Here is a 56,123-nt window from a genome sequence, read left to right as displayed (position 1 = left end):
CCTGATGGTGCCGTTCCTCGCCGCCGGCATGCGTGCCGAATCCGGGGTGACCGACCAGGCCATGGCGGCCGCGCAATTGCGCCCGCGTAGCAAATCCACGCCGGCAGTCGCCAAGGTTTGACCCGCCCGGGTGTGCGCGGCCGCTTGCATCCGCTAAGCTAGCCGCCCATGCCGAATTCAGCTATTTACTCGCAACCCGCCGTGCTCACCCTGCTCATCGCATCGGGTGAGTGCAGCGGGTTGTGTGCGTTATTTAAGGAAGGTTTATGACTGCTGCCCTGCAAGGTTCTTTGATGGTTGACGTGGCCGGCACCTGGCTGACGGCCGAGGATCGCCACCTGTTGCGCCAGCCTGAAGTGGGTGGCCTGATCATTTTTGCGCGCAATATCGAGCATCCGCGCCAGGTACGGGAATTGAGCGCGGCGATTCGCGCCGTGCGCCCGGACCTGCTGCTGGCCGTCGATCAGGAGGGCGGTCGTGTGCAGCGCCTGCGCCAAGGCTTTGTGCGTCTGCCGGCCATGCGTGCGTTGGCGGATAACCCCAACGCCGAATACCTGGCCGAACAGTGCGGCTGGATCATGGCTACTGAAGTGCTGGCCGTGGGTCTCGACCTGAGCTTCGCCCCGGTACTGGACCTGGATTACCAGCGCAGCGCCGTGGTCGGCACCCGTTCCTTCGAAGGCGACCCCGAGCGCGCTGCCGTGCTCGCCGGGGCCTTTATCCGTGGCATGAACAGCGCCGGCATGGCCGCCACCGGTAAACATTTCCCGGGGCACGGTTGGGCTGAGGCCGATTCCCACGTTGCCATTCCCAATGATGAACGCAGCCTGGAACAGATTCGCGCCAATGACCTGGTGCCTTTCGCACGCCTGAGCCAGCAGTTGGCGGCAGTCATGCCGGCCCATGTGATCTACCCGCAAGTCGATTCCCAGCCCGCAGGCTTTTCGCGCCGCTGGTTGCAAGACATCCTGCGCGGCGAGTTGCAGTTTGATGGGGTGATTTTCAGCGATGACCTGTCCATGGCGGGGGCCCATGTGGTCGGTGATGCGGCCAGTCGGATCGAGGCTGCGCTGACTGCGGGTTGCGATATGGGGTTGGTGTGTAACGATCGTGCGGCGGCGGAGTTGGCATTGACGGCCGCCCAGCGGATGAAAGTGACGCCGTCGGCGCGGATTGCGCGGATGCGTGGGCAGGCGATGGCTTCGACGGATTACAAGCAAGACCCGCGTTGGTTGGCGGCGCTGACAGCGTTGCGGGATGCGCAGTTGATTGACTGAAAACCGCGGTGCGGCCATCGCAGGCAAGCCAGCTCCCACACTTGACCGAGTTCCAACTTTGGAATGCAGTCAAATGTGGGAGCTGGCTTGCCTGCGATAGCGGTTCAACAGTCAGCGCTTCTCTTGCTTATTCGGCAACGGCGCAAACAGCGCTTCAATATCCTCATTACCCAACTGCCAATCCCCCGTCGTACGCCCATCCAGCACGCCCGCCGCCAAGTCGGACTTTTCCTTCTGCAGATGCTGGATTTTCTCCTCCACCGTGCCCCGCGCAATCATCTTGTAGACGAACACCGGCTTCTCCTGACCGATGCGATACGCACGGTCAGTCGCCTGGTTTTCCGTAGCGGGGTTCCACCAGGGGTCGTAGTGGATCACCGTGTCGGCTTCGGTCAGGTTCAGGCCCACGCCGCCGGCCTTCAGGCTGATCAGGAAAATCTGCAGCTTGCCGCTCTGGAAGTCCTTCACCGGCGTGCGCCGATCGCGGGTCTGGCCGGTCAGTAGGGCATAGGCAACGCCGCGTTTTTTCAGCTCGGCTTCGATCAGGCTGAGCATCGAGGTGAATTGCGAAAACAGCAAGATCCGCCGCCCCTCGGCAAACAGTTCTTCGAGCATTTCCATCAGGCTGTCGAGCTTGCCCGAGCTGCTGCCGCGGGCGGGCAGGGCGGCGTCGTTGACCAGGCGCAGGTCGCAGCAGACCTGGCGCAACTTCAACAGCGCTTCAAGAATGATGATCTGGCTGCGCGCCACACCCTTGCGAGTGATTTCGTCGCGCACCTTCTTGTCCATGGCCAGGCGCATGGTTTCGTATACGTCGCGCTGGGCTTCGTTGAGATCGACCCAATGGATGATCTCGGTCTTGGGCGGCAACTCCGTGGCCACTTGTTCTTTGGTGCGGCGCAGCAGGAAGGGTTTGATCCTACCGTTGAGGTGTTGCAATCGCACCTCACTGGCACGCTTTTCGATGGGCACGCGGTAATCGCGGTTGAAGCTCTTCACATCACCCAGCCAGCCGGGCAGCAGGAAGTGGAACAGCGACCACAGTTCGCCCAGGTGGTTTTCCAGCGGTGTACCGCTCAGGCACAGGCGCTGCCGCGCATTCAGCTCGCGCGCGGCCTGGGCAGCCTTGCTGTTGGGGTTCTTGATGTATTGGGCTTCATCGAGTATCAGCACATGCAGCGGCTGGGCGGCGAGCAGTTCGATGTCCTTGGGGAGCAGGGCGTAGGTGGTCAGCAGCAGGTCGTAGTCCTGCAAGTTCTTGAAGTGTTTCTTACGCCCTGCGCCGTAGAGGGCCACGACCTTGAGTTGCGGGGTGAAGTGCGCCGCTTCATCGAGCCAATTGGGGATCAGGCTGGTGGGCATCACCACCATGCACGGGCGGTCCAGGCGACCGGCGTTTTTCTCCGTGAGAATGTGCGCCAGGGTTTGCAGGGTTTTGCCCAGGCCCATGTCGTCCGCAAGAATGCCGCCCACATCCAGCTGGCGCAGCGACTGCATCCAGCTCAAGCCTTCCAGCTGGTACGGACGCAGGGTGGCATTCAGTCCCTCGGGTGCCACGCAGGTGAAGTCCTTGATGTCCCGCAGGCGCTGGGCGAAGTTGCGGATTTTTTCGCCGCCCTCCCATTGCAGGGGCAGGTCTTCCAGCGGGTTCAAGCGAATGGCATCGGCCTTGGCCAGGCGCAAGGTGGTGGTGCCGGCTTCCTGTAGGTAAAACTCGCCGAGCGTCGCCAGTACGGGCTTCAATCGGCCGTAGGGCAGCGCCACTTGCAACGGGCCATGGCCGTTGGGCAGGCCGGGGATATTCACCAGGATCAGCTCATCATCACGCCGCCGGGCGAGCTTCTCCGGGTTGAGGATCTCGGTGTGGGAGCGCATCAGGTTCAACAGGATCGGCAGCAGGCTAAGGCGCTCGCCGTTGACGATGATCCCCAGTTCCAGGTCGAACCAATCGCGCTCCGGCCCCTCGTCGACGGTGGCGTACCAGTCATCCACGGCGCTCAGGTCGAAGCCGAAATCATCATCGATCAGCAGCTCCCAACCCTCGGCGCGCAAGGTGGGCGACACGTTCAGGGTGAAGTTCAGCCAGGCGCTGTCATTGACCATCTCGAACAGCTCGCCGGCGCTCTCCGGTAGGGCTTTGCTCTGGCGTGTGGCGATCTTGAAACCGAGCAAGCGCAGTTGCTCGCGATAGGGTTGTTCCAGTTCGGGATGGCGCTTGATCCGCAGGCTCTGGGTGTCCTGGCGGACGATGATGTCGGCGTTTTTCTGCCCGCTGACATAGTTGCCCAGGTAGTTGAACGACAGCGCCGCACGGTGCTGGATATACCGCTGCATCTTGCCGTTGCGCGGTTCAAACGCGCTGAACTCGACACTGGCCAGCCACAGGCGCGGCACCGGTGGCACGTCCTCCATGACCACTTGCGGCAGCACCACGCGGTTGTCCAGCACGGCCTGGAGCTTTTCCAGCAGCTCGGCATCCTGGGCGGCGGCCGGGTAGGCCAGGGTTTCCTGGACCTTGAGCAGCACGGCGGCGATGTGTTTGCAGTTGCTATGCACCGGGCAGGTGCAGCGGCTGTCGACGAGGATCAGCGTGCCCTTGGCCGATTCGCGCAGCGAGATAGTCTGCCGGTAGACGTTGCCGCCCGAGCCTTCGCAACTGGCGACGATGGTGCTGTCGCCGCACTCGACGATGCGCACGCGGTTCTCCAGGGCATAACGGCGCCCGCGCTCCAGGCTCTGCTCTTTAAAGCGATTGGCCCACGACGGGGCCAGGGGTTTGGTCAACTGCGACGTCAGGGGCATGGCGCGTGATCAGTCCTGAACGTCGGGCGGTGGTGCACTGGGCGGCTTGGCGGTCAGCGAGGTGATCTTGATCAGCAGCGCCAGGTGGCCGCCGTCCAGGTAGTTGAGTTGGTTGTTCTTGGTGCGCACGTCCGTCTGGCTCAGGTGTTCGCTGGCGATCACGCTGCCGTTGCTGTCGAACGTGTTGATCCAGAAGTTCGCGTCGATGTCGGTGAAACGGCCCAGTTGCAGGTTGAGCACACCCTCGATAGGGAACTGGCCGAACTGTTCCTGGCCATCGGTGATGGCGATTTTCACCGGTTGCTCGCCGAGGTTTTGCTCCCAGGCTTTGTGCGCCAGCACGGTGTAGCTGTTATCGGCGCTGAGCTTGTCGACGATATTGTTCAGGCGTGGCGGGCTCAGTTTGTCGGAATCCAGGCGCATAGCCCCGGCATCCCAGTTTTCCGGGGCGGGGCGGCTGTTGATGACCGGCTCGGCGTTCTGGCGCACCAGGATCATTTCCACCTGGTACGGGCTGTCGGCGAATGCCGACGGGGCCACGACCACCAACAACAGGCTCAGGATGCGGAACAGGCGCATGATGGCGTCCTTCAAACAGATTTCGGGATGAGGCGCTCAAACAACGCCTCCAATGTATTAAAGCGTTCTTCGGCGCGTTCCATCGGCACCATGAACTTGAACAGCGTAGCCCCTTCGAACTTGTAGCGGTTGGGCTGGCCCTGGATCAGCTTGATCAGTACCAGCGGGTCCACCGGCGTCTGCGCTTCAAACTCGATGCGCCCGCCTTGCGGCCCGGCATCGACTTTTTTGATGCCCAGCTGCTCGGCCTGCAATTTCAGCAGGGTCAGGCGCACCAGGTTCTTGGTCGGTTCCGGCAGCAGGCCGAAGCGGTCGATCATCTCCACTTGCAGGTCCTTGAGGCCTTCTTCGTCGGTGGCCGAGGCGATGCGCTTGTACAGGATCAGCCGCGCGTGCACGTCGGGCAGGTAGTCTTCGGGGATCAATGCCGGCAATCGCAGGTTGATTTCCGGGCCGCCGCCCAGCGGTTGATCGAGGTTCGGCTGTTCGCCCTTGCGGATGGCTTTCACCGCCCGCTCGAGCATCTCCATATAAAGGGTGAAGCCTACCGCTTGGATCTGCCCGCTCTGGCCGTCGCCCAGCAGCTCGCCGGCGCCACGGATTTCCAGGTCGTTGGTGGCCAGCACAAAACCGGCGCCCAGGTCCTGGGTGTTGGCGATGGCTTCCAGGCGCTTTTCGGCGTCGGAAGTGATCTGTTGGCGCGGCGGCGTGAGCAAATAGGCATACGCCTGGTGGTGACTGCGCCCGACCCGGCCACGCAGCTGGTGCAGCTGCGCCAGGCCGAACTTGTCGGCGCGCTCGATGATAATGGTGTTGGCGCTCGGCACGTCGATGCCGGTCTCGATGATGGTCGAGGCGATCAGCACGTTGAAGCGCTTGTGGTAGAAGTCGCTCATCACTTGTTCGAGTTCGCGCTCGCGCATCTGCCCGTGGCCGATGGCGATACGCGCCTCCGGCACCAGCTCGGCGAGGTCGGCGGCGCATTTCTCGATGGTCTTCACGTCGTTGTGCAGGTAATACACCTGCCCGCCGCGCAGCAGTTCACGCAACAGCGCTTCCTTGACCGTGCTTTTGTTCTGCTCCATCACGAAGGTGCGCACCGACAAACGACGCGCCGGTGGGGTGGCAATGATCGACAGGTCGCGCATGCCCGACACCGCCATGTTCAGCGTGCGCGGAATCGGCGTGGCGGTGAGGGTGAGGATATCGACTTCACTGCGCAGGGCCTTGAGTTGCTCCTTCTGACGCACGCCGAAACGGTGTTCTTCGTCGATGATCACCAGGCCCAGGTTCTTGATCTTCACGTCGTCCGACAGCAGCTTGTGGGTGCCGATCACGATGTCGATCTTGCCTTCGGCCAAATCGGCGATGGCGGCATTCACTTCCTTGGCTGATTTGAAGCGGCTCATCACTTCCACGGTCACCGGCCAGTCGGCAAAGCGGTCGCGGAAGCTGTTGTAGTGCTGCTGGGCGAGCAGGGTGGTGGGCACCAGGATCGCCACTTGGCGGCCGCCGTGTACGGCAATGAAGGCGGCGCGCATGGCCACTTCGGTCTTGCCGAAACCCACGTCGCCACACACCAGGCGGTCCATCGGCTTGGGCGCGAGCATGTCGGCGCGTACTGCTTCGATGGTGGTTTGCTGGTCTGGGGTTTCTTCGAAGGGGAAGCCGGCGCTAAAGGTGGCGTAGTCGGCTTTCGGGTCGGCGAAGGCATAACCTTCACGCGCCGCGCGGCGCGCATAGATGTCGAGCAGTTCGGCGGCAACGTCGCGCACTTGCTCGGCGGCCTTGCGCTTGGCTTTCTGCCAGGTCTCGGAACCCAGGCGGTGCAACGGCGCCAGGGCGTCGTCGCTGCCGGTGTAGCGGGCGATCAGGTGCAGGCTGGCCACCGGCACGTAGAGCTTGGCGCCCTCGGCGTATTCCATGGTGAGGAATTCGGCGGCCTGGTTGTCGATCTCCAGGGTCTGCAGGCCGAGGTAGCGGCCCACGCCATGGTCGATGTGCACCACCGGCGCACCTTCGCGCAGTTCGGTGAGGTTCTTGATCACCGCGTCGTTGTTGGCGTCGGCGCGTTTTTCCCGGCGGCGGCGCTGCATCACGCGTTGGCCGAACAGCGGGCTCTCGGCGATCAGTGCCAGCGCCGGGTCATCCAGCAGCAAACCTTCGTCCAGCGGTGCGATGGTGATCGCCAAGCGGTCTTTGCCTTTGACGAAGTCCGGCCAGCTGTCGACGGTTTTTGGTCGCAACTTCAGGCGTTCCAGCAGCTCCAGCAGCACTTCGCGGCGGCCGGCGGATTCGGCGGTAAACAGCACGCGGCCGGGGAAGTCGCCGAGAAAGTTGGACAGCGCTTCCAGGGGCTGGTTGGCCTTGGCTTCAATCGCCAGGTTGGGCAGTGCTTGCGCGGGGAAGCGCTCGCGGCCACTGCCGGCGTCCACGTCCTGCTGGCTGGCGACCACGCGCGGCCAGCTTTTCAGGCGGGCGAAGCAGTCTTCCACCGGCAGGAACAGCTCAGCGGGCGGCAATAAAGGCCGGGACGGATCGACGCGGCGCTCTTCGTAGCGGTTGCGCACGTCGTTCCAGAAATTTTCTGCCGCTTGCTCGATACCCGGCAGCGAGAACACTTGGGTGTCCTGGGGCAGGTAATCGAACAGGGTGGAGGTTTCGTCGAAGAACAGCGGCAGGTAGTACTCGATACCGGCGGGCGTAATCCCGCTGCTCAAGTCCTGGAAGATCGGGCAGCGACGGAAGTCCACGTCAAAACGTTCACGGAAGCGCGCCTTGAAGCGGGTGACCGCGTCTTTTTGCAGCGGGAATTCCCGTGCGGGCAGCAGCTTGACCGAATCCACTTTGTCGATGGAGCGCTGGTTTTCGGGGTCGAAGGTGCGCAGGGTCTCGATTTCGTCATCGAACAGGTCGATGCGATAGGGCAGTTTGCTGCCCATCGGGAACAAGTCGATCAACGCACCGCGTACCGCGAACTCACCGTGCTCGTACACCGTGTCGACACAGCGGTAGCCGCTGGCTTCCAGGCGTGTGCGCATCTGCTCGACATCGAGCTTCTGGCCGATGTCCAGCACCAGGCTGCTGCCCAGCAGGAACTTGGTCGGCGCCAAGCGATGCAGCGCGGTGGTGATCGGCACCACCAGCACGCCGTGGGCCAGTTCCGGCAGGCGGTAGAGGCTGGCGATGCGCTGGGAGATGATGTCCTGGTGCGGCGAGAACAGGTCGTAGGGCAGGGTTTCCCAGTCGGGAAAATGCAGCACCGGCAAATCGGGGGCGAAGAAGCTCAGCTCCTGCTCCAACCGTTCGGCGCTTTGGCTGTCGGCGGTAAGCAGCAGGGTAAAGCGCTTGGCTGCGCTGGCAGCCTCGGCAATGGCCAGGCTCAGGGCGGCACCGGGCAGGTTGCCCCAGTGCTGTTTGCCTGCCGCAGCAGGGAGAAGCGGTAGACGCAGGACGGGCACGGAAGGTTGAGCTCCAAGCGTTGCGACAAAGTCGGTAATTGTAACGGTGCGAGGCGCCGTCTGTCAGTTGCTGACTGAGCCTATTACGGTTTGTAGGAAATGTAGTGGCTAAGACAAACAATGGTGCGATTTGGCTCAATATGTAGTGCCAAAACCAGCGAGGTTTTCGGAGGGTTACGGACAAGTTGTGCGCTTCGCTCAACTAGTGGCCTTCTGGAACCCGCGTATTTACTGGGCTCCAGCGCGGTGCCTTTTTTTCGCAAGCACTTTTTGTTGCCTGGGGCGCATTGCTCCGAGGCCGGTCGGGCGGCATAATGTAGCCCCTTTTTTCTGCCCCTACATGTGGAAGGTTCCCGTGACTCAGAAGCCCGACCAGTGTCTTGGTGAATGGATCGACCGTGAAGCACTCGCAGAAGCGATGATTCCGCTTATCGGCCAGCTGTACCGCAATAACAATGTGGTGAGCTCGATCTATGGCCGCAGCCTGATCAACCAGTCTGTCATCGCGATTCTCAAAGCCCACCGCTTTGCGCGTCACCGTTCCGCCGACGACAGCGAACTCTCCGTCCACGAAACATTCCCACTGCTCAAAGCCATGAGCGAGCTCAAGCTCGGCGCGGCTTCGGTAGACCTGGGCAAGTTGGCCTATAAATTCCGCAAAGAAGGCGCTGGGCGTACCGCCGAGCAGTTCGTGCGTGAAGAGATGGCCGATGTGGTTGGCCAGCAAAACGCCGGTGGCCGCAAAGGCACTGACGTTGTGCTGTACGGCTTCGGTCGTATCGGCCGTCTGCTGGCGCGCATCCTCATCGAAAAAACCGGTGGCGGCGACGGCCTGCGCCTGCGTGCCATCGTTGTGCGCAAAGGCGCCGACAACGACCTGACCAAACGCGCCAGCCTGCTGCGTCGCGACTCGGTACACGGTCCGTTCAACGGCACCATCGTCATCGACGAAGAAAACAACACCATCACCGCCAACGGTAACCTGATCCAGGTGATCTACGCGAAGAACCCGGCTGAAGTGGACTACACCCAGTACGGCATCAAAGACGCACTGCTGGTGGACAACACCGGCGTATGGCGTGATGCCGAAGGCCTGGGCCAACACTTGGCCTGCCCGGGTATCGACCGCGTTGTCCTGACCGCACCGGGCAAGGGCAAGCTGAAGAATATCGTGCACGGCATCAACCACGGTGAAATCACCGCTGACGACAAGATCGTGTCTGCCGCTTCCTGCACCACCAACGCCATCGTACCGGTGCTGAAAGCTGTGAATGACAAGTTCGGTATCGTCAACGGCCACGTTGAGACGGTTCACTCGTACACCAACGACCAGAACCTGATCGACAACTTCCACAAGGGCGATCGCCGTGGCCGTAGCGCCGCGTTGAACATGGTAATCACCGAGACCGGTGCTGCCACCGCTGCTGCCAAGGCCCTGCCTGAACTGGCTGGCAAGCTGACCGGTAACGCGATCCGCGTGCCGACGCCAAACGTGTCGATGGCTATTCTCAACCTGAACCTTGAGAAAGCCGCCACCCGTGAAGAGATGAACGAGTACCTGCGCTTCATGGCGCTGCACTCCGATCTGCACAAGCAAATCGACTTCGTCAACTCGCAGGAAGTGGTTTCCACCGACTTCGTGGGCTCGCGCCACGCCGGTGTGGTGGACGCCGAGGCGACCATCACCCAGGACAACCGTGTTGTGCTGTACGTGTGGTACGACAACGAGTTCGGCTACAGCTGCCAGGTGGTTCGCGTGATGGAAGACATGGCTGGGGTCAACCCGCCTGCGTTTCCGCGCTAAGCCTTTGCGCTGAATGAAAAAGCCCCGACTGGTTCGGGGCTTTTTTATGCCTGTAGGTTTTGTGGGGGCTGTAAGGGCCTCATCGCAGGCAAGCCAGCTCCCACCTTTGAATGTGTTTACAAATCAAAATGTGGGAGCGGGCTTGCCCGCGATGGCGGCAGCACTGACACACCCTCAATTCAGCAACCCCTCCGACAACCCCTTGGGCGCCAACCAAATCCCCAGGTAAGCCCGCGCCAGCTCATCATCGGGGCTACTGAACACCACCGCCCCATTGATCTCCAGATTCAACCCACGCCCAGGGCGAAAATCCAGCGCATAGCGATCACCCTTCTGGATGTCGCGAAAGCGGGCATGCAATGTTTCTACCTCGGGTTTCAATCGTGCGCTAACCCGTTGGCGCTCCAGTGTCGTATTGGCGGCCTTGATCACATCGCCACGGTCGATATCGCGAAAGTAATACAGCTCCAGGCGCAGGGCCTTTTGCTGCGCCCAGGCGAGCTTGGCGCGCATCTCGGCCGGGGCATACAGCGCTGCCGCGTAGACATCCGCCCAGAGATAGGTCAGCACCACTTGGTTTTTCAAGGCCAGCTCATGGGACTGCGCAGGAAAACCGGCCTGCCTGAGCCGGTCGGTCTCGTTGGCCTGGACCATGACCGACAACATCATCAATAAACAGAAAGCGACATGCCGCATAATGGCCCGTCCTGCAAAGGTGCTTGCTGGCAGTGTAATTGCAATTTCCTTACGCTGTAGTAACGGCAAGACTGGCCTACGACGCGACCAAGGGTTAATGTGCGCGGCGTTGAGCCTTATATAGACTGTGCCCCGGTTCACACACTTGAGCCAAAATGTCCTTCATGACCGCTGGCCGCGGCATGATTTAGCCAGGCGTCCAACCGTACGCCTGGCCTGTTCTGAGGAGTACGCATGGCTGTCTACAACTACGACGTGGTGGTACTGGGTTCCGGCCCGGCTGGAGAAGGTGCGGCGATGAACGCCGCGAAGGCAGGGCGCAAGGTGGCGATGGTCGATAGCCGTCGCCAGGTCGGCGGTAACTGCACCCACCTGGGTACCATCCCGTCCAAGGCCTTGCGTCACTCGGTGCGCCAGATCATGCAGTTCAACACCAACCCGATGTTCCGGGCCATTGGTGAGCCGCGCTGGTTCTCGTTCCCGGACGTGCTGAAAAGCGCCGAGAAAGTCATCTCCAAGCAAGTGGCCTCGCGCACCGGTTACTACGCCCGTAACCGTGTCGACCTGTTCTTCGGCACCGGCAGCTTCGCCGACGAGCAAACCGTCGAAGTGGTCTGCCCCAACGGCGTGGTCGAGAAGCTGGTGGCCAAGCACATCATCATCGCCACCGGTTCGCGCCCGTATCGCCCGGCCGATATCGATTTCCACCATCCGCGTATCTACGATAGCGACACCATCCTCAGCCTGGGCCACACCCCGCGCAAACTGATCATCTACGGCGCCGGCGTGATCGGCTGTGAATACGCCTCGATCTTCAGCGGCCTGGGTGTACTGGTGGAGCTGGTGGACAACCGCGACCAGTTGCTGAGCTTCCTCGACTCGGAAATCTCCCAGGCGTTGAGCTACCACTTCAGCAACAACAACATCACCGTGCGCCATAACGAAGAGTATGAGCGGGTCGAAGGCCTGGACAACGGGGTGATCCTGCACCTCAAGTCCGGCAAGAAGATCAAGGCCGATGCCTTGCTGTGGTGCAACGGCCGTACCGGCAACACCGACAAGCTGGGCATGGAAAACATCGGGGTCAAGGTCAACGGCCGTGGCCAGATCGAGGTGGACGAGAACTACCGCACCTGCGTGCCGAACATCTACGGCGCCGGCGACGTGATCGGCTGGCCGAGCCTGGCCAGTGCGGCGCATGACCAGGGCCGTTCGGCCGCTGGCAGCATCGTCGACAACGGCAGCTGGCGTTATGTGAACGACGTGCCGACCGGGATCTACACCATTCCCGAGATCAGCTCGATCGGCAAGAACGAGCACGAGCTGACCAAGGCCAAGGTGCCTTACGAAGTGGGCAAGGCGTTCTTCAAGAGCATGGCGCGTGCGCAGATCGCCGGCGAGCCGCAAGGCATGCTGAAGATCCTGTTCCACCGGGAAACCCTGGAAGTCCTCGGCGTGCATTGCTTCGGCTACCAGGCGTCGGAGATCGTGCACATCGGCCAGGCCATCATGAACCAGCCGGGCGAGCAAAATACCCTCAAGTACTTTGTGAACACCACGTTCAACTACCCGACCATGGCCGAAGCCTATCGGGTCGCGGCCTACGACGGCCTCAACCGGCTTTTTTGAGCGGCTCCGGCCGGTGGCCTGAGCCGGCCGGGGAGACCGATTTCAGTAATTCTCGAGGGTGGCAGTGGCCAAACCGGGAAAGTCTGTAATCAGGCTATCTACGCCGAAGTCGGCGAGCCTGCGCATCAGCGCAGGTTCGTTGACCGTCCACACGGACACGTGCAGGCCCTGGCGCTGGGCTTTTTCCAGACGCTCAGGGGTGCACAGCGTCCAGTTCAACGCCAGAATCTCACAGCCGTAGTTTTGCGCGACCTTCAGCGGGTCGAGCCAGGCGTATTCGGCCACCAGGCCGCGTGACAGGTCGGGGGTGAGTTCCACCGCCGCTTTCAGCACTTCCCGCGAACTTGACGTGACCGTGACCTTGTCCATCAGGCCGTGGCGCACGGCCATCTCGCGAATCGCCAGCACGGTAGTGGCTGCGCGGGTGCGTGAGGCGCTTTTGACTTCCAGTTGCCAGTGATCGAAGTCGCACTGCTCGAACAACTCTTCCAGGCGTGGGATCGGGCAGGGTTTGACCCAGCCCGGGCCGCCTTTGCGGGCGTCCATCTTCACCAGGTCCGCTGCCGAGTACTCGACGACTTTGCCGCGCCGGTCGGTGGTGCGCTTGAGGGTCGGGTCGTGGATGACCATCAACTCGCCGTCCATCGACAGGTGCAAATCCAGTTCGCAGCGGCGTACGCCGTGCTTGAGGCATTGCTGAAAACTGGTCAGGGTGTTTTCCGGTGCTTCGCCTTTGGCACCGCGGTGGCCGTAAATCAGGGTCACAGTTGCTCCTATGCGCCAGCGTGTCTGGCGGGGTGAATGCTATTCAGGTGTCTTGGGCGTCGCTTTGTTCCCGCGCCAGGCGGCGTTCCTGGGCTTGTTTCTGCAGGATGTAGCGGGCGAGCAGCTGGCGTTGGGCGTCGGTCATGGATTCAAACTCCGTGCCCACGTCAAAGCCAGCGCCCTTGGGATCGCAATGGGTGACCCGCGCGCGCAGCAGCAGGCCGAGTGCCTGGGGCATCAGCACCAGCTTGACCGCCAGGTGTGCGCCGGGGGCGAGGGGGGTAGGGTGCTGGAAGTCGATGCCGCCTTCGGAAATGATCACCGGCTGCGGCGCGCCGACCTCATCCAGCAGGCCGCGCGCCATTATCTGGCTGAGCAGGTCCAGGCGTTTGTTCTGTACGCGGAGGAAGGCGGCGAGGGTGCGATCTTTCTCGCTGAGCTGGCGCAGCAGGTGCTGGGCTTCGAATTCACTCAGGTGCAATTCACTGAGTAAATTGAACAGCGGAGAATCATCCAGCAACACTTCCTTGCTGGCCGCCTCCGGGGCAGACAGGCTTTTGATTTGAAGTGCGATCATGTCGTCGATACGGTAGTATTCGCGGCGCTCTTCTTCATCTAATGTCGACATGGCGAACCCCAGCTAGCGTTAATGGTCTGAGTGTAAAGCTGCTTACCAGACCCCGCCACCGGGACGTCTTCTTTTCCTCCGAACAAGCCCCGACATGTTCAGACCTCTCTTCGTATTTATCGGCACGCGTTATACCCGTGCAAAGCGTCGCAATCATTTTGTGTCGTTCATTTCCTTGACCTCGATGATCGGGCTCGCCTTGGGCGTGGTCGTGATGATCGTGGTGCTGTCGGTGATGAACGGCTTCGATCATGAGATGCGTACCCGCGTGCTGGGCATGGTGCCCCACGCGACCATCGAGGGCGATGAGCCCATCAGTGACTGGCAAAGCCTGGCCGACAAGGTCAAGCAGAACCCCAAGGTGCTGGCCGTCGCGCCATTTACCCAGATGCAGGGGTTGCTGACCAACGACGGCAAGGTGCAGAAAATCCTGCTCAATGCCATCGACCCGGCCCAGGAGCGCAACGTCTCGATCATCGACAAGTTCATGTTGTCGGGCAAACTCGATGACCTCGCCCCTGGCGAGTTCGGCATCGTGATCGGTGACAAGGCCGCGGCCAAGCTCGGCGTGAACCTGGGCGACAAGCTGACCTTCGTCGCCCCGGAAGTCACCGTGACCCCGGCCGGCATGTTCCCGCGCATGAAGCGCTTTACCGTGGTCGGCACCTTCCACGTGGGCGCTGGCGAGATCGACGGCTACCTCGGTCTGACCAACCTCACCGACCTGGCCCGCCTGCATCGCTGGAAGCCGGACCAGGTGCAGGGCCTGCGCCTCAAGTTCAATGACCTGTTCGACGCCCCGCGTACCTCGTGGGAAATCGCCCAGAACCTGGGCGAATCCCAATACTACGCCCGCGACTGGACCCGCACCCACGGCAACCTGTACCAGGCCATCCGCATGGAAAAAGCCATGATCGGCTTGCTGTTGCTGCTGATCGTCGCCGTGGCCGCGTTCAATATCATCTCCACGCTGGTGATGGTGGTGAATGACAAGAAAGGCGACATCGCCATCCTGCGCACCCTTGGCGCCACGCCTGGGCAGATCATGGCGATCTTCATGGTGCAGGGCACGGTGATTGGCGTGGTCGGCACCCTGATCGGCACCGCCGTCGGCATCCTGGCCGCGCTGAACGTCAGCGCCGCCATCGCCGGCCTCGAAACCCTGATCGGCCACAAGTTTCTCAACGCCGACGTCTACTTCATCGACTACTTGCCGTCCCAGGTACAGGCCCAGGACGTGTTGATGGTGGGCGGCGCCGCGTTGGTATTGAGTTTTCTTGCCACCCTGTATCCAGCCTGGCGCGCGGCACGCACCCAGCCAGCACAGGCCTTACGTTATGAGTGAATCGGGCATGAGTGAAAAAGCAATCTTGAGCTGCCGCAACCTGGGCAAATCCTACGAGGAAGGCCCGGAGTCGGTGGTGGTGCTGTCCAACCTGCAACTGGAGTTGCACCCGGGCGAGCGCGTGGCGATTGTCGGCAGTTCCGGCTCTGGCAAAAGTACCTTGTTGAACCTGTTGGGCGGCCTTGATACGCCGTCCCAGGGCAGCGTATGGCTGGCCGGGGAAGAACTGTCGGCCCTTGGTGAAAAGGCCCGTGGTCAGTTGCGCAACCGCTCGCTCGGTTTTGTGTACCAGTTCCACCACCTGCTGCCGGAGTTCACCGCCCTGGAAAACGTGTGCATGCCGCTGTTGATCGGCAAGACCGCGATCCCGGAAGCCCGTCAGCGCGCCAAGGCTTTGCTGGAGCGCGTCGGCCTGGGCCATCGCCTGGAGCACAAGCCAGCCGAACTGTCCGGCGGCGAGCGCCAGCGTGTGGCCATCGCCCGTGCCCTGGTCAACAACCCGGGCCTGGTGATGCTCGACGAGCCGACCGGCAACCTCGACTCCCACACAGCGCAGGGCATCAAGGACTTGATGCTGGAGTTGAGCACGCAGATGCGCACCGCGTTTCTGGTGGTGACCCATGACATGAGCATGGCCCGCCAGATGGACCGTGTGTTGCACCTGCAGGAAGGTCATCTGGTCGCCATCTGACCTGTTTCAAGCCCGGTGTCTGACATCGGGTTTTCTATTTTTCCAACGGTGCCCGCGAATGTTCAGACCGTTATCGATTTTCATCGGCACGCGCTATACCCGCGCCAAGCGCCGCAACCGTTTTGTTTCGTTTATCTCGATGACCTCGATGATCGGCCTCGCCCTGGGTGTGCTGGCGATGATCGTGGTGTTGTCGGTGATGAACGGCTTCCAGCGCGAAATGAGCTCACGCATCCTCGGCATGGTGCCCCACGCCACTATCGTCGGCGTGAACCCGATTGACGACTGGCAGCCAGTGGCCGCCGCTGCGATGAAGAATCCTGAAGTGACCGCCGCAGTACCGTTCACGCAGATGGATGGCATGTTCTCCTACAAGGGCGCGATGCAGCCGATTGAGATCAGCGGCGTCGACCCGGCCCAGGAAGGCAAGGTGTCGATCGTGGCCCAGCACATCGTGCAGGGCAAGCTGGAGGACCTGAAACCCGGCGAGTTCGGCGTGGTGGTCGGTGAAATCACCGCCCGGCGCTTTCGCTTGAATGTGGGCGACAAGCTGACCCTGATCGTCCCGGAAATCAGCACGGCACCGGGGGGGATCACCCCGCGCATGCAGCGTCTGAATGTGGTCGGTATCTTCAAGGTCGGCGCCGAGCTGGATGGCTCCATGGCCTTGATCCACATGGCCGACGCGGCAGAGATCCAGCATTGGCAGCCAAACCAGGTGCAAAGCGTGCGCCTGGCGGTGAAAGACCTGTATGCGGCGCCCAAGGTCTCGGCGGATATCGCCGGCAGCCTGGGCACCGCCTACAAGGCGGACGACTGGACCCACACCCAGGGCAGCCTGTTCAGCGCGATGAAGATGGAAAAAACCATGATCGGCCTGCTGTTGCTGATGATCGTCGCCGTGGCGGCGTTCAACATCATCGCCACCCTGATCATGGTGGTGAACGACAAGGGCGCCGACATCGCCATCCTGCGCACCATTGGCGCCACGCCACGGCAGATCATGGCGATCTTCATGGTGCAGGGCACGGTGATCGGCATCGTCGGCACCTTGATTGGCGGCGTGCTGGGGGTGATTGCGGCGCTGAACGTGAGTGCGCTGGTGGGCTGGATGGAGCGGGTGACCGGGCAGCATATCTTCAGTTCGGACGTGTACTTTGTCAGCAACCTGCCTTCGGAGCTGCAGGGTGGGGATGTGCTGCTGATTTGCACGGCGGGGTTTGTGTTGAGCTTTTTGGCGACGCTGTATCCGGCGTATCGGGCCGCGAAGATTGAGCCGGCGCATGCCCTGAGGTATTCGTAGGCCTTTGGATCGCTATCGCAGGCAAGCCAGCTCCCACAGTTGAATGTATTCACAAATCAAAATGTGGGAGCGGGCTTGCCCGCGATAGGGCCGGCACAGCTTGCATCAATCTGGAGCTGGCAACTCAATCACAAACCTAGTCCAACCCGCCCCCGACTCACAAAAAATCCGCCCGCCATGGGCCCGCACAATCGACTGGGTAATCGGCAACCCCAGCCCTGCATGCTCGCTGCTGCCCTCATGGCGCGCCGGGTCCGCCCGGTAGAATCGGTCAAACAGCCTCGGCAGCAACTCTGCTGGAATACCTTCCCCGGTATTCTCGACAGTCAGCCTCACACCGTCCTCTATCCGCACCCGCACTACGCCCTCCGTCGGCGTGAACCGCAGCGCGTTATCCAGCAGGTTCGACAGCGCCCGGCGCAACATGCCGCGGTCACCTGCCGTATGTGCAGAGCCTTCACGTACCAGGCTGACCTGGGCGTCCTCCGCCAGCAACGCAAAAAACTCCAGCAACGTGTCCACTTCATCGGCCAATGCCAAGGGCTCGCGCTTGGGCATCAGTAAGCCGTGGTCCGCCTTGGCCAGGTACAGCATGTCGTTGACCAATTGCGCCATCCATTGCAGCTCTTCCAGATTGCTGTGCAGCGCTTCGCGGTAGTCCTCCAGCGGGCGCGGCTGGGTGAGGATGACCTGGGTGTGGGTCAGCAGGTTCGACAGCGGTGTGCGCAGCTCATGGGCGATATCGGCGGAGAACGCCGAGAGGCGCTGGAAGGCGTCGTCCAGGCGGCCGAGCATGGCATTGAAGGCTTGGGCCAGTTCGGCCAGCTCGGCTGGCATCTGTTCCTGGGGCAGGCGTTGGGTCAGGGAGTGGGCCGATACGCCTGCCGCCACATCACCCATGCGCCGCAACGGCCGCAACCCACTGCGCGCGGCCCAGGCACCCAGCAAGGCGGTGGCGAGTGCCGAGAGGCCAACCGTCAGCCAGATCAGGTGCTGCATGCGTTGCAGGAAGTGCTGGTGGTGGGTGATGTCGAGCATCAGGCTCAGCTGTGGCGAGTCAGGTGTGCCGGCCATCAACGGCGCGTTGTACACCCGGTAGTCGGTACCGGCGTCTTGCAGGCTGTGCAAGCCGGGGGAATCGGGCAAGGTCATGCCGGGTGCGCCGTCAAACCAGCGCTGGCCCGCGCGGGTAATGCGCAGGGTGAGGTCGGGTTGGTGGCTGAGTTCGGCGCGCAGTTGCGCTTCGCGACGGGCAAAGGATTCGGCCGAGTCCACACCTTGCAAGGTGCTGCGCAGGGCCACGAGCTGGCTGTCGAGCTGTTGTTGGTCCAGCTCGATGAAATGCGCCTCGCTGGCACGGTTGAACAGCACGCCGGCGAGCAACGAGACCACCGCAGTACACGCCGCAAACAACAGTGCCAGGCGGCTGGCCAGGGACAGGCGCTGGATCAATTGAAGCGCTCCTCCAACACGTAACCCATGCCGCGCACGGTGTGGATCAACTTGTTGGGGAAGCTGTCGTCGACTTTCAGGCGCAGGCGACGGATCGCCACTTCGATGATGTTGGTGTCGCTGTCGAAGTTCATGTCCCAGACCTGGGAGGCGATCAGCGATTTGGGCAGCACTTCGCCTTGGCGGCGCAGCAACAGTTCCAGCAGGGCGAACTCCTTGGCCGTCAGGTCGATGCGCTGGCCGTCCCGCTCGACGCGACGGCGAATCAGGTCCAGGCGCAGGTCGGCCAGTTGCAGGGCGGTTTCCTGTGGCGCGCTGCTGCCACGGCGCAACAGGCTGCGCACCCGAGCCAGCAGTTCGGAAAAGGCGAAAGGCTTGACCAGGTAATCATCGGCGCCCAGTTCCAGGCCGTGTACGCGGTCTTCCACGGCGTCGCGGGCGGTGAGGAACAGCACCGGCGTCTCCAGGCCGGCGCTGCGCACCGCTTGCAGGATTTGCCAGCCATCGCGACCGGGTAGCATGACGTCGAGAATCAGCAGATCGTAGTCACCGGTCAATGCCAGGTGCTGGCCGCTGGTGCCGTCGGCCGCCAGCTCGGTGGTAAAGCCGGCTTCGGCCAGGCCCTGGCGCAGGTAATGGCCGGTTTTCGGTTGGTCTTCGACGATCAGCAGTTTCATGGGCGGCTCTGGGTGGCGGTGCACGAGGCGCTTTATACCGTGGGTTCCAGGGTAGGGGCGCAACCTGACAAAGTTGTAATCTAGCAGTCAGCTAGCTGGCAGCAGCCCCATCTTAGAGTGCTGTTCAGCGTGTTACACATTTTTGGAGAGTTGAGATGGCGTTGCGTACACCCCTGTTATTGGCGGGTTACCTGTTGGTGGCGAGTTTTGCTGCGATGGCGGACTCGGCGCATACCTATGCATTTGGCCACGCGGCAGCGGCCGCTCAGGCCACGCGCACTGTGGAAGTGACCTTGCAGGATATTTCCTTTTCGCCCAAGTCATTGGACGTAAAGGCCGGTGAGACCGTGCGCTTTGTCCTGGTCAATAAAGGCCAGCTGCTTCACGAATTCAACCTGGGCGACGCGGCGATGCATGCCGAACACCAGAAGGAAATGTTGCAGATGCAGGCCAGTGGCATGCTCACCGCCACCGGCATGGGCAAGATGGATCACAGTGCCATGGGTCATGGCGCGATGATGAAACATGATGATCCCAACAGTGTGTTGGTCGAGCCTGGGAAAACCGCCGAGTTGACCTGGACCTTCACCCGGTCCACGGGCCTGGAGTTCGCCTGCAACCTGCCAGGGCATTACCAGGCGGGCATGGTGGGAGAGCTGAACGTCGAGTAGGCCGCAAAGGCGGGGGCAAAGGCTGGTAGACTGACGGCGTTTATTTAGCCAGGTTTCCGCCATGCATCCCGCAGCCGAACATTCGCCGCTGGGCAAGTCCAGTGAATACATCTCCACCTACACCCCGTCGTTGCTGTTTCCGATTCCTCGCGCCGCCAAATGGGCCGAGCTGGGCCTGAGCGCCGAGACCCTGCCTTACAAGGGCGTGGACTTCTGGAACTGCTTCGAACTGTCCTGGCTGTTGCCGTCGGGCAAGCCGGTGGTGGCCATCGGTGAGTTCAGCATCCCGGCTGACTCGCCGAATATCATCGAGTCCAAGTCCTTCAAGCTGTACCTCAACTCGCTGAACCAGACCGCATTCGCCGACACGGCGAACCTGGAAGCGACCCTGCGCACCGACCTCAGCGCCGCAGCCGGCAAGCCGGTGAGTGTGCGCATCCGCAGCTTGGCCGAGATCGAGGCCGAAGGCGTGATGGCGTTGCCGGGCGTGTGCATCGATGAGCTGGACATCAGCGTCAGCAATTATGAGCACCCGCGCCCGGAACTGCTGCGTTGCGATGATTCGCGCATTGTCGAGGAGAGCGTGCACAGCCACCTGCTCAAATCCAACTGCCCGGTGACCAGCCAGCCCGACTGGGGCAGCGTGGTGGTGGAGTACCGTGGGGCCGCGCTGGATCACGCCAGCCTGCTGGAATACATCGTGAGCTTTCGCCAGCACTCGGACTTCCATGAGCAGTGTGTGGAGCGGATCTTTCTCGACCTGCAACGTTTGCTCAAGCCTGAGAAATTGACGGTGTATGCGCGTTATGTGCGGCGTGGTGGGTTGGATATCAACCCTTATCGCAGTACTGAGGATGTGTCGTTCCAGAACGTGCGCCTGGCCCGCCAATAGCCTTCACGCAGAACCAAATGTGGGAGCGGGCTTGCTCGCGAATGCGGTAGATCAGCCAATGAATCTGTTGACTGACACGCCGCCTTCGCGAGCAAGCCCGCTCCCACATTGGTTTCTGTGTCTGGCTGAAACCTGAGTCAGATCCCGATGTTGCCCAGAGTGGTCACGATGTTACGCAGCGTCCCGGCAATCAGCGGGTGCTCGGATTCGAATTCCACCGCCGCCAGGTTCACATCGTCGGCAATGCTCGGAGGTTGGGTGGCGGGCTCCAGTTCAAGCTGGACTTCAAACTTGGCGAGCAAGGCTTCCAACGCTTCACGTTTTTCGGGCGACAGCGGTGGAACCTGTTCCAGTTGCTCGCGCAATGTATTGACCTGTTCTTGCAGTTTTTCGCGGGCAGGCATGGCGTTCTTCCTTTTATCGATAGGCACTGGCATAGACCGCGGCACGCCGAGAAAGGTCTACGGGCTGACCTGTAGACTAATCCACCTGCGCCGACTGTGCATGATCTCGATCAGGGCTTCTCGCCTTTGAGCTGGCGCAGGCTGATGTCGGCCAGGCAGGTGCCGAGCTCGCCCAGGTGGTCGATCACCGAATGCACGCCCAGCCCGTACAGGGCCACGGTGGCCTTGCCGCGCTTGTGCTCGCGCTCTTGCTCGCTCAACGCCTGCCATTGCGCCGGGGCCATGCCGCACAGCGAGCCGCAGGACGCCAGGCCAATCGTCCACAGGCCGGCGTTGAGCCCCGATTGCAGCAAGCGCGGTTCGCCGCTGACCAGCACACAGCCTTCGAGGCGTTCGATGTTCAATTCCATCAAGGCCTGCCAGCAGGCGTGAGGGGCGGGCCAGCGAATGGAGGAGGGCGATGTTGCTTTCAGCCAGTTGGGCAGCACCGTGGCCAATGGCGTGGTAATCGAGGCGGGGAGTTCGTCCAGCCAGGCGCAGGGCACGCCCTGCTCTTGCAGGCTGCGCAGGATTTTCAGGGCGCCGGGGGTGGCCAGGGAATCGAGCGAGGACGAATCGCTGCGTGCCTGGGAACCGAAGTCCACCAGGCAACCACTCAGGCCAAACAGAACGGCAGTCAAGGCAGGCGCGCTGGCGATGGCAATCTCGGCGTGAGGCATGGGCACATCCCTGAAATAGCTCTGACCCTATCGGCGCGGGATGACAAGCCGATGACACCCGGCTTTAATTGTAGGAATTTTGTGCATTTACGGCATGACTTTTCCCAGTTGCTGCCTAAATGGACACTTCCGTCATATACTCACGGCCTTATTCAGGGCATAGCGCCCATGACAGACCATTCAAGGAGCAAAAGCTATGCGCTGGAGCCACTACTTCGCTCAGCTGTCGGTGTGTGCCACTGTCCTGCTGGCCCCGTTCGCCGCACAGGCAGCCTCGGAAGATGATCCCTGGGAAAGCGTGAACCGCCCGATCTTCACCTTCAACGACACCGTTGATACCTATGCCCTCAAGCCTCTGGCCCAAGGCTATCAGTTCGTGACCCCGCAATTCATGCAGGATGGTGTTCATAACTTCTTCCGCAATATCGGCGATGTCGGCAACCTGGCCAACAATGTGCTGCAGCTCAAGCCGCATGCGGCGGGTGTGGACACGGCGCGCTTGTTGATGAACACCACGTTTGGCGTGCTGGGCTTTATCGACGTCGGCACCAAAATGGGGCTGCAACGCAGCGATGAAGACTTCGGCCAGACCCTCGGCTACTGGGGCGTGGGCAGCGGTCCTTACGTGATGCTGCCGTTGCTGGGCCCGAGCACCTTGCGTGACGCGCCGTCCAAGTACGTCGACAGCTACACCCAGCCGTACCGCTACATGAACGATATCGGCTGGCGCAACAGCACCTTCGGCCTGAACGTGGTTGATGTCCGTGCCAGCTTGCTCGACAGCGAGAAGCTGATCACCGGCGACAAATACACCTTCATCCGCAACGCCTACTTGCAGAACCGCGAGTTCAAGGTGAAGGACGGCAAGGTTGTTGACGACTTTTAAGTCGTGATGTCTTGAAATGGAAAAAGGCGACCGTGAGGGTCGCCTTTTTTTGTGCGCGGATTTCAGCGCATTTTCAAGATCTTGAGGCCCAGGTGCTGGTCTGGGCCGTGTGTCTTGGTCCAGACTACCTCGGTGTCCGCTTCCAGCCCCGCGAGGGCGGTGTGCTCGGAATCGATGCGTACGGTCAGTGTGTCGCCTACCTGGAATTGGCGCGGCGCCTGCACCTGCATGCCGGAGCTGGAAAGGTCCACGCAAACCCCTGCAATCTCTTGTCCGGCGTGGATCAAAGACACATCGGCATCCACTCGCATGCGGATGAAATCGCGTTTTTCGGCGTAGTCGCGCTCGTGTTCGCTCACGGGTTCCATCCTTACTTTGTGTTGTGGTATTGCCTGTTCTTATAACTCCCAGTGATTTGCGATGTAAAGACGCCCGGCGACCATCGGCATGAGCTTGAAACCCCTGACGGATGGGAGTACCGTCTGCGCCTTAGAAGGGCACCTCTGCTTTACTGTTGTGCGTAGGCCAAAAGCCCGTGCTTTGTAGGACAGAGTGGCTAGAAAGCGAATCCAGTAGTGTGAGTCCGGCCATTGCCGAGCTGCCTACGCCAACCTAATTCTGGCGCCGTTTGCCCACATGCAAAAAACCAGTGCCACGCTGCTGATAATCGATGACGACGAAGTAGTGCGCGCGAGTCTCGCGGCCTATTTGGAAGACAGTGGCTTCAGCGTCCTGCAGGCCAGCAATGGCCAACAGGGTCTCCAGGTATTCGAGCGCGACAAGCCCGACCTTGTGATCTGCGACCTGCGCATGCCCCAGATGGGCGGCCTGGAGCTGATTCGCCAGGTGACCGAGCTTGCGCCGCAGACGCCGGTGATTGTGGTGTCCGGTGCCGGGGTGATGAACGACGCGGTCGAGGCCCTGCGCCTGGGCGCTGCCGACTACCTGATCAAGCCCCTGGAAGACCTGGCGGTGCTGGAGCATTCGGTACGCCGTGCCCTGGATCGTGCACGCCTGCTCCTGGAAAACCAGCGCTACCGCGAAAAACTCGAAACCGCCAACCGCGAACTTGAAGCCAGCCTGAACCTGCTCCAGGAAGACCAGAACGCCGGTCGCCAGGTGCAGATGAACATGTTGCCGGTGAGCCCGTGGACCATCGACGAATTCCAGTTTGCCCACCAGATCATCCCGTCGTTGTACCTGTCGGGTGATTTTGTCGATTATTTCCGTGTGGATGAGCGCCGCGTTGCGTTCTACCTGGCCGACGTCTCCGGCCACGGCGCCTCGTCTGCGTTTGTCACCGTGCTGTTGAAGTTCATGACCACGCGGTTGCTGTTCGAATCCAAGCGCAATGGCACCTTGCCGGAGTTCACGCCGTCCGAGGTGCTGGGCCACATCAACCGAGGTTTGATCAGCTGCAAGCTGGGCAAGCACGTGACGATGGTCGGCGGCGTGATTGATGAAGAAACCGGTCTTTTGACCTACAGTATTGGCGGTCACCTGCCGATGCCTGTTTTGTATACGCCTGACAGTGTGCGCTACCTGGAAGGACGTGGTCTGCCCGTAGGCTTGTTCAATGAAGCCACCTACGAAGATCACATCCTGGAGCTGCCGCCGACCTTCAGCCTGACGCTGATGTCCGACGGTATCCTGGACTTGCTTCCAGAGCCTACACTCAAGGAGAAAGAAGCCGCCTTGCCCCAAAAGGTCAAGTCGGCGGGCGGCAGCCTGGATGGCCTGCGGCAAGTGTTTGGATTGGCCACGCTGGGGGAGATGCCGGATGATATCGCCCTATTGGTGTTGAGCAGGAATCTTTGATGAGTACCGGAAGAATCCAATTCGCCGAGCAAGACGGGACCTTTGTCCTGAAGTTTGTCGGTGAAGTGCGCCTGACCTTGTGTTCGGCGCTGGATGCGACGATTGAGCGGATTTTCACCGCGCTGAACTTCTCGGCGATCGTGATCGATCTGACCGAAACCCGCAGCATCGACAGCACCACCCTTGGGTTGTTGGCCAAGTTGTCCATTCTGTCTCGGCAGAAGGTCGGCCTGTTGCCCACGGTCGTCACCACCCACGAAGACATCACCCGTTTGTTGCAGTCCATGGGTTTCGATCAGGTGTTCAACATCGTTGACCGTCCGATCCCGTGCCCGGAATGCCTGACCGACCTGCCGTCGCAGGACCAGTCTGAAGAGGTGGTGCGGGTCAAGGTGTTGGAAGCGCACAAGATCCTGATGGGCTTGAACGAGTCCAACCGCGAAGCGTTCCACGACCTCGTCAACGCCCTCGAACGCCACTGATTCCCCAGTAAAAACTCGGTCTCTGTGGGAGCTGGCTTGCCTGCGATAGCGCCAGCCCAGGCAATACAGGACGTGCTGCCAAACCCGGCGAGCACAAAAAAGGGCGATACCCTCACAGGTATCGCCCTTTTTGTTACGGCCTGCCTTACAACTTGGCGCTCAGCAGTGCCTCCAGTTTCTCCTGATCCCGAGCAAACTGACGAATCCCCTCCGCCAGCTTCTCAGTCGCCATCGCGTCCTCGTTGGACTCCCAGCGGAACTGCGCTTCAGTCAGATGCACACGCGCTTCACCGGCGTGGCCTGGAGCCAGCTTGCGCTCCAGCTTGCCGTTGTCGGCCGCCAGTTTCTCCAGCAGGTCCGGGCTGATGGTCAGGCGATCACAACCGGCCAGTTCTTCGATCTGGCTCAGGTTACGGAAGCTGGCGCCCATCACCACGGTCTTGTAGCCGTTAGCCTTGTAGTAGTTGTAGATGCGCGTCACCGACTGCACGCCCGGGTCTTCCGAGCCGGTGTAGTCGCTGCCGTTGGCCTTCTTGTACCAATCGTAGATGCGGCCCACGAACGGTGAGATCAGGAACACACCTGCTTCGGCACAGGCAACAGCCTGGGCGAAGGAGAACAGCAGGGTCAGGTTGGTCTGGATGCCTTCTTTTTCCAGCTTTTCTGCGGCGCGGATGCCTTCCCAGGTGGAGGCAATCTTGATCAGCACGCGATCACGGCCAATGCCGGCCTTTTCGTACAGGTCGATCAGACGGTGCGCACGCTTGAGTACAGCGTCGGTGTCGAACGAAAGGCGCGCATCCACCTCGGTGGAAATACGCCCCGGAACCACTTTCAGGATCTCTTGACCCACCGCAACCGCAAAGCGATCGCTGGCCAGGCCGACATCACCGTTGCAGTCTTTGACACACTCGTCCAGCAGCTTGGCGTAGGCGGGTATCGACGCAGCCTTGAGCAGCAGGGAAGGGTTGGTGGTGGCGTCTTGCGGTTTGACCCGAGCGATAGCTTCGAAATCGCCGGTATCGGCTACGACGGTGGTGATTTGCTTGAGTTGTTCCAGCTTGGAAGTCATGGGCGTGCTCTGTCCTATGGGTCTGATGACATTACCCGAGCGCCGACAGGCGCTCAAGGGCGCAAATGCGTTCGATCGTTTGCGAGGGCAACAACCTGAAAACAGCCGTTTGAATGACCGGCCTTGCTGGTAGATAGGAGGGCAAAAAGGCCAGCAGGTTCAACCCCGATGACCTGTGATGAGGGGATCAGCGCCCGTCCAGCAATTGCGCGGCTTGATCCAGCAACGCCAGCGGATCGCTCGCTTTATGAATATCCACCGACAACAACTGCCGAAACTTCCGTGCTCCCGGAAACCCCGTCCCCAGCCCCAGCACATGCCGGGTAATGTGATGCATCGCGCCGCCCGTCGCCAAATGCGCCGCAATATAAGGCCGCAATTGCGCCAGTGCCTCCGCCCGGGTGATCACAGGCTCGGTACTGCCAAACAACTGCTGATCCACCTCCGCCAGCAGGTAGGGGTTGTGATAAGCCTCGCGGCCCAACATCACCCCATCAAACACCTGCAAGTGCTCCTGGCATTGTTCCAGTGTCTTGATCCCGCCGTTAAGAATGATCTCCAACTCAGGGAAATCCTGCTTCAACTGCGCTGCCACGTCGTAGCGCAAAGGCGGAATATCCCGATTCTCCTTGGGCGAAAGCCCTTCCAGGATCGCAATGCGCGCATGCACGGTAAAACTGGTGCACCCCGCGTCCTTCACCTGGCCGACAAAATCACACAGCTGCGCGTAACTGTCGCGGCCATTGATCCCGATGCGATGCTTCACCGTCACCGGAATCGCCACTGCATCACGCATCGCTTTCACGCAATCCGCCACCAGCGCGGGGTGGCCCATAAGGCACGCGCCGATCATATTGTTCTGCACGCGGTCGCTGGGGCAGCCAACGTTGAGATTCACCTCATCGTAACCACCGGCCTCAGCCATCCGCGCACACGCGGCCAGGTCCGTCGGAACGCTGCCGCCCAATTGCAATGCCAGCGGGTGCTCGGCGTCGTTGTGGCGCAGGAAGCGCTCGTGGTCGCCATGAAGTATGGCGCCAGTGGTGACCATCTCGGTGTAGAGCAGGGCGTTTTTCGACAACAGGCGCAGGAAGAAGCGGCAGTGGCGGTCGGTCCAATCCATCATGGGCGCGACCGAAAAGCGCCGGGAGAGGGATTGCGATGCAGCAGTAGTCAGGGACATTGGACAATCTGAGTGGACAGGACAGAGGCCGCGAGTTTATCAGGAATCAGGGCGCAGAAATCGTGCGCTGCGGCCCCGGCTCCGACAGGTGCCATCACCGTCATCCCGCAACAACGGTGCCCTTATGAAAAATCTCGCGCCTGGCGCGACGGCTTATATTCTCGTGTTTGCACGAGGCATACATGTCGTCAAACCGGCTGCGGTCGATTTCGCCGTATTTGTGCAGCTCTTCCATGACCATCTGATCGTATTCCTGCTCGATCATGAAGCGGAAAACTTCTCGTCGATAATAGAACCCGAATTGAAATGCCAACACTTCGGCCAAGTAGTCAGTAGGGGTCAGGAAGCAGTTTTCCAGATCAATGGCTTTGGCTGAGTCTGGCGCATCGGTTTGGATCATTACGTTGTTCGCCCAGAAGTCCATGTGCACGATGCCCTTTTCATGCAGGGCGCGCAGCAGGTCGAACGACAGGCTGATCAGGCCGCGGATGTCGCGGCTTTGGTCGAGCCATTGCAGGCCGTTGACGTGGTCATCGAGCATCTCGGTGAAGATGAAGAATTCCTGGATCAAACCAATCGCGGATTTGCGGTAGCCAAATCCGAGCAGGTTGGCGATGGGGGCGCCGCGTTGTTGTGCGGCGTGGGTGTTGATGACTTCTTCGACCGGCCAATCGAAGGCGCCGTCGCGTTTTGCACGTCCCAGGGTCACTCTCAATTTTGGCTTGAAGCTGTCGAGGGGCTGGAATTTGGCGAAGAGGTCGCTTTCCATGCCTTGGAGCGGGGCGCTGATGCGATCTTGCAACTGGTGCCGGCTGTCGATCAGCTCTTGGATAGCCAGTTCGACATTGATATCAGTGTCTTCTGTCAGAAAGATCCTGGCTTTACGGTGGTCGAGTATCGAGGGAAAACTCTGAAGCACACCTCTATCGGGGAAAATCAAAACACATCCTTGTCATTGGGTAAATGTTACAGGGATGTTACACGTATGCCGCTATTGGATCCAACCTGAACCTAGCCTGTCTGATGAATAAATAGTCATCATCAATGGCGGTTTTTTGATTTTGCCGCCATTGACTCAGGTGCTGTCTTGCTTTAGCTACCGCCGTGCATTCGACGTGCTACCAGGTATACCCCCAGGCCGATCAGTGCGGTTGCTGCGCCGATATAGCCGGTGCTGGTCCAGCCGAAGCCGGCGGTGATCGCGATCCCGCCAAACCATGGGCCCAGCGCATTGGCCAGGTTAAACGCGGCGTGGTTGGACGCCGCTGCCAGGCTCGGTGCCTCGTGGGCGATGTCCATCAAGCGGATCTGCAACGGCGCGGCCAGTGCCACCATAGTGCCAACCAGGCCGATGCCCAGCAGTACGCCCCAGAGTGAGCCGGCGGCGAAGGGGAAGAACACCAGCACCGCCATCGACCACACCAGGATCAGGCCCACGGCGCGAAACTGCAGGCGGTCGAAGAGTTTGCCGCCCGCGATGTTGCCGATGATGCCGCCGACGCCGAACGCCGCCAAACCGAATGGAATCCATTGAGGCGTGACCTTGGTTACTTCGAGCATGGTCGGCGCGAGGTAGCTGAATACGCAGAACATCCCGGCGAAACCGATGGCGCCGATCGACAGCGCCATCCACACCTGGGGCTTGGTGAAGGCCCGCAGTTCTTTGCGCGGGTCGCTGCGTGGCTCGTCGCGGCGCTCGGGCACGAAGCGCCAGACCAGCGCGATGGTGCAAAGGGCGATCAGGCTCACCAGTGCGAACGCCGAGCGCCATCCCAGATGCTGCCCGAGGAAGGTCGCGATCGGGTTGCCCAACAGCATGGCCAGGGTCAGGCCCATCATCACCCGGGCGACGGCGCCGGCACGTTTGTCCGATGCCACCATGCTGGAGGCCACTACGGCGGCAATGCCAAAGTAGGCGCCGTGGGGCAGGCCGCTGATAAAGCGAAAGGCCACCAATGAGCTGAATGTCGGGGTGAAGGCAGTGGCCAAGTTGCCTAGCGCATAAAGCCCCATCAGCAACAACAGCATATGTTTGCGCAACAGCCTGGCGCCGAGGATTGCCAGCAGCGGCGCGCCGACCATCACACCGAGGGCGTACGCACTGATGGCGTGTCCGACCTGGGGTTCGCTCAGGTGCAGATTGCTGGCGATGTCGGGCATCAACCCCATGATCGCGAACTCGCCGGTACCGATAGCGAAGCTGCCGACGGCCATGGCCGCTTCCATTTTGGCGGCGTTGCGCGCGGGCAACACGTGCCCGGGTGTTTGGTGGATAGACATGAGGGGTTCTGCTCTCTACGGCGCGCAAGGTAAGCCGGTGATGCTAAAGAACATCGTCGGAGGCGTCTAGGACAGGCGTTTCATGCAGAATTCCATGGCGGCAGGCGTTGTGCCATGAAACGTAGGGCAAGGTAATCGAGCGTGTTACGTATATGAAACACTATTTGTGGTATGGTAACTAATTTGTGTGACTGCTTGAAGGTGGGTAAGTACTAGGAAAATTTTGTTTTAAAAAAAGTTTTCATTGTTGTGGGTGCAGGCTCTTAATTGTCAGGTAAGTAGGGCGGCTTCAGCAGCGTTATTTATCAACTGCGCGTTCGTAATAGGCTTTAAGTAGCGGGAAGAAAATTAATAAGCAGGCCACTATAAAGCCCAGGGAAGCACCGATTGCGAGATACGCCACTAAGCTTTTTGATTTGATAACCTTGATTTCCCCCAAGGTGTTGAAGGCTCTTAGGTTGTGATCTGCGGCCAGCTCTTTTGAGCTGGCCTTGAACGAGGCAAGGTAAATCAGCGGCTGGCGCGTGGCTACGACGTCAATTTTTTTGGCCGCCATGATACCCATGGCGACGTAAAACACATCGTCCTGGATTGAGTTGTAGAGCTTGATCTCAATTGGTTGTGTCGTCGCGGCAGGCACCGTTTCGGTACTGCGAACTTCTCTATATACGCTGAGCAGCGAACCTTTGGTTATGTAGGTGCTGGCGACCCACTTAGGTGGCAAGACATAAAACGCCGCAAGGGCCATTGCAATCCCAATCACGACAGCTGCGATTATCTTGAGCTTGCTCTCCCAGAACGCATGAATAAGAGGCAGGAGGTCAATTTCGTTATCCGTGCATTGATCATTTGGCGTTTTCATGCTGCTCACTAATAGCCCTTTAGATGCGTTCCGCTGAGTGTAGAGTAGTTAAAAATGTTTGCTGTTACAGTTGTTACATCCAAGGGCTGATTGACTGGATAAATAGGTGAATAGTTCCAGATCGGCGCAGCTGGATGCTTGGCAGGCCTGCCAGTGGGCGGCAGCATTCGACCGCCAAGTCCATATCAGACGCCCCATCCTCCCCGAGCGTGATATTCTGCGCGCCGTCTTGGTCTACGCTTTCCAAGGTGCGTTCACCCGAATACGCGCCGACGGTTGGCTGTCGCCCAGGTAGCTGAAGCCAATAATGATAAGAAGTCAGCGCAGAAGGGACATAAAAGTGAGGTCGATACGTCGGTCTTGTGTGCCCACCCTGCAGCCTTTAAGTGAGTGTGCAAACCCCGCGGTGCGTTGCCTGGCGCAGTGTGAAGGAGGGTTGCCCATGATCAGGGGCAGTGGGGCGGATGGCGTTTTATCATAGGTGCTACTGATGTTTAAGAAAGTAAACACTGCCCTGCTGGGGCTGGCTTTGTCGATGGGGATCACGTCCGTTCACGCGGAAGAGGCAAAGAAAGTCGATGTGCTGCTGATCGGCGGCGGCATCATGAGTGCGACCCTGGGTGTATGGCTCAATGAGCTGGAGCCGGGCTGGTCGATGGAAATGGTCGAGCGCCTCGATGGCGTGGCCGAAGAAAGCTCCAACGGCTGGAACAACGCCGGTACCGGTCACTCGGCCCTGGCTGAGCTGAACTACACCCCGGAAGACAAGAACGGCAACGTTGAGATCCCGAAAGCGGTCGAAATCAACGAAGCGTTCCAGATCTCCCGTCAGTTCTGGTCCTGGCAGGTCCAGCAGGGCGTGCTGAAGAACCCGCGTTCGTTCATCAACACCACTCCGCACATGAGCTTTGTGTGGGGCGATGACAACATCAAGTTCCTGAAGAAGCGCTACGAAGCCCTGCAAGCCAGCCCGCTGTTCGCCGGCATGCAGTACTCCGAAGACCCGGCGCAGATCGCCAAGTGGGTTCCGCTGATGATGGAAGGGCGTGACCCGAACCAGAAGATCGCGGCCACCTGGAGCCCGCTGGGTACCGACATGAACTTCGGCGAGATCACCCGCCAGTTCGTCGCTCACCTGCAAACCACGCCTAAGTTCGACCTGAAACTGTCGAGCGAAGTGCAGGACATCACCAAGAACGCCGACGGTTCGTGGCGTGTGAGCTACAAAAATCTGAAAGACGGCACGAAGACCGAAACCGACGCCAAGTTCGTGTTCATCGGCGCGGGCGGCGGTGCACTGCACCTGCTGCAAAAGTCGGGCATTCCTGAAGCCAAGGAATACGCTGGCTTCCCGGTAGGTGGTTCGTTCCTGGTGACCGATAACCCAACCGTGGCCGAGGCGCACCTGGCCAAGGCCTACGGCAAAGCTTCGGTTGGCGCGCCACCGATGTCGGTTCCGCACCTGGACACCCGCGTGCTGGATGGCAAGCGCGTGATCCTGTTTGGCCCATTCGCGACCTTCTCCACCAAGTTCCTGAAGGAAGGTTCGTACCTGGACCTGCTGACCAGCACCACCACCCACAACATCTGGCCAATGACCAAAGTCGGTATTCGTGAATACCCACTGGTCGAGTACCTCGCTGGCCAACTGATGCTGTCGGATGACGACCGCTTCAAGGCACTGCAAGAGTACTTCCCGAACGCCAAGAAAGAAGACTGGCGTCTGTGGCAAGCCGGTCAGCGCGTGCAGATCATCAAGCGTGACGAAGAGCAGGGCGGCGTCCTGAAACTCGGTACCGAAGTGGTCAGCTCCGCCGACAACACTATCGCCGGCCTGTTGGGTGCATCGCCAGGCGCGTCCACCGCGGCTCCGATCATGCTGACCGTGCTGCAGAAAGTGTTCAAGGACAAGGTTGCGACCCCTGAGTGGCAGGCAAAACTGCACCAGATCGTACCGAGCTACGGCACTAAGCTGAACGACAGCCCTGAGGCTGTTGCCAAGGAATGGGCCTACACCGCCGAAGTCCTGCAACTGCCGACACCGCCTGTGATCCCACAGAGCGCTGCGCCGAAAGCTGTCGAAGCTGCCAAGCCAGCGGCTGAGCCGAGCAAGCCAGCGTCTGACCTGGCTTTGTAAGAAGTTGGTGTGGTCCTAGGGCCGCGCTGAGACAAAAGAAGCCCGCTGAACCGGTGACGGTCAGCGGGCTTTTTTGTGCGTGTGCATTACGTGTGGGAGAGCGTCTTGGCGGCGGCGATGGGTTCAGCAATCCGACAGACACCACCTGTTAAAAAGAACCCAGGCCAAGCAGGAGCGTGGCTGCGACAAGGGGGAATTTTTTACCGGTGTAGGCGCAGGGCGAAAACGCCCGAGGGGTTTGTATGTTGCTACGTTACGCAGCATTGGCGGCAGTGGTGGTTGCCGCGTCGGGGTGTGTGCAGGAGCGTGTCGTGCATGAGCGCAGGCCGGTGCAGCGGGAGTATGTCGAAGTCATCGCGCCACAGCCGCCGCCGGTGCAAGTGATCGAAGTCGAACCCGTGCCACGTTACGGCTATGTGTGGTCACGCGGTTACTGGCGCTGGGAGAGCGGGCGCTATGTGGCAGTACACGGTCACTGGGAGGCGGTGCGCGAAGGTTACCGTTATGTACATCCGCACTGGGTACAACGCAATGACGGTTACCACTGGCAGGGTGGTGGCTGGGTTCGTTGAGCCCTGCACGGCTAGGTCAGTCGCTTCATGCCCGCTGCCTTCGCGGCATTGAGATCGAAGGTGGCGGTGTACTCGCATCCTGCTGCATGGGCGCAGCGTTCAATCAGGCAGTCGGCGAAGTCGGCCTTGCTTGCGGTAAACCGTCGGAGTGCCTGCCAGAGGGTTTCGGCATGCTCGATAGTCAGCTCGCGGGTGCGCAGTAACGTCTCCAGAACCATCACCACGTCACTCTTGGCTGATTGGTAGCAGCTCTGTAACACCCATACCAGTTCCACCACCGAGACCAGGCTGACAAAACCGGGCGACAGCGTGGTGAGCGATTCAATCAGATCTGAAGCCTTGGCCGATTGGATTGGATCATCCTGGGTGACATAGCGCACCAGCACATTGGTATCCAGGCCGATCATCCGGCTTTTGCTCCCTGTGCGGCGATAGCGCGATTCATGTCTTCCAAGGATACGGCCTTGGCGGGTTTCTGGATCAGGCCCTTTAGGTCATGCACGGTTTTGCTCGCGGCAATGATCGAAAACCTGCCGTCTTCCATTTCGACAAACTCAACGCGATCACCTGTCTCAAGGCCCAGGGCGGTCCTTACCTGGACAGGAATGGTGATTTGCCCTTTCGAGGTCAGTGTGGCGGTCGCCATATTGAAAATCTCCATCGTGATACTCCTTACCTTAGGGTAAGGAATTATGGAGGACAAGATCCGTTGGTCCATAGGTTGTGCCTTCTGCTGTGAGTGAATCGGACTGAGTAAACACTAGCCCGATTCACGCCATCAGCACGCCCTGGGACGCGCCCAAAGCGCTACAACGTATGACCAACTGCTGGCGTTATTGCACCACGCGATAGCACGGCACATAGGCCGCGCCGCCGGGCAACTTCATGCGGTGCTGGGCAACAAATGCCTGCAGCAGCTCATCCAGCGGTTTCATGATGGCCGGGTCGCCGTGGATCTCGTACGGGCCGTGTTCTTCGATCAGGCGGATGCCCTTGTCCTTGACGTTGCCTGCCACGATCCCGGAAAACGCGCGGCGCAGGTTGGCTGCCAGCTCGTGGGGTGGAAGCGAGTGGCTCAGTTGCAGGCTGGCCATGTTGGCGTGGGTCGGGTCGAACGGGCGCTGGAAGCCTTCGTCGATCTTCAGCAGCCAGTTGAAGTGAAACGCATCGTTGCGCTCACGGCGGAACTGCTTCACGCCCTTGAGCCCGGCCGTCATCTGGCGGGCCACTTCGGCCGGATCGTCGATGATGATCTGGTAGTGCGCCTGTGCCGCTTCGCCGAGGGTTGCACCGACGAACGCGTGCAGTTGTTGCAGGTACGGGGCTGCGTGTTTCGGCCCGGTGAGGATGACCGGGAACGGTAGATCGCGGTTGTCCGGGTGCATCAGGATGCCCAGGAGGTAGAGGAACTCCTCGGCCGTGCCGGCGCCGCCCGGGAAGATGATGATGCCATGGCCGACGCGCACGAACGCTTCCAGGCGTTTTTCGATATCCGGAAGGATCACCAGCTCGTTGACGATCGGGTTGGGCGCTTCGGCGGCGATGATGCCTGGCTCGGTCAGGCCCAGGTAGCGCCCACCGGTAATGCGTTGCTTGGCGTGGGAAATGGTCGCGCCTTTCATCGGACCTTTCATCACGCCGGGCCCGCAACCGGTGCACACGTCCAGGCTGCGCAGGCCCAGTTCGTGGCCGACCTTCTTGGTGTATTTGTATTCTTCGGTATTGATTGAGTGGCCGCCCCAGCACACCACGATTTTCGGTTCGACACCGGCGCGCAACGTACGGGCGTTGCGCAGCAGGTGGAACACGTAGTCGGTGATGCCCTGGGAGTTGCTCAGGTCGATGCGCTGGCTGTCCAGTTCGTTCTCGGTGTAGACAATGTCACGCAGGGCGCTGAACAACATCTCACGGGTGCTGGCGATCATTTCGCCGTCAACGAAGGCATCGGCCGGCGCGTTCAGCAGCTCCAGGCGCACGCCACGGTCTTGCTGGTGGATGCGCACTTCAAAATCCTTGTAGGCGTCGAGGATGGTCTTGGCGTTGTCGATATGCGCGCCGGTATTGAGGATCGCCAGGGCGCACTGGCGGAACAGGGTGTAGGTGCTGCCGGTGCCGGCTTCGCTCAGTTGCTGCACTTCACGCTGGGACAGGGTTTCGAGGCTGCCCTTGGGGCTGACGGAGGCATTGATGACTTGACGTTGGGGCATTCTGATTCCTTGAAAGCGCAGCCACCACACCCGCAAGGGGCTGCGATGGCTGGAGAATGATGGGCGCCGAACTCGGTCGCACGTGACCATTGTTTACCTCAGGCGCAAGGCCGAGTGCAAACACCGTCGCACATCATCATGCCGCAGAACTTACTGGATCAGCTTCCAGTTTTTGTAGAAAACCCGACGCAGGGTAAAGACCATGGCGGCAAACCCCGCGATCACGGCATTGAGCACACGCGGCAGCGGGGTCGGCCGCACGATATCGATAAACAGGCAGTAACGCTTTGCATCGTTCTTGTTGAAGGAGGCGTGCATCAGCGTGTCATCGAAGATGAACAACGGGTCGTCGTGCCAGTAATGTTTGTGCTCGCCAACCTGGATGTAGACACCGTCATGATGGGGCGCGGGCGCCATGTTGTAGAGCACCCGGAACATCATGCGCAGCGGGCCGAAGTGAAAAGAGGTCGAACGGTTTTCGTTGAACACCGACACGCCGATGGTCTTCACGAACGGCAGTTTCTCGCGCAGTTTCGGAATGTCCAGGGTGGTTTCGATCGGGCGCCCGTACCACTGGAAAAACAACATGCCGCGCTTCTTCTCGGCCATGCGTTCATCCAGGTAACCGATGATTTCATCCTTGTGGGCCATGGCTTCGTTGAGCACCTGTTGCAGGTCTTCACGCCAGGCCGGTGGCAGGTCGTTCATCGTGTAGATGTGGCGGTTGGGTGCGCTCAACAGGTCGAACAAGGTGTTGAACGGCGCCAGCAACCAGGTGTTGCGGCCGCTGCCGATAAAGTATTTCTTGAGGGTGGGCGCGTCATACAGGCCGTTACGCAGGAAGTCATAGACCCCACACACCAGCACCAGGCCGAGGAACACCACGGTGGTCAGGGGAAACAGGCCGATAATCAGGAGCACGCCAAGTATCCAGGCGATGGACACTGCTTTTTTGCGTAGGGCAGACTTGTTCATGAAACTCAGCTCCGGCTGGACGCCAATCGACAGGTCCGGATCCGTGGCCGCGAGTGGTGGGTTTTGAAACATAATGAAACAACTACGTCATGATAAGGCGTCCAGCGCCGGACAGGCGTTACAAATATTGCGAAATTGTGAACGCTTTACACAGTTTTTAACGGCATACGCGTTTACCGATTGGATTTTGTAAACAGAAGATTTGCGACTATCGTGACGCTTCGGTTTTTCGGGCGTCATAGACCGGTACGATTGAAGTTGAATGGCCACCACTGGCCATCGACCCCTTGGAAGAGGCAGAAATTTTATGATCATCAAACCGCGGGTTCGTGGCTTTATCTGTGTGACCGCTCACCCTGTTGGCTGTGAAGCGAACGTCAAGCAACAGATCGACTACGTGACCCAACACGGCGTCATCGAAGGCGGCGCCAAGAAGGTGCTGGTCCTCGGCGCTTCCACCGGCTACGGCCTGGCCGCGCGCATCAGTGCTGCGTTTGGCTGCGGTGCCGACACCCTGGGCGTGTTTTTTGAGAAGCCAAGTGAAGACGGCAAGCTCGGTTCGGCCGGCTGGTACAACAGCGCCGCATTCGAGAAGTTCGCTGTCGAGAAAGGCCTGTACGCCAAGAGCATCAACGGCGACGCGTTCTCCGACGAGATCAAGCGCCTGACCATCGAAACCATCAAGAAAGACCTGGGCAAGATCGACCTGGTGGTCTACAGCCTGGCCGCGCCACGCCGTACCGACCCGCAAGGCGTGGTGCATACCTCCACCCTCAAGCCGATCGGCAAGGCCGTGACCCTGCGCGGTATCAACACCGACAAAGGCGTCGTGGTCGACACCACCCTTGAGCCGGCGACCCAGGAAGAAATCGACGGCACCGTGAAAGTCATGGGTGGCGAAGACTGGCAGCTGTGGATTGACGCCCTGCGTGACGCCGACGTGTTGGCCGAAGGTGCCAAGACCACTGCGTTCACCTACCTCGGTGAAAAGCTGACCCAGGACATCTACTGGAACGGCTCCATTGGCGAAGCCAAGAAAGACCTCGACAAAAAAGTCCTGACCCTGCGCGACAACCTCGCGGCGCTGAAGGGCGACGCCCGTGTGTCGGTGCTCAAGGCCGTGGTCACCCAGGCAAGCTCGGCGATCCCGATCATGCCGCTGTACCTGTCGCTGCTGTTCAAGGTGATGAAAGAGCAGGGCACCCACGAAGGTTGCATCGAGCAGGTCTACGGCCTGTTCAAGGACAGCCTGTACGGCAACGAGCCGAAACTCGATGCCGACGGTCGCCTGCGTGCCGACCTGGCCGAGCTGGAACCTAAAGTCCAGGACGCCGTGGCTGCGCTGTGGAACCAGGTGACTGACGACAACGTCAACGAGATCAGCGATTTTGCCGGCTACAAGGCGGAGTTCCTGCGCTTGTTCGGCTTTGAAATCGACGGCGTGGACTACGACGCTGACGTGAACCCTGATGTGAAGATCAAGGGCCTGATCCAGGCCTAAAATCCGGTAGAGCAAAAAATGTGGGGGCGGGCTTGCCCGCGAATACGGAGTGTCAGGCGCTGAATAAGGCGACTGATGCACCGCTTTCGCGGGCAAGCCCGCTCCCACATTTGTTTTGTGTGTTCTCAGAACTTTCTTACGCTTTTTTGAGCGCGCTTGGTCTATCCGATCTGCCAGACTCCGCCAGCTATCACTCACGCTAACGGAGGATCTGATGACGATTCGTGCAGTAGTTTTTGATTTCGGCGGTGTCCTGTTCGATTGGAACCCGCACCATCTGTACCGCAAGCTGATTGCCGACGACCGCGAACGGCAATGGTTCCTCGACACCATCTGCACCCAGGCCTGGAACACCGAGCAGGACGCCGGCCGCTCACTGGCCGAAGGCACCCGCTTCCTGGTCGAGCAGCACCCTCATCATGAAGCGTTGATCCGCGCCTATTACGCGCGCTGGCACTAGATGCTACGCGGCCCGCTGCCGGAAGGCGTGGCGATCCTCAAGGCACTGCACCGGGCCAATATGCCGTTGTTCGGGCTCACCAACTGGTCGGCCGAAACCTTTCCCTACGCGCGGGCCAATTACCCGTTCCTGCAGTGTTTTCGCGACATCGTGGTGTCCGGCGAACTGCAGTTGATCAAGCCCGACGCGGCGATCTACCACGCGAGCCTCGACCAAATACGCGCCGGCCTGCCGGATATCCAGCCGGCGGAGGTGGTGTTCATCGATGATGTGGCCGGCAATATCGACGCGGCGGTGGCCCTGGGTTGGCAGGGCATTCACCACGTATCCGCCGAGCACACTGCCGCCTGCCTGCGGGAGTTGGGGGTGGGCTTCTAGCGCGCCCATTTCTCCATGGCGAAATCGACGAAGGCCCTTAGTTTTGGCAGGCGATAACGATCCTGGCCGTACAGCAAGTGCATGGGGCGACTGGGCAGTTGATAGGCGGTCAGCAAGGCCATCAGTTTGCCGTCCTGCAAGTCGGGTTGCACCAGGGCATCGGGCAGCATGACGATGCCCATGCCTTGCACGGCCGCCTGGCGCAGCGCTTGCGAGCTGTTGATGGTCAGCGAGCCGGATACCGGGATTTCCACTTCGCCTTCTTCGCCGCTCATGCGCCAGAGCTTGTCGGCGTTGCGCCAATCGTCGGTGGAAGGGTAGGCGAAGGCCAGGCAGTCGTGCTGTTGCAGGTCTTCGGGGGTTTGCGGCGTGCCACGTCGCGCCAGGTAGCTCGGTGAGGCACACAGGGTGATGGTGTAATCCTGCATCGGTCGGGCGATCAGGCTGGAAGGTTCCAGGTCGCCCAGGCGGATGGCGACGTCGAAGCCGCTGTCGACCATGTCCATGCGCTGGTTGCTGAGCACGACATAGAGCTTGATCAGCGGGTAGCGTTGGGAAAATTCGCTCAAGGCCGGGGCCAGGCGCTCGGTGCCAAAGGCCGGTGGCGCGGTGATGCGCAGGGTGCCTTTGGGCACGTCGCTGTGGGCCTGCTCGGCCAGTTGCTCGGAGTCGGCCACCAGCCCCAGCACTTCCAGGCATCGCTGGTAATACTGCCCGCCGAATTCCGTGAGGCTTTGTTTGCGCGTGGTGCGCTTGAGCAGGCTGACACCCAGGCGCTGTTCGAGGGCGCGCAGGTGATTGCCGACCATGGTGGTAGACATCCCGCAGGCCTGGGCGGCGGCGGTCATGCTGCCGGTTTCCACCACTTTTACGTACACCGACATCGCCTGGAATAAATCCATTATAAAGTCCTGATTCAAAGTCATTGCACGAAAGCGCAGTTTATCCAGCTCAGGTGGCTAACGATACTGCAGGCACCACAACGATGTACGGGAGCTGCAACCATGACCGCCACCTGCCTGATGACCACTTATCAACCCCTGGCTCTGAGTTTCACCCGTGGCCTGGGCACGCGCCTGTGGGACCAGCAAGGCCGCGAATACCTGGACGCGGTGGCGGGGGTGGCGGTGACCAATGTGGGGCATTCCCACCCGAAACTGGTGAGTGCCATCAGTGAGCAGGCAGGATTGCTGCTGCACACCTCCAACCTCTACAGCATCGACTGGCAACAACGCTTGGCCCAGCGTCTGGCGCGGTTGTCCGGCCTCGACCGCGCGTTCTTCAACAACTCCGGCGCCGAGGCCAACGAGACGGCGCTGAAACTGGCGCGCTTGCATGGCTGGAAAAAGGGCATCGAAGAGCCGCTGGTGGTGGTGATGGAAAACGCCTTTCACGGTCGCACCCTGGGCACCATGGCGGCTAGCGACGGGCCATCGGTGCGCCTGGGTTTCCAGCGCTTGCCGGGGGATTTTATCAAGGTGGGTTTTGGTGATATCGCTGCGATTGAGGCGATCACTAAGGCATTCGGCGCGCGTATCGCCGCCATCCTGCTGGAGCCCATCCAGGGCGAAAGTGGCGTACTGCCCGCGCCGCCCGGCTATCTGCAAGCCCTGCGTGATCACTGTACACGCCACGGCTGGCTGCTGATGCTCGACGAAATCCAGACCGGCATCGGCCGCACTGGCACCTGGTTTGCGTTCCAGCATGAAGGCATCCTCCCGGATGTGATGACCCTAGCCAAAGGCCTTGGCAACGGTGTGCCCATCGGCGCCTGCCTGGCGCGGTCGGCGGTGGCGCAGCTGTTCACCCCTGGCAGTCACGGCAGCACGTTTGGCGGCAACCCGCTGGCCTGCCGCGTAGGTTGCACCGTGCTGGATATTATTGAAGAGCAAGGCTTGCTCCAGAACGCCGCGCAACAGGGCGAGCGTTTGCTGGCGCGGCTGCGGGTGGAGTTGAGCGAGCATCCTCAGGTGCTGGCGATTCGCGGTCAAGGCTTGATGATCGGCATCGAGCTGGCCAGCCCCTATCGTGACCTGGCCCAGCGTGCGGCGCAGGAGCACGGACTGTTGATCAACGTGACACGGGGCAAGATCATTCGCCTGTTGCCGCCGCTGACCCTGGATGCCAAAGAGGTCGAGATGATCGTGCGGGCCATCACCCGCCTACTGAATTAACTGCAGATCCAACGGGGGGCCATTGAGCCATTCCTGATTCATCGTCTCCTTGTCCCCCAGGTACTCCAACAACCAAGCCATCGCCGGCGACAACTTGCTCTGCGCCCAGGCCACACACGATGGGCTGGCTGGAAACGGCCGGCTCAACTGCAGCGCCACCAACTCACCGCGTTCGATCCACGGCAGCACCTGATGCGCGGGCGCCATGCCCACGCACAGGCCGTCGCGCAGGCAATCGATGGCCGAGGCCCAATTCGGCACCACCAGCCGGCGTTGGTTATCCAGGGTCCAGGTATCGCGCTTGGGCAGGTTGCGCGAGGTGTCGGTCATGCACAGCGAGGCGAAGGGCCGTAGTTGGTCGTCACTGAGCAAGCCTTCCATGGCCGCCAGCGGATGCCGCGCGCTGACCACGCACAGCCAGTTCAACAGGCCCATGTCGCGAAAGGTGAAGTGACTGGCCACCGGCACTGCGCTGGTGGCGCCGATCACGATGTCGGTGCGCTCGTCGGCCAGGGCATCCCACACGCCGTTGTACACCTCGTACTCCAGCAGCAATTCCACCTCGGGAAACTGCCGATAGAAATCCAGCACCAGCTGCCGGCAACGCTGGGGTTTGACGATGGAGTCCACGGCCACTTTCAGCTGGCCGCTCCAGCCATTGGCCACCTGCTGGCACAGGCGCCGGGTGCCGAGCATTTTTTTCATCACGCCCCGTGTCTCATCGACAAACAGGCGCCCGGCGGCGGTCAGTTCGACATCGCGGTGTCGGCGTACGAACAACGGCACCGCCAGCCACTCTTCAATCTGACGCACCGTATAGCTGATGGCCGACGGCACGCGGTTCAATTCCTGCGCTGCGGCGCTGAAGCTGCCGTGGCGTGCCACCGCATCGACGACATCCAGGGAGTATTCGGACCACATGGTCGTTGCCTTCAAATTTATTGATAAGAGTGTTCAATTATTATCGCTTCACACAGAAACTGTCAGCTTCATAATGGGCGCCAGTCAGCAAATAGTTTGATGGCAGGATTAACAAGGCTTCGATGAAAAACTCTTTTGGTTTCACTTGGTATCTGGCGGGGCTGAGCATGCTCGGCTACCTCGCCATGGACATGTACTTGCCGGCGTTCGGCGCCATGGGCGAGCAACTGCAGATTGGCGCGGGCGCGGTGGGCGCCAGCTTGAGTATTTTTCTCGCCGGCTTTGCGGTCGGGCAGTTGCTGTGGGGGCCGTTGTCCGACCGTCTCGGGCGCAAACCGATTCTGCTCGCCGGCTTGAGTTTGTTCGTGCTCGGTTGCGCGGGCATGTTCTGGGTCGAGACCGCGCCGCAATTGCTGGCGCTGCGTTTTATCCAGGCGATTGGCGTATGTTCCGCCGCCGTGAGCTGGCAGGCACTGGTGATCGACCGCTATCCGGCTGACAAGGCGCACCGCGTGTTCGCCAGCATCATGCCGCTGATGTCCCTGTCGCCCGCGTTGGCGCCGTTGTTGGGGGCGATCGTGTTGAATCACTTTGGCTGGCAGGCGATCTTCGGCGTGTTGCTGGGGGTGTCGCTGCTGTTGCTGCTGCCGACATTGCTCCTGCGCCGTATGCCGAAACGTCCGGCAGAAGAGGGCGCACCTTCGCGTCTCGGCTATGGCCAGTTGCTCGGCTCGCGGGTGTTCACCGGCAACGTGATGATCTTTGCCGCCTGCTCGGCCAGTTTCTTCGCCTGGCTGACGGCTTCGCCCTTCATTCTTGGCGATATGGGCTACAGCCCGAATGATATTGGCCTGAGCTATGTGCTGCCGACTTTGGCGTTTCTGGTGGGTGGCTACAGTTGCCGCAGCGCCTTGCAGCGCTTTCAGGGCAAGACTCTGTTGCCATGGCTGCTGGTGGCGTATTGCATCAGCATGGTGGCGCTGTACCTGGTCGCGACGCTGACCGTGCCGACCCTCACCACCTTGCTGATTCCGTTCTGCCTGATGGCGCTGGTCAACGGTGCCAGTTACCCGATTGTGGTGGCGAATGCACTGATGCCGTTTGCCGAAAATTCCGGCAAGGCGGCGGCGTTGCAAAACACCCTGCAACTGGGACTGTGTTTTCTCAGCAGCCTGTTGGTGTCGTCGATGATTGACCAACCGTTGCTGATTACCGTGATCGTGATGCTGGCGACTGCGCCGTTGGCGGTGTTGGGTTACTGGTTGGCGCGGCCGAAGGCTGACGGTTCGAAGCTGGCACAAGCCTGAAGTGTAATGCGATCAAGTGTGGGAGCTGGCTTGCCTGCGATTGCATCAGCTCGGTATCTCTGACAGACCGAGGTGTCTGCATCGCAGGCAAGCCAGCTCCCACACTTGATCCGGTTTCGCCAGTAGAGACCTAGAAGGTGATTTCCATATTCACGGTTGGCGTCGACGTGCGACTACCCCGGCCACCGTCCACCCCAAACTTATTGTGCCAATACTCGTAACCCACACCGAGATACAGGTTCGGCTTCACGCTTTTACCCGGCCGCACCGCCACCATCAGCGCGCTGCGCATCAGTGCTTCGGGCGCGGTGTCGCGGCCGTGGTAGTCCTTGCCTTTTTCACCGACGTAGTTGATGAACCCCTGGAATTTCGCCGCGTGGCTGGCGATTTCGAAAGGGCGCATCCAGGTCAGGTTGAGCATGTAGGTGTCGTCGAAGGTGTGGTTCGACTCTTGCGCGCCGGGAATGCCGGTGTGGTTCTTTTCCTTGTAGTACAGCAGGCTCAGGTCCAACACACCGACGGTGTTGAACTTCAAGGTCGGGCCGACCACCACTGCACGTTTTTTCGCCGAGGCGAAGTTGTTGTTGCGGTTGGCATCGAAGCCCAGGGTCAGCGCGTAATCCTTGACCAGTCCGGTGCCCAACGGCACATCGAACACCCGTGACGCGTACAACTGGTGTCGATACACCGCGTACACTTCGCTGCCGCCGTGATCGGTGCCCTTGCGCGGGTCACTGCTGTCGGACAGGAATACGTCCAAGTTGAGAAAGTTGCTGCCATACGTGTAGCCGCTGGCGTGGGTGAAGCTGTAGATACGCTTGCTGAATTCGTCGGGGTTGTTCGGATTAGTGAACTGTTGGCCGTAGCGAAACCCTACGCTGTTGTTCATCCATTCCACCGCGACAGCCTCCCCGCCGCCGAGGAGGGTGAGCAATACGGTTGCGCCGTGCAGTGCCTTTTTCATTGTTTTAATTCCTTTGGCGTTTGGCTCATGGCGACCTTGCAGGGGTCGCCGGGCGCAGTATCGACACAAGGATGGCGCACGCCAAAGAACAGAATCTCGCCTGGGCCGATGCCGAAACGGCAGCAGCTGGGCTGCCCTGAAAGTCAGGAAATACGCGGGGCCGCGCCCATTTCATCGCGCTCGCGCAAGGCAATTTCCTCGCCCAGCAAATGCGCCAACGCTTGCACCGCCACCGGCAAGTCGCGGTCTTTGCGCGCATACACGCCCAGGTCGCTGAAGATTCCGCCCTGGTCACTCAAGGGGATATGCAGCAATTCGCCGCGTGCCAGGTCGGCCTCGATGCCGATGCGGGTCTGGAAGGCAATGCCCAATTGCTGGCGTGCCAACTGCCGGGCCAACTCCATGGAGTTGCTGTGCAGCAGCGCCTTGTTCGGCGCAGCACGCTTGTGCAGCGGGGCGATCAGGTGATGCACCGACAGCTCGCTCTTGGCCTGGATCACTCCGTGTTCGCAGCACTGTGCGTAGCTGACATGACTTTCACCGGCCAATACATGACTGGGTGTCATCAGCGCGCCAAGGCGGAAATGGCCGACACACAGTTGGGTGATTTCGCCACCGCGAGGCAGGGCAAAAGCCAGTCCCAAATCCGCCTGGCCATTGACCACTGCGCTGGGAATCGACTGCGAGCCTTGCACCGTGACGCCAATCGTCACTTTCGGATAGCGCTCGCGCATGCGCTTGAGGGCGGCGGGCAGCAACTCGACGGCAGCGCCTTCCACCGTGGCGATTTCCACATGGCCGGTCTGCACGCCATGCAACCCATCCAGTTCACCGCGCACACGTTCCACGTCCTGCAACAGCAGCGTGATGTGGCGCGTGAGGATTTCGCCGGCCGCCGTCACACGCAGGCCGCCCGGCAAGCGATCAAACAGCGTCGCCCCCATCTCATCTTCCAGCTTGAGGATCTGCCGGTTCACCGCCGACGACGCCACATTGAGGCGCCGTGCGGCTTCGCGGATCGAATGGCAGCGCCGCACCATGTCGAAGTAATAGATCGCCGGGGCGTGGATGCGCAATTTGCGGTTGAGCATTTTTTTTCGGGTCCTTTTGCGCAGGTCTTCAGGCCACGGGACAGGGCGGCTGAATGGATTTTTGTAACGAGGATTACAAGGCTGTTGTGGAATTGATTGTATACAACTCTATGGACATCCCGTGTTTCCTTTGCATACAGTGATTGCACAACAAAAACAGAGATCCCCTCACCATGACTATCCCGAAGGCGTCACCGCAGCGGCCCGAAGATGAAAATCTGGGCGTCGCCGCCAACATGGCTTACGGCCTGCAGCATGTCCTCACCATGTACGGTGGCATTGTCGCCGTGCCGCTGATCGTCGGCCAGGCGGCCGGGTTGTCGCCGGCAGACATTGGCTTGTTGATCGCCGCATCGCTGTTTGCCGGTGGCCTGGCCACGCTGCTGCAAACCTTGGGTTTACCGTTCTTTGGCTGTCAGTTGCCGCTGGTGCAGGGCGTGTCGTTTGCCGGTGTGGCCACCATGGTGGCAATTGTCGGCAGTGATGGCGCTGGCGGGGTGCCGGCGATCCTCGGGGCGGTGATGGCCGCGTCGTTTATCGGGCTGTTGATTACCCCGGTGTTCTCGCGAATAACCAAATTCTTCCCGCCCCTGGTGACCGGTATTGTCATCACCACCATCGGCCTGACCCTGATGCCCGTTGCGGCGCGTTGGGCGATGGGCGGCAACAGCCGCGCGGCGGATTTTGGCAGCATGTCCAATATCGGCCTGGCCGCGTTGACGCTGATGCTGGTGTTGCTGTTGAGCAAGATCGGCAGCGCGACCATCTCCCGTCTGTCGATCCTGCTGGCGATGGTGATCGGCACCGTGATTGCCGTGTTCCTGGGCATGGCGGACTTCTCCGGGGTGACCCAGGGGCCAATGTTCGGTTTCCCCACACCCTTCCATTTCGGCATGCCAACCTTCCATGTGGCCGCGATCATCTCCATGTGCATCGTGGTGATGGTGACGCTGGTGGAAACCTCGGCGGATATCCTCGCCGTTGGAGAGATTATTGACACCAAGGTCGATTCCAAGCGCTTGGGCAATGGTTTGCGCGCCGACATGCTGTCGAGCATGTTCGCGCCGATCTTTGGCTCGTTCACCCAGAGTGCCTTCGCCCAGAACGTAGGGCTGGTGGCGGTTACCGGGGTGAAGAGCCGCTTTGTGGTGGCAACGGGCGGGTTGTTCCTGGTGATCCTCGGTCTGCTGCCATTTATGGGCCGAGTGATCGCAGCGGTGCCGACTTCAGTGCTGGGCGGGGCGGGTATTGTGCTGTTTGGCACCGTGGCGGCCAGCGGCATCCGTACGCTGTCGAAGGTGGACTATCGCAATAACATGAACCTGATCATCGTCGCCACTTCCATCGGTTTTGGCATGATCCCGATTGCCGCTCCAAGCTTCTATGATCATTTCCCGACCTGGTTCGCGACCATTTTCCACTCGGGGATCAGTTCGTCGGCGATCATGGCGATCCTGCTGAACCTGGCGTTCAATCACTTCACTGCCGGTAACTCGGACCAGCAATCGGTGTTTGTGGCAGGGACGGAGCGCAGCTTGTGCTTCCACGATGTGGCCGCGTTGCGCGATGGGGATTACTTTCGCGGCGGCAAGCTGTTTGATGCTGAGGGCAAGGAGATTCCACTCGTAGCCGATGTATCAAGAAAGGCCGCGAAACCTGAAACGACTGAAGTCTAAAGCCGGTTGAGGAATCCATGTGGGAGCTGGCTTGCCTGCGATAGCGGCGGTGAATTCACCCTCGTCATCGCAGGCAAGCCAGCTCCCACATTTTGATTTAGCCAGCCTTAAGCTTTGGGTACGGGACTGAACACGCCTCATCCAAAAACTTCACCACGGTCCCCATGCATGCCTGGCGTTCTTCCACATGGGGCATGTGGCTGGAGTCTTCAAACAGCGCCCAGCGCACATCCGCGATTTCATCCAGGAACGGCTTGACCACCAATGGCGTGGCCTCGTCATGCCGCCCGGAGATCACCAGGGTCGGCACATTGATCGCCGACAACCGGCCAATCGACTTCCAATCCTTCAAGCTGCCGATCACATGGAACTCGGTCGGGCCGCTCATGGCGTGGTACACCGTGGGGTCTGAGTCGACTTGGGCAAAGGTGCGTGCGACCTCTTCCGGCCACGGATTGACGCGGCAGACGTGCTGGTCATAGAAAATCCGCGAGGCGGCGAGGTATTCCGGGTCTTGATAGGTGCCGGCGGCTTCATGCTTGAGCAGGGTTTCATGCACACCTTCGGGCAATAGCTTGCGCAGGCGGTTGGCTTCGCTGACCCAGGTGCGCATGCACGTCGGCGAGTTGGCCGGGATAAACGCGCGCAGGCCCTTGGGCTGGCGGATGGCGTGTTCGCTGCCGAGCATGCCGCCCCAGGACTGGCCGAGAATCGCGTAGTTATCGCGAATGTTCAGGTGGTCGAGCAGGTTGTCGAGTTCGGCGAGGAACAGGTCGACGGTCCAGAACGAAGGGTCTTTGTCCGGCAGATGGGTGGAGCGGCCGTTGCCCAGTTGATCGTAGTGGATCACGGCATGGCCGCTGGCGGCGACGTCCTTGAAGGCATCGACATAGTCATGGGTGCAACCGGGGCCACCGTGGATGATCACCAGCGGCGTGCGGCCGGTGGACAGGTCGCCGGTGACACGGTACCAGGTCTGGTAGGCGCCAAAGGCCGCATACCCTTCGCGGATTTTTTCGATGAATTCCATTTCGTACCCTGCTCGTGAAAAAAGGATCAGGGACACAATAGTCGGCACGCCACATTTAGGTAACTAGCAAAACAGCTAGGTTTTACCCATCGGTCAATCTTCCAGCAGGCGGTAATGGGTGGCGCGCACCACCGCCTGGACGCGGTTCTTGGCCCCCAGCTTGTGCATCGCCGAGGCCAGGTGCAGGGTGACCACTGCCAGTGAGCGGCTCAATTGCGTGGCGATTTCAGCGGCGGTGAGGCCGTCGGCGGCCCATTTCAGGCATTCGCGCTCGCGTTTGGTCAGGTGGATATGCGGGTACGTGCGTAGCTCTTTGCTGAATAGCGGGTAGGCCGCTTCCTGCAAGGCGTGGGTGATCAGGCTGAAATCTGCCAGGGTCTGCTGTGCATCCTGCAACACACTGCGGGCCTTGCCGATGCGCAAGCCGGTCAACGAGGCGAAGCCGCCGCGTGGCAAGTGGATGGGCACGCTGACGCCGCAGGTCAGTTGGCGTTCGTGCAGGTATGAAGAAACGGGGGCGTGGCAGGGGTCGATGATCTTTTGCAGCGCCGTCTGGGCTTTGGCCTCGTAGGACCAGACAAATGGCGATACCGTGCTCAAGGCCAGGTGCTGCACCGGGTCGATCTGGTAGAAACCTTCGCCACACCACAACGCATGCCAGTCGGGCGGCGTGTTGCGCAGTTCCAGTACCGAAGGGGTGATCAAGGCGCCATCATGGTCGATGGGCACCGGGGTGTAGTCGTACACCAGTGCATCGAAGCCCAACTGTTGGGCAAGGATAAAGGTGTTGTCCATCTGTTCGTCCAGGCTCCTGCCCGGCATCAGACGGTTATTGAAGGCAGTAAGCTTGGCCAGCATCCGTTCTGCTCCCGAATTCATTTGAATCTCGACTTGCGGCAAGTAGAATGCCACGCCCCGGCGAAGGACTGCCAGGCCAAACCTATAAGAAATACTAGGTTATGGACGCACGGCATCCTCGGTAGTGTTGGCCTGATCAACGGCCGCTGCCAGCCAGGCCGATACCACACAAGGAATGTATGCATGTGGCGTGAAATTGCCCCCGACCAGCAGTACAACGTGCAAGTCGACGGCCATAACCTCGTGGTCTACAGCTTCGGCGAAGGCGATGAGGTGCTCTTGTGCCTCAACGGCGGCCCGGGCCTGCCGTGTGACTACTTGCGCGACGCCCATGGCTGGCTCAAGGACCATAACCTGCGAGTGGTTGCATTCGACCAGCTTGGCACGGGCGCATCAGCCAGACCGACCGATGTTTCCCTGTGGGAAATCCGCCGTTATGTCGAAGAAGTCGAAACCGTGCGCCAAACCCTGGGCCTGGGCCGTGTGCATTTGCTCGGGCATTCCTGGGGCGGCTGGCTCGGCATCGAATACGCCATTCATTACCCCGACGCGCTGAAAAGCCTGATCCTCGAAAACACCGTCGGCGACATTCCGCACCTGTCCCAGGAGCTTGAACGCCTGCGCGGCGCCCTCGGCAGTGAAACCGTGGCAATGATGCAGCGCCACGAAGCCATGGGTACCCTCGACCATCCGCAGTACCAGGCTGCCATCACTTTGCTCAACTATCGCCACGTGTGCCGCCTGGACGAATGGCCCGAGCCGGTCAAGCGCTCCCTCGGCGACTGGAACATGGGCCCTTACGAAACCATGCAGGGGCCCAATGAGTTCCTCTATGTCGGCAACCTCAAGGACTGGAACCGCATCCCCGAGATGGCCGACTTCAAGATGCCCACGCTGATCACCACCGGACAACACGACGAACTCACCCCAGCCTGTGCGATGCGCATGAAGATGGCAGTCAAGCATGCCGAGCTGCACGTGTTTCCCAACAGCAGCCATATGCCGTTTTACGAAGAGCCCCAGGCTTATTTCCCGGTGTTGCTGGGCTTCCTCGCGCGTCACCGAGGCTGACGGATGAATCTGGCGCGCTACCGTTTTGTGCTGTCCCGGCCGCTGCAATTGCTGCCGGTGTTGTTTGGCATCAGCCTGATCACTTTTATCCTGGTGCGCTCGATCCCCGGCGATCCGGCGCGGGCCTTGCTGGGCTCGCGCAGCACCCCGGACGCGCTGCTGAAAATCCGCGCCCAGTACGGCCTCGACCAGCCGTTGTGGCTGCAGTATTTCTACTTTTTGAAGAACCTGCTCAAGGGTGATCTCGGCCAATCGCTGTTGTACAAGGTCGATGCCCTGAAGCTGATCGTCACCCGCATCGAGCCGACCCTGGTGCTGGTGCTCGGCAGCGTGCTGCTGGCGCTGTTGATCGCGGTGCCGCTGGCCACCCTGGCGGCGCGCAACAAGGGCGGCTGGGTGGACAACCTGATCCGTGTATTCACCACGGTCGGCCTGGGGATGCCGGCGTTCTGGCTGGGGTTGATGCTGATCCTGCTGCTGAGTGTGAAGTGGGGGTTGTTTCCGGTGTCTGGCTACGGCCGCACCTTTCTCGACAAGGCGCATCACATGGTCTTGCCGTGCCTGACCATTGCCCTGGCGTTATCGGCGGTGCTGGTGCGCAACCTGCGGGCGAGCATGTTGATGGAATTGCAGGCCGATCATGTCACCGCTGCGCGGGCGCGCGGGTTGTCGGAAGCGGCGGTGTTTCGCCGTCATGTGTTGCCCAATTCCCTGGTGCCGGCGGTCAATCTGCTGGCGGTGAATATCGGCTGGCTGATCAGCGGCACGGTGGTGATCGAAAGCCTGTTCGCCATTCCCGGCATCGGCCAATTGCTGGTGCGCGGCATCTTTACCCGCGACTACATGGTGGTGCAGGGCGTGGCCATGGTGCTGGCGTGTGCGACGGTAATGGTCAACTTTGCCGCCGACGTGGTCACGGTGGCCCTCGACCCACGGGTGAAGATGCAATGAGCAGCCGCCCGTTGATTGCTCCGTGGCGCTTGCGTCTGCGCTTTGGTTTTCGCAACGGTCGGCTGACCGCCGCGTGGGGCCTGTTGATCCTGTTGCTGTGGTTTGCCCTGGCGCTGTTTGCGCCGTGGATCGCCCCCTACGACCCGATTGCGCAGAACACCGAGTTCAGTTTGCTGGCCCCCAGCCTGGCCCATCCTTTCGGCACCGATAACTATGGCCGCGACATCCTCTCCCGAGTGATCTGGGGCGCGCGCATCGACCTGCAACTGGCCATCGTCGGGGTGATTTTCCCGTTCATGATCGGCACTTTTGTCGGCGCGGTCTCCGGCTACATCGGCGGGCGTTTCGACAGCGTTTGCATGCGCGTGATCGACGTGATCCTGGCGTTCCCGTTCCTGGTGTTGATGCTGGCGATCATGGCCATCCTCGGGCCGGGCTTGAAGAGCTTTTATATCGCCATGGCGCTGGTGGGCTGGGTGTCGTACGCGCGGCTGATCCGCTCGCAGATCCTGGTGCTCAAGGAAAGCGATTTTGCCCTGGCCGCCAAGAGCCTGGGCTTTGGCCATGGGCGCATTCTGTTCCGGCATTTGCTGCCGAATGCGATGTTTGGCTCGATTGTGTTTTCCATGTCGGACGCGGTGCTGGTGCTGCTCAATGGAGCCGCCGTGAGTTACTTGGGCCTGGGCGTGCAACCGCCGACCGCCGAGTGGGGCACGATGGTGGCCGAAGGGCAGGCGTTTATCACCACGGCGTGGTGGATCTGTACGTTCCCGGGCCTGGCCATCGTTACCCTGGCCATGGGTTTCAGCCTGCTGGCTGACGGTGTCGCGCAAGTGTTGGGGGACCGCTCATGAGCCTGTTGCAGGTGCAAGACCTGAGCGTGATCGCCAACAACGCCGGGCGCGATGTGACGCTGGTGGACCGCGTGTCCTTCGACTTGGCCGAAGGCGAAATCCTCGGGCTGGTGGGCGAAAGCGGCTCGGGCAAGACCATGGCCTGTCGCGGGCTTATGCGCTTGTTGCCGTCGCCGAACCTGCGGGTGCAGGGCGCTGCCGTGCGGCTGGCCGGCCAGGACTTGTTGGCGCTGGACGAAGCCGGCATGCGCGCCATACGCGGCGGGCAGTTGGGCATGATCTTCCAGAACCCCAGCAGCCACCTCGACCCGCTGATGCGCATCGGCGAGCAGATTGCCGAGGGCATTCGCCTGCACCAGGGCGCGTCGAAAAAAGACGCGCGCCGGCAAGCCATCGAGGTGCTGCGCCAAGTCGGCATTCCCGATCCCCAGGCGCGGGTGGACAATTATCCCCACGAGTTTTCCGGTGGCATGCGCCAGCGCGCGATGATCGCCGTCGCCTTGGGCTGCAACCCTAAAGTGCTGATCGCCGACGAGCCGACCACCGCCCTGGATGTGACTGTGCAAGCACAAATCCTGCGCTTGCTGCTGGACCTGCGCGACCGGCGCGGCCTGTCGATCATCATGATCACCCACGACCTTGGCGTGGTGGCGCAGACCTGTGATTCCATCGCGGTGATGTACGCCGGGCGCCTGTGTGAGCAGGGCAGCAAGTACGACTTGCTGGCGCGTCCGCAGCACCCGTACACCGCCGGCCTGATCGCTTGCCAGCCGGCCCATAGCAGCGGCCACGCCTTGCTGCGCACCATTGCCGGCCAGCCGCCGTTACTCGATGCGTTGCCCGCCGGTTGCCGCTTCAACCCGCGCTGCCCGCAGGTGGGCGCCTTGTGTACGGAGCAAGTACCGCAAGGCGTACGCGTGGCTTGTCACTACCCGTTGGGAGCGCACTCATGAGCCTGTTGCAGATCAAGGACCTGGAGGTGAAGTTTGCCGCGTCCGGCTCCGGCTTCCTGGGGTTGAACAAGCAGTGGGTGAGGGCGGTCAACGGTGTTTCACTGAACCTCGCGGGGGGGGAAACCCTGGGTTTGGTCGGTGAGTCCGGCAGTGGCAAGAGCACGTTGGGCCGGGCGATTCTGCACCTCAATCCGATCAGCGCCGGGCAGGTGTTGTTCGATGGCATCGACATGGCCCATGGCAGCCCTATCGACATCGCCCGCCTGCGCCACGAAACCGCGATGATCTTCCAGGACCCGTACGCAGCGCTGAACCCGCGCCACACCATTGGCGAAACCATTGCCGAAGTGCTGCGGGTGCAGCGCAAGGTCACGCCGGACCAGATCCCGCGCCGCGTCGATGAACTGCTCGACCTGGTCGGCTTGCGCCCCGAACTCGCCAGCCGCAAGCCCGGCTCCCTCAGTGGCGGCCAGTGCCAGCGCGTGGGTATCGCTCGCGCATTGGCGGTGGAGCCGCGCCTGATCATCGCCGATGAGTGCGTGGCGGCGCTGGACGTGTCGATCCAGGGGCAGATCATCAACCTGTTGCTGGAACTGCAACAGCGCATGAACCTGGCGATTCTGTTTATCGCCCATGACCTGGCCATTGTGCGCCGCCTGTGCGACCGCGTGGCGGTGATGTACCTGGGCAAGATCGTCGAGGAAGGGCCGGTGGAAGCGGTCTTCACCGCGCCGCGTCATCCCTATACGGCGGCGTTGATCGAGGCGATTCCCGAGATCGATCCCCATCGGCCGTTGCCTACAGAACCTTTGCCCGGTGAGCCACCGAGCCCGCTGAACCTGCCTGCCGGTTGCGCCTTTCACCCGCGTTGCCGGCATGCGCAAACCATGTGTTCCGTGGTGTTGCCGCCTACCCATTTCCTGCACGAGCATCGGTACAGTTGCGTGCTTGAAGAACCATTGCTTTAACCCTCTGCCATTCATTAACAAGGAGTTGTGATATGCAATCGCGTCATTTGAAGTTGCTCGCCGCCGCTACATTGACCGCCTGGTCCCTGACCGCCGGGTTGGCGCAAGCCGCCGGTGTACTGACCATCGGCTGCCGTGAGGACAGCACCACGTTCGACCCGATCAAAAGCGCGCAAAACCGTGACACCTGGGTATTCGCCAACGTGTACGACACCCTGGTCCGCGTGGACAACCTGGGCACCAAGATGGAGCCGGGGCTGGCAGAAAGCTGGGACATTTCCAAGGACTGCCTGACCTACACCTTCAAGCTGCGTGATGCGAAGTTCTCCGATGGCTCGGCGATCAGCGCCGACGACGCGGCGTTCAGCCTGTTGCGCATCCGTGACAACAAGGCTTCGCTGTGGAGCGATCCGTTCAGCCTGATCGACACCGCCAAGGCGACTGATCCGAAGACCCTGGTGGTCACCCTCAAGACTCCGGCCGTAGCCTTCCTCTCGCAACTGGCGTCGCCGACGGTGTCGATCCTGTCGGAAAAAGCCATGACCAAGATGGGCGAAGACGCCTACTCGGAAAACCCGGTGACCTCCGGCGCGTTCACCGTGGACGAGTGGCGCAAGGGCGACCGCGTAATCCTGAAGAAGAACCCGAACTTCTGGCAGGCCAAGAACGTCAGCCTGGACGGCGTGGAATGGGTCTCCGTGACCGACGACAACACGCGCATGCGCATGGTGCAGAACAATGAACTGGACACGGCGATCTTCGTGCCGTTCTCCCGCGTTGAAGAACTGAAGAAAGACAAGAACGTGGTGATCCACTCCGACCCGTCCACCCGCGAAGATCACCTGCTGATCAACCACGCCCACGGTCTGCTGGCCAAGAAGGAAGTGCGTGAGGCGCTGGACATGGCCATCGATAAACAATCGCTGGTCAAGACCGCCACTTACGGTCAAGGCACTGTGGCGTATTCCTACATCCCTAAAGGTTCGCTGTTCCATTACGCCAACAACCTGCAACGCCCGTATGACCCGACGGCCGCCAAGAAGCTGCTGGCCGATGCCGGCGCCAAGGACTTGAAGCTCAACTACGTGGTCAACGCCGGCAACGAAGCCGACGAGCAGATCGCCGTGATCATCAAGGACCAGTTGGCCAAGGTCGGCGTGACCGCCAACCTGCAAAAGGTCGACCCGACCCAAAGCTGGCAGATGCTGGTGGACGGTGAGTACGATATTTCGGTGATGTACTGGACCAACGACATCCTCGACCCGGACCAGAAGACCACTTTCGTTCTGGGCCACGACACCAACCAGAACTACATGACCCGTTACAAGAACGACAAGGTCAAGGACCTGGTGGCAGCCGCGCGGATCGAGGCCGACCCGGTCAAGCGTGAGCAGATGTATGTGGAGTTGCAGAAGCTGGCGAAGCAGGATGTTAACTGGATTGACTTGTACTACAGCCCGTATATCAACATCTCACGCAAGAATGTGAGTAACTTCCTGCAAAACCCGCTGGGGCGTTTCACCCTTGAAGAAGTCGTGAAAAACTAAAGAACACCGCAATTAAAAATGTGGGAGCGGGCTTGCCCGCGATAGCGGTCTGCCAGTGACGAATACCTCGCCTGACACTCCGCCATCGCGGGCAAGCCCGCTCCCACATTTTTTTGTGGTCACATTTGGTTCTGTGTTGTTTCAGGGATTATTGCGCGTCAAACGCCTGGCCATTGATACCCGCACTGTCCGGCCCCATCAGGTACAGGTACACCGGCATGATCTCTTCCGGCGCCGGCCGCTCCATCGGGTTCTCCCCCGGATACGCCTGGGCGCGCATGCTGGTGCGTGTGCCGCCTGGGTTGATGCTGTTGGAGCGTACCGCTGCCACATCCTCAAGCTCATCGGCCAAGGTTTGCATCAGCCCCTCAGTGGCAAACTTCGACACCCCATAAGCCCCCCAATACGCCCGCCCCTTGCGCCCGACGCTGCTGGAGGTAAACACCACCGACGCATCCTGGGACAGCTTGAGCAGCGGCAGCAAGGTGCTGGTCAGCATGAACATCGCGTTGACGTTCACGTGCATCACGCGCATGAAGTTCTCACCGGACAACTGCTCGATCGGCGTACGTGGGCCGATGATCGAGGCGTTGTGCAGCAGGCCGTCGAGGTGGCCGAATTCCTTTTCGATCATCGCTGCCAGCTCATCGTATTGATGGGGCAGGGCGGTCTCCAGGTTGAAGGGGATCACCACCGGCTGAGGTTGGCCGGCTGCTTCGATTTCGTCATACACCTGGGCCAGGTTGGCTTCGGTCTTGCCCAGCAACAGCACGGTGGCGCCGTGGGCGGCGTAGGTTTTCGCCGCCGCCGCGCCAATCCCGCGGCCGGCTCCGGTCACCAGGATCACCCGGCCTTTGAGCAGTTCTGGACGTGCAGAGTAATCAAACATAAATAGCCTCGACAAAATTCACAGTGATACAGCGCTCAATCTGCAACCCAATCCCTGTGGGAGCTGGCTTGCCTGCGATAGCGGTGTATCAGTCAGCAGAAGTGTTGGCTGGCAGACCGCTATCGCAGGCAAGCTGAACTGGTCCAGTAATTTCGGACATTCTTTTCGGTTCTCACGCTGCTAGCTTTTCCGCCGCTATCGGTGAGTGATAACCGTTGTAGCTGTGGCGCCTTACGCTGTTGTATCGCGCCACATATCGGT

51 protein-coding genes and 1 pseudogene (1 of these 52 running past the window's edge) are annotated in these 56,123 nt (G+C 60.6%); 25 read left to right on the top strand and 27 right to left on the bottom strand.

Annotated features, from left to right (window positions below):
• Both J1G37_RS22250 and nagZ read left to right on the top strand, forming a co-directional pair.
• Positions 1-121, top strand: the 3' end of a protein-coding gene (locus J1G37_RS22250) for a TetR/AcrR family transcriptional regulator (protein ID WP_124528036.1). The gene continues 587 nt to the left of window position 1, outside the view; the window shows 121 of its 708 coding nt (coding positions 588-708); the start codon falls outside the window, past its left edge; it ends in the stop codon at positions 119-121.
• A gap of 145 nt (positions 122-266) precedes the next feature.
• The gene (gene nagZ, locus J1G37_RS22245) at positions 267-1,277 is read left to right on the top strand and encodes a beta-N-acetylhexosaminidase (RefSeq protein ID WP_207045398.1); all 1,011 of its coding nucleotides are present in this window, start codon (positions 267-269) and stop codon (positions 1,275-1,277) included.
• 111 nt (positions 1,278-1,388) lie between these two features.
• Here the strand turns inward: nagZ and J1G37_RS22240 are convergent, their stop codons facing one another.
• The 3 genes from J1G37_RS22240 to mfd are packed head-to-tail and all read right to left on the bottom strand — an operon-like array spanning position 1,389 to position 8,119.
• The gene (locus J1G37_RS22240; protein ID WP_207045396.1) at positions 1,389-4,079 is read right to left on the bottom strand and encodes a DEAD/DEAH box helicase; all 2,691 of its coding nucleotides are present in this window, start codon (positions 4,077-4,079) and stop codon (positions 1,389-1,391) included.
• 9 nt (positions 4,080-4,088) lie between these two features.
• Positions 4,089-4,658, bottom strand: a complete 570-nt coding sequence (locus J1G37_RS22235; RefSeq protein WP_207045394.1) for a CsiV family protein — start codon at positions 4,656-4,658, stop codon at positions 4,089-4,091.
• Between the two features lie 11 nt (positions 4,659-4,669).
• A complete protein-coding gene (gene mfd, locus J1G37_RS22230) occupies positions 4,670-8,119 on the bottom strand; it encodes a transcription-repair coupling factor (protein ID WP_124528040.1) in 3,450 nt (1,149 codons plus the stop codon).
• Positions 8,120-8,459: 340 nt separating this feature from the next.
• Between mfd and J1G37_RS22225 the strand changes: the two genes are divergently transcribed.
• Complete coding sequence (locus J1G37_RS22225) at positions 8,460-9,923, top strand: glyceraldehyde-3-phosphate dehydrogenase (protein ID WP_207045392.1); 1,464 nt, start codon at positions 8,460-8,462, stop codon at positions 9,921-9,923.
• A gap of 174 nt (positions 9,924-10,097) precedes the next feature.
• Here the strand turns inward: J1G37_RS22225 and J1G37_RS22220 are convergent, their stop codons facing one another.
• Positions 10,098-10,619, bottom strand: coding sequence for a chalcone isomerase family protein (locus J1G37_RS22220; protein WP_207045390.1), 522 nt, complete (start codon positions 10,617-10,619; stop codon positions 10,098-10,100).
• 234 nt (positions 10,620-10,853) lie between these two features.
• Between J1G37_RS22220 and sthA the strand changes: the two genes are divergently transcribed.
• The gene (gene sthA / locus J1G37_RS22215) at positions 10,854-12,248 is read left to right on the top strand and encodes a Si-specific NAD(P)(+) transhydrogenase (RefSeq protein WP_017737346.1); all 1,395 of its coding nucleotides are present in this window, start codon (positions 10,854-10,856) and stop codon (positions 12,246-12,248) included.
• A gap of 42 nt (positions 12,249-12,290) precedes the next feature.
• On the opposite strand, the gene J1G37_RS22210 is transcribed toward sthA, so the two are convergent.
• Together J1G37_RS22210 and J1G37_RS22205 are read right to left on the bottom strand one after the other, a co-directional pair.
• Entirely contained in the window at positions 12,291-13,013 is a 723-nt protein-coding gene (locus J1G37_RS22210) for a glycerophosphodiester phosphodiesterase (protein WP_207045387.1), read from the bottom strand.
• Between the two features lie 43 nt (positions 13,014-13,056).
• Positions 13,057-13,641, bottom strand: coding sequence for a PilZ domain-containing protein (locus J1G37_RS22205; protein ID WP_207045385.1), 585 nt, complete (start codon positions 13,639-13,641; stop codon positions 13,057-13,059).
• Positions 13,642-13,735: 94 nt separating this feature from the next.
• Here J1G37_RS22205 and J1G37_RS22200 point away from each other — a divergent pair, with 94 nt between their 5' ends.
• From J1G37_RS22200 to J1G37_RS22190, 3 genes are read left to right on the top strand one after another with little or no spacing between them, the layout of a single operon-like run.
• Complete coding sequence (locus J1G37_RS22200) at positions 13,736-14,986, top strand: lipoprotein-releasing ABC transporter permease subunit (protein ID WP_207045379.1); 1,251 nt, start codon at positions 13,736-13,738, stop codon at positions 14,984-14,986.
• 7 nt (positions 14,987-14,993) lie between these two features.
• Complete coding sequence (gene lolD / locus J1G37_RS22195; protein ID WP_017477213.1) at positions 14,994-15,677, top strand: lipoprotein-releasing ABC transporter ATP-binding protein LolD; 684 nt, start codon at positions 14,994-14,996, stop codon at positions 15,675-15,677.
• Between the two features lie 58 nt (positions 15,678-15,735).
• On the top strand, positions 15,736-16,980 hold the full coding sequence (locus J1G37_RS22190; protein WP_124528043.1) for a lipoprotein-releasing ABC transporter permease subunit: 1,245 nt from the start codon (positions 15,736-15,738) through the stop codon (positions 16,978-16,980).
• 105 nt (positions 16,981-17,085) lie between these two features.
• Here J1G37_RS22190 and J1G37_RS22185 read toward each other — a convergent pair whose 3' ends face one another.
• Positions 17,086-18,432 (bottom strand): heavy metal sensor histidine kinase, encoded by a 1,347-nt coding sequence (locus tag J1G37_RS22185; protein WP_207045376.1) that lies wholly within the window; start codon positions 18,430-18,432, stop codon positions 17,086-17,088.
• Positions 18,429-19,109 carry a heavy metal response regulator transcription factor gene (locus J1G37_RS22180; protein ID WP_207045374.1) on the bottom strand — a complete coding sequence of 227 codons (681 nt, stop codon included), beginning with the start codon at positions 19,107-19,109 and terminating at the stop codon, positions 18,429-18,431. The genes J1G37_RS22185 and J1G37_RS22180 overlap by 4 nt, the downstream gene beginning before the upstream one ends.
• Positions 19,110-19,264: 155 nt before the next feature.
• On the opposite strand from J1G37_RS22180, the gene J1G37_RS22175 reads away from it, so the two are divergent.
• Together J1G37_RS22175 and queF are read left to right on the top strand one after the other, a co-directional pair.
• Positions 19,265-19,780 carry a cupredoxin family protein gene (locus tag J1G37_RS22175; protein WP_207045373.1) on the top strand — a complete coding sequence of 172 codons (516 nt, stop codon included), beginning with the start codon at positions 19,265-19,267 and terminating at the stop codon, positions 19,778-19,780.
• A 61-nt stretch (positions 19,781-19,841) separates the two neighbouring features.
• Positions 19,842-20,672 carry an NADPH-dependent 7-cyano-7-deazaguanine reductase QueF gene (gene queF, locus J1G37_RS22170; protein ID WP_207045370.1) on the top strand — a complete coding sequence of 277 codons (831 nt, stop codon included), beginning with the start codon at positions 19,842-19,844 and terminating at the stop codon, positions 20,670-20,672.
• A gap of 137 nt (positions 20,673-20,809) precedes the next feature.
• Here the strand turns inward: queF and J1G37_RS22165 are convergent, their stop codons facing one another.
• Both J1G37_RS22165 and J1G37_RS22160 read right to left on the bottom strand, forming a co-directional pair.
• On the bottom strand, positions 20,810-21,076 hold the full coding sequence (locus J1G37_RS22165) for a DUF4404 family protein (protein ID WP_207045368.1): 267 nt from the start codon (positions 21,074-21,076) through the stop codon (positions 20,810-20,812).
• A 110-nt stretch (positions 21,077-21,186) separates the two neighbouring features.
• Positions 21,187-21,795: an HAD family phosphatase gene (locus J1G37_RS22160; protein ID WP_207045367.1), complete on the bottom strand. Its 609-nt coding sequence runs from the start codon at positions 21,793-21,795 to the stop codon at positions 21,187-21,189.
• A gap of 196 nt (positions 21,796-21,991) precedes the next feature.
• Here J1G37_RS22160 and J1G37_RS22155 point away from each other — a divergent pair, with 196 nt between their 5' ends.
• Complete coding sequence (locus J1G37_RS22155) at positions 21,992-22,681, top strand: VacJ family lipoprotein (protein WP_017737357.1); 690 nt, start codon at positions 21,992-21,994, stop codon at positions 22,679-22,681.
• Positions 22,682-22,743: 62 nt separating this feature from the next.
• On the opposite strand, the gene J1G37_RS22150 is transcribed toward J1G37_RS22155, so the two are convergent.
• Positions 22,744-23,040, bottom strand: a complete 297-nt coding sequence (locus tag J1G37_RS22150) for a PilZ domain-containing protein (protein WP_207045365.1) — start codon at positions 23,038-23,040, stop codon at positions 22,744-22,746.
• Positions 23,041-23,317: 277 nt separating this feature from the next.
• Here J1G37_RS22150 and rssB point away from each other — a divergent pair, with 277 nt between their 5' ends.
• Complete coding sequence (rssB, locus tag J1G37_RS22145) at positions 23,318-24,499, top strand: two-component system response regulator RssB (RefSeq protein ID WP_017737359.1); 1,182 nt, start codon at positions 23,318-23,320, stop codon at positions 24,497-24,499.
• The gene (gene rssC, locus J1G37_RS22140) at positions 24,499-24,981 is read left to right on the top strand and encodes an anti-sigma factor antagonist RssC (RefSeq protein ID WP_003172602.1); all 483 of its coding nucleotides are present in this window, start codon (positions 24,499-24,501) and stop codon (positions 24,979-24,981) included. The genes rssB and rssC overlap by 1 nt, the downstream gene beginning before the upstream one ends.
• A gap of 145 nt (positions 24,982-25,126) precedes the next feature.
• Here rssC and tal read toward each other — a convergent pair whose 3' ends face one another.
• From tal to J1G37_RS22115, 5 genes are all read right to left on the bottom strand, one after another.
• A complete protein-coding gene (gene tal / locus J1G37_RS22135; RefSeq protein WP_017737360.1) occupies positions 25,127-26,053 on the bottom strand; it encodes a transaldolase in 927 nt (308 codons plus the stop codon).
• Positions 26,054-26,240: 187 nt separating this feature from the next.
• Complete coding sequence (dusA, locus tag J1G37_RS22130) at positions 26,241-27,236, bottom strand: tRNA dihydrouridine(20/20a) synthase DusA (protein WP_207045363.1); 996 nt, start codon at positions 27,234-27,236, stop codon at positions 26,241-26,243.
• Between the two features lie 100 nt (positions 27,237-27,336).
• On the bottom strand, positions 27,337-28,176 hold the full coding sequence (locus J1G37_RS22125; RefSeq protein WP_207045360.1) for a hypothetical protein: 840 nt from the start codon (positions 28,174-28,176) through the stop codon (positions 27,337-27,339).
• Between the two features lie 152 nt (positions 28,177-28,328).
• Positions 28,329-29,516 carry an MFS transporter gene (locus J1G37_RS22120; protein ID WP_207045357.1) on the bottom strand — a complete coding sequence of 396 codons (1,188 nt, stop codon included), beginning with the start codon at positions 29,514-29,516 and terminating at the stop codon, positions 28,329-28,331.
• A gap of 298 nt (positions 29,517-29,814) precedes the next feature.
• On the bottom strand, positions 29,815-30,378 hold the full coding sequence (locus tag J1G37_RS22115) for a Wzz/FepE/Etk N-terminal domain-containing protein (protein WP_207045354.1): 564 nt from the start codon (positions 30,376-30,378) through the stop codon (positions 29,815-29,817).
• A 490-nt stretch (positions 30,379-30,868) separates the two neighbouring features.
• On the opposite strand from J1G37_RS22115, the gene mqo reads away from it, so the two are divergent.
• Together mqo and J1G37_RS22105 are read left to right on the top strand one after the other, a co-directional pair.
• The gene (mqo, locus tag J1G37_RS22110; protein WP_207045353.1) at positions 30,869-32,515 is read left to right on the top strand and encodes a malate dehydrogenase (quinone); all 1,647 of its coding nucleotides are present in this window, start codon (positions 30,869-30,871) and stop codon (positions 32,513-32,515) included.
• A gap of 242 nt (positions 32,516-32,757) precedes the next feature.
• Positions 32,758-33,087, top strand: coding sequence for a YXWGXW repeat-containing protein (locus J1G37_RS22105; protein WP_207045352.1), 330 nt, complete (start codon positions 32,758-32,760; stop codon positions 33,085-33,087).
• A gap of 11 nt (positions 33,088-33,098) precedes the next feature.
• Here the strand turns inward: J1G37_RS22105 and J1G37_RS22100 are convergent, their stop codons facing one another.
• The 4 genes from J1G37_RS22100 to J1G37_RS22085 form a co-directional block, all read right to left on the bottom strand.
• Entirely contained in the window at positions 33,099-33,494 is a 396-nt protein-coding gene (locus J1G37_RS22100) for a type II toxin-antitoxin system VapC family toxin (RefSeq protein WP_207045351.1), read from the bottom strand.
• Positions 33,491-33,748, bottom strand: a complete 258-nt coding sequence (locus J1G37_RS22095) for an AbrB/MazE/SpoVT family DNA-binding domain-containing protein (protein WP_207045350.1) — start codon at positions 33,746-33,748, stop codon at positions 33,491-33,493. Before J1G37_RS22095 ends, J1G37_RS22100 begins: the two co-directional genes overlap by 4 nt.
• Before the next feature lie 172 nt (positions 33,749-33,920).
• Positions 33,921-35,294: a nucleotide 5'-monophosphate nucleosidase PpnN gene (ppnN, locus tag J1G37_RS22090; RefSeq protein WP_207045349.1), complete on the bottom strand. Its 1,374-nt coding sequence runs from the start codon at positions 35,292-35,294 to the stop codon at positions 33,921-33,923.
• A gap of 150 nt (positions 35,295-35,444) precedes the next feature.
• Positions 35,445-36,269, bottom strand: coding sequence for an aspartyl/asparaginyl beta-hydroxylase domain-containing protein (locus J1G37_RS22085; protein ID WP_207045348.1), 825 nt, complete (start codon positions 36,267-36,269; stop codon positions 35,445-35,447).
• A gap of 307 nt (positions 36,270-36,576) precedes the next feature.
• Here J1G37_RS22085 and fabV point away from each other — a divergent pair, with 307 nt between their 5' ends.
• Together fabV and J1G37_RS22075 are read left to right on the top strand one after the other, a co-directional pair.
• Entirely contained in the window at positions 36,577-37,770 is a 1,194-nt protein-coding gene (gene fabV / locus J1G37_RS22080; protein WP_207045345.1) for an enoyl-ACP reductase FabV, read from the top strand.
• Between the two features lie 214 nt (positions 37,771-37,984).
• Positions 37,985-38,608 (top strand): annotated as a pseudogene (locus tag J1G37_RS22075) (HAD family phosphatase).
• On the opposite strand, the gene J1G37_RS22070 reads toward J1G37_RS22075, so the two are convergent.
• Positions 38,605-39,510 (bottom strand): LysR family transcriptional regulator, encoded by a 906-nt coding sequence (locus J1G37_RS22070; RefSeq protein WP_207045342.1) that lies wholly within the window; start codon positions 39,508-39,510, stop codon positions 38,605-38,607. The pseudogene J1G37_RS22075 and the gene J1G37_RS22070 sit on opposite strands and share 4 nt — an antisense overlap.
• A gap of 102 nt (positions 39,511-39,612) precedes the next feature.
• Between J1G37_RS22070 and J1G37_RS22065 the strand changes: the two genes are divergently transcribed.
• Positions 39,613-40,782, top strand: a complete 1,170-nt coding sequence (locus J1G37_RS22065; protein ID WP_207045339.1) for an aspartate aminotransferase family protein — start codon at positions 39,613-39,615, stop codon at positions 40,780-40,782.
• On the opposite strand, the gene punR is transcribed toward J1G37_RS22065, so the two are convergent.
• Positions 40,771-41,703, bottom strand: coding sequence for a DNA-binding transcriptional activator PunR (gene punR / locus J1G37_RS22060; RefSeq protein ID WP_207045337.1), 933 nt, complete (start codon positions 41,701-41,703; stop codon positions 40,771-40,773). The genes J1G37_RS22065 and punR overlap by 12 nt on opposite strands.
• Before the next feature lie 122 nt (positions 41,704-41,825).
• Between punR and punC the strand changes: the two genes are divergently transcribed.
• On the top strand, positions 41,826-43,010 hold the full coding sequence (punC, locus tag J1G37_RS22055; protein ID WP_207045335.1) for a purine nucleoside transporter PunC: 1,185 nt from the start codon (positions 41,826-41,828) through the stop codon (positions 43,008-43,010).
• A gap of 130 nt (positions 43,011-43,140) precedes the next feature.
• Here punC and J1G37_RS22050 read toward each other — a convergent pair whose 3' ends face one another.
• Together J1G37_RS22050 and J1G37_RS22045 are read right to left on the bottom strand one after the other, a co-directional pair.
• On the bottom strand, positions 43,141-43,974 hold the full coding sequence (locus J1G37_RS22050; RefSeq protein ID WP_207045332.1) for a nucleoside-binding protein: 834 nt from the start codon (positions 43,972-43,974) through the stop codon (positions 43,141-43,143).
• A 143-nt stretch (positions 43,975-44,117) separates the two neighbouring features.
• Complete coding sequence (locus J1G37_RS22045) at positions 44,118-45,065, bottom strand: LysR substrate-binding domain-containing protein (protein WP_207045330.1); 948 nt, start codon at positions 45,063-45,065, stop codon at positions 44,118-44,120.
• 173 nt (positions 45,066-45,238) lie between these two features.
• Here J1G37_RS22045 and J1G37_RS22040 point away from each other — a divergent pair, with 173 nt between their 5' ends.
• Complete coding sequence (locus J1G37_RS22040; protein WP_207045329.1) at positions 45,239-46,741, top strand: nucleobase:cation symporter-2 family protein; 1,503 nt, start codon at positions 45,239-45,241, stop codon at positions 46,739-46,741.
• A gap of 97 nt (positions 46,742-46,838) precedes the next feature.
• On the opposite strand, the gene J1G37_RS22035 is transcribed toward J1G37_RS22040, so the two are convergent.
• Positions 46,839-47,771 carry a proline iminopeptidase-family hydrolase gene (locus J1G37_RS22035; RefSeq protein ID WP_207045328.1) on the bottom strand — a complete coding sequence of 311 codons (933 nt, stop codon included), beginning with the start codon at positions 47,769-47,771 and terminating at the stop codon, positions 46,839-46,841.
• Positions 47,772-47,864: 93 nt separating this feature from the next.
• On the bottom strand, positions 47,865-48,629 hold the full coding sequence (locus tag J1G37_RS22030) for a LuxR family transcriptional regulator (protein WP_017734488.1): 765 nt from the start codon (positions 48,627-48,629) through the stop codon (positions 47,865-47,867).
• 183 nt (positions 48,630-48,812) lie between these two features.
• Here J1G37_RS22030 and J1G37_RS22025 point away from each other — a divergent pair, with 183 nt between their 5' ends.
• Genes J1G37_RS22025 through J1G37_RS22000 form a run of 6 tightly spaced genes read left to right on the top strand, consistent with a single transcriptional unit; the run spans position 48,813 to position 54,973 of the window.
• Positions 48,813-49,700, top strand: coding sequence for a proline iminopeptidase-family hydrolase (locus J1G37_RS22025; protein WP_207045326.1), 888 nt, complete (start codon positions 48,813-48,815; stop codon positions 49,698-49,700).
• Positions 49,701-49,703: 3 nt separating this feature from the next.
• On the top strand, positions 49,704-50,651 hold the full coding sequence (locus J1G37_RS22020; RefSeq protein WP_124528080.1) for an ABC transporter permease: 948 nt from the start codon (positions 49,704-49,706) through the stop codon (positions 50,649-50,651).
• On the top strand, positions 50,648-51,505 hold the full coding sequence (locus J1G37_RS22015) for an ABC transporter permease (RefSeq protein WP_207045325.1): 858 nt from the start codon (positions 50,648-50,650) through the stop codon (positions 51,503-51,505). Before J1G37_RS22020 ends, J1G37_RS22015 begins: the two co-directional genes overlap by 4 nt.
• Positions 51,502-52,458, top strand: coding sequence for an ABC transporter ATP-binding protein (locus tag J1G37_RS22010; RefSeq protein ID WP_207045322.1), 957 nt, complete (start codon positions 51,502-51,504; stop codon positions 52,456-52,458). Before J1G37_RS22015 ends, J1G37_RS22010 begins: the two co-directional genes overlap by 4 nt.
• Positions 52,455-53,426, top strand: a complete 972-nt coding sequence (locus J1G37_RS22005; protein WP_207045320.1) for an ABC transporter ATP-binding protein — start codon at positions 52,455-52,457, stop codon at positions 53,424-53,426. Before J1G37_RS22010 ends, J1G37_RS22005 begins: the two co-directional genes overlap by 4 nt.
• A 32-nt stretch (positions 53,427-53,458) precedes the next feature.
• Positions 53,459-54,973 carry an ABC transporter substrate-binding protein gene (locus J1G37_RS22000; protein WP_207045318.1) on the top strand — a complete coding sequence of 505 codons (1,515 nt, stop codon included), beginning with the start codon at positions 53,459-53,461 and terminating at the stop codon, positions 54,971-54,973.
• Between the two features lie 148 nt (positions 54,974-55,121).
• Here the strand turns inward: J1G37_RS22000 and J1G37_RS21995 are convergent, their stop codons facing one another.
• Positions 55,122-55,862 (bottom strand): YciK family oxidoreductase, encoded by a 741-nt coding sequence (locus J1G37_RS21995; RefSeq protein ID WP_016975315.1) that lies wholly within the window; start codon positions 55,860-55,862, stop codon positions 55,122-55,124.
• Positions 55,863-56,123 lie beyond the last annotated feature (261 nt).

It is taken from the genome of Pseudomonas sp. Marseille-Q1929, from assembly GCF_017316265.1.
Taxonomy (GTDB): Bacteria; Pseudomonadota; Gammaproteobacteria; order Pseudomonadales; family Pseudomonadaceae; genus Aquipseudomonas.
The sequence above is the reverse complement of the archived record's forward strand: the minus strand, read 5'-3'. Positions and strand labels throughout refer to the sequence as shown.

Bases quoted from the DNA above. Each gene is read 5' to 3' on its own strand.
- nagZ (WP_207045398.1), top strand. From the start codon at position 267: ATGACTGCTGCCCTGCAAGGTTCTTTGATGGTTGACGTGGCCGGCACC.
- J1G37_RS22240 (WP_207045396.1), bottom strand. From the start codon at position 4,079: ATGCCCCTGACGTCGCAGTTGACCAAACCCCTGGCCCCGTCGTGGGCC.
- J1G37_RS22235 (WP_207045394.1), bottom strand. From the start codon at position 4,658: ATGCGCCTGTTCCGCATCCTGAGCCTGTTGTTGGTGGTCGTGGCCCCG.
- J1G37_RS22225 (WP_207045392.1), top strand. From the start codon at position 8,460: ATGTGGAAGGTTCCCGTGACTCAGAAGCCCGACCAGTGTCTTGGTGAA.
- J1G37_RS22220 (WP_207045390.1), bottom strand. From the start codon at position 10,619: ATGCGGCATGTCGCTTTCTGTTTATTGATGATGTTGTCGGTCATGGTC.
- sthA (WP_017737346.1), top strand. From the start codon at position 10,854: ATGGCTGTCTACAACTACGACGTGGTGGTACTGGGTTCCGGCCCGGCT.
- J1G37_RS22205 (WP_207045385.1), bottom strand. From the start codon at position 13,641: ATGTCGACATTAGATGAAGAAGAGCGCCGCGAATACTACCGTATCGAC.
- J1G37_RS22200 (WP_207045379.1), top strand. From the start codon at position 13,736: ATGTTCAGACCTCTCTTCGTATTTATCGGCACGCGTTATACCCGTGCA.
- lolD (WP_017477213.1), top strand. From the start codon at position 14,994: ATGAGTGAAAAAGCAATCTTGAGCTGCCGCAACCTGGGCAAATCCTAC.
- J1G37_RS22190 (WP_124528043.1), top strand. From the start codon at position 15,736: ATGTTCAGACCGTTATCGATTTTCATCGGCACGCGCTATACCCGCGCC.
- J1G37_RS22180 (WP_207045374.1), bottom strand. From the start codon at position 19,109: ATGAAACTGCTGATCGTCGAAGACCAACCGAAAACCGGCCATTACCTG.
- J1G37_RS22175 (WP_207045373.1), top strand. From the start codon at position 19,265: ATGGCGTTGCGTACACCCCTGTTATTGGCGGGTTACCTGTTGGTGGCG.
- queF (WP_207045370.1), top strand. From the start codon at position 19,842: ATGCATCCCGCAGCCGAACATTCGCCGCTGGGCAAGTCCAGTGAATAC.
- J1G37_RS22165 (WP_207045368.1), bottom strand. From the start codon at position 21,076: ATGCCTGCCCGCGAAAAACTGCAAGAACAGGTCAATACATTGCGCGAG.
- J1G37_RS22160 (WP_207045367.1), bottom strand. From the start codon at position 21,795: ATGCCTCACGCCGAGATTGCCATCGCCAGCGCGCCTGCCTTGACTGCC.
- J1G37_RS22155 (WP_017737357.1), top strand. From the start codon at position 21,992: ATGCGCTGGAGCCACTACTTCGCTCAGCTGTCGGTGTGTGCCACTGTC.
- rssB (WP_017737359.1), top strand. From the start codon at position 23,318: ATGCAAAAAACCAGTGCCACGCTGCTGATAATCGATGACGACGAAGTA.
- rssC (WP_003172602.1), top strand. From the start codon at position 24,499: ATGAGTACCGGAAGAATCCAATTCGCCGAGCAAGACGGGACCTTTGTC.
- tal (WP_017737360.1), bottom strand. From the start codon at position 26,053: ATGACTTCCAAGCTGGAACAACTCAAGCAAATCACCACCGTCGTAGCC.
- dusA (WP_207045363.1), bottom strand. From the start codon at position 27,236: ATGTCCCTGACTACTGCTGCATCGCAATCCCTCTCCCGGCGCTTTTCG.
- J1G37_RS22120 (WP_207045357.1), bottom strand. From the start codon at position 29,516: ATGTCTATCCACCAAACACCCGGGCACGTGTTGCCCGCGCGCAACGCC.
- J1G37_RS22115 (WP_207045354.1), bottom strand. From the start codon at position 30,378: ATGAAAACGCCAAATGATCAATGCACGGATAACGAAATTGACCTCCTG.
- mqo (WP_207045353.1), top strand. From the start codon at position 30,869: ATGTTTAAGAAAGTAAACACTGCCCTGCTGGGGCTGGCTTTGTCGATG.
- J1G37_RS22105 (WP_207045352.1), top strand. From the start codon at position 32,758: ATGTTGCTACGTTACGCAGCATTGGCGGCAGTGGTGGTTGCCGCGTCG.
- J1G37_RS22100 (WP_207045351.1), bottom strand. From the start codon at position 33,494: ATGATCGGCCTGGATACCAATGTGCTGGTGCGCTATGTCACCCAGGAT.
- J1G37_RS22095 (WP_207045350.1), bottom strand. From the start codon at position 33,748: ATGGAGATTTTCAATATGGCGACCGCCACACTGACCTCGAAAGGGCAA.
- ppnN (WP_207045349.1), bottom strand. From the start codon at position 35,294: ATGCCCCAACGTCAAGTCATCAATGCCTCCGTCAGCCCCAAGGGCAGC.
- J1G37_RS22085 (WP_207045348.1), bottom strand. From the start codon at position 36,269: ATGAACAAGTCTGCCCTACGCAAAAAAGCAGTGTCCATCGCCTGGATA.
- fabV (WP_207045345.1), top strand. From the start codon at position 36,577: ATGATCATCAAACCGCGGGTTCGTGGCTTTATCTGTGTGACCGCTCAC.
- J1G37_RS22070 (WP_207045342.1), bottom strand. From the start codon at position 39,510: ATGGATTTATTCCAGGCGATGTCGGTGTACGTAAAAGTGGTGGAAACC.
- J1G37_RS22065 (WP_207045339.1), top strand. From the start codon at position 39,613: ATGACCGCCACCTGCCTGATGACCACTTATCAACCCCTGGCTCTGAGT.
- punR (WP_207045337.1), bottom strand. From the start codon at position 41,703: ATGTGGTCCGAATACTCCCTGGATGTCGTCGATGCGGTGGCACGCCAC.
- punC (WP_207045335.1), top strand. From the start codon at position 41,826: ATGAAAAACTCTTTTGGTTTCACTTGGTATCTGGCGGGGCTGAGCATG.
- J1G37_RS22050 (WP_207045332.1), bottom strand. From the start codon at position 43,974: ATGAAAAAGGCACTGCACGGCGCAACCGTATTGCTCACCCTCCTCGGC.
- J1G37_RS22045 (WP_207045330.1), bottom strand. From the start codon at position 45,065: ATGCTCAACCGCAAATTGCGCATCCACGCCCCGGCGATCTATTACTTC.
- J1G37_RS22040 (WP_207045329.1), top strand. From the start codon at position 45,239: ATGACTATCCCGAAGGCGTCACCGCAGCGGCCCGAAGATGAAAATCTG.
- J1G37_RS22035 (WP_207045328.1), bottom strand. From the start codon at position 47,771: ATGGAATTCATCGAAAAAATCCGCGAAGGGTATGCGGCCTTTGGCGCC.
- J1G37_RS22030 (WP_017734488.1), bottom strand. From the start codon at position 48,629: ATGCTGGCCAAGCTTACTGCCTTCAATAACCGTCTGATGCCGGGCAGG.
- J1G37_RS22025 (WP_207045326.1), top strand. From the start codon at position 48,813: ATGTGGCGTGAAATTGCCCCCGACCAGCAGTACAACGTGCAAGTCGAC.
- J1G37_RS22020 (WP_124528080.1), top strand. From the start codon at position 49,704: ATGAATCTGGCGCGCTACCGTTTTGTGCTGTCCCGGCCGCTGCAATTG.
- J1G37_RS22015 (WP_207045325.1), top strand. From the start codon at position 50,648: ATGAGCAGCCGCCCGTTGATTGCTCCGTGGCGCTTGCGTCTGCGCTTT.
- J1G37_RS22010 (WP_207045322.1), top strand. From the start codon at position 51,502: ATGAGCCTGTTGCAGGTGCAAGACCTGAGCGTGATCGCCAACAACGCC.
- J1G37_RS22005 (WP_207045320.1), top strand. From the start codon at position 52,455: ATGAGCCTGTTGCAGATCAAGGACCTGGAGGTGAAGTTTGCCGCGTCC.
- J1G37_RS22000 (WP_207045318.1), top strand. From the start codon at position 53,459: ATGCAATCGCGTCATTTGAAGTTGCTCGCCGCCGCTACATTGACCGCC.
- J1G37_RS21995 (WP_016975315.1), bottom strand. From the start codon at position 55,862: ATGTTTGATTACTCTGCACGTCCAGAACTGCTCAAAGGCCGGGTGATC.